Here is a 57,671-nt window from a genome sequence, read left to right as displayed (position 1 = left end):
TGTCTCCACACCTACTGTCGTAGTAGATGTAAATATGACTCATTGGGAATCTAGCCTCAGACACATGGCAAACGGAAGGAAAGCCGCCAAATAGGGCATAGCTCCAGATGGAGGACGCGCGGAGGGTGGCTCCAGCGTCGTGATCGCTTCCTCACGTAGAGTGCCGAAGGTGTCCGTCCGACCCGTAACTCTTTCGAGTGACCATCGTTGAGAGAGCGAGTGCGGTTGAAACGAGAAGTTCCCGGACAGGTGTCCGAGGACGTCGACCGCACAGGTGACGATACGTACCAGCCTGGAGGCTCAAGGTGACGCGCATCAGCAGCTGCGGAGGGCGGTCATGACTTCCGTCCTCGTCTGCGACGACTCCCCGCTTGCCCGAGAGGCGCTCCGTCGCGCGGTTGCCACCGTGCCCGGCGTCGAGCGTGTGACGACGGCCGCCAACGGCGAGGAAGTCCTCCGCCGCTGGGGTGCCGACCGGTCCGACCTGATCCTGATGGACGTACGGATGCCCGGCCTCGGCGGTGTCGAGACCGTCCGCCGGCTCCTGTCGGCCGATCCGGGCGCCCGCATCATCATGCTGACGGTCGCCGAGGACCTGGACGGCGTGGCCCTCGCGGTCGCCGCCGGCGCCCGCGGCTACCTGCACAAGGACGCCTCGCGCGCCGAGCTGCGGGCCACGGTCACCCAGGCCCTCGCCGACCCGACCTGGCGGCTGGCCCCGCGCCGGCTGCGCTCGGCGGAGATGGGCGCGGCGCCCACCCTCACCGCGCGCGAGATCCAGGTGCTGGAGGGCATGAGCCACGGCCGGTCCAACGCGGAGATCGGGCGCGAGCTCTTCCTCTCCGAGGACACGGTCAAGACCCACGCCCGCAGGCTGTTCAAGAAGCTCGGCGCCTCGGACCGGGCGCACGCCGTGGCGCTCGGCTTCCGCTGGGGCCTCGTCCGCTGACCGGGTCAGCGGCGTCCGGCTGACCGGAGCGGTCCCGTCCGCCGATGGCGGGCGGGGCGGCAGGCCCCGGTCGGCATCGGCGAGCGAAAAGTCCCGTCCCGACCGGTGTCCCGTCGGGGATTGACGGGGCACAATCCGGGGGACGTGTCGCTTCGGGCGCGATGCCGCATCCTTGATGGTGTGCCGCATTCTTGGAGAGGTCGAGTCCTCGGGGACGACGATTCGGGCCGAGCGGAGGGGAGGGCGCAGAAGATGAGCTCCGGCGCACCCGCTCATAACGCTTCGATGCACAACACGGACCGCGATGCCGCGAACGCTCCGGCGCCAAGGCACCATGGATCGATGCGCGACGACGAGGCCCTGGGGTCACCCCCGGCCACAGGCCCCACCGGCGCCGCCAAAGGCGGCAACGCCGGGGCCGTCGGCGCGCTCGTACGCCGTGCGGTCGACGGCGACGAACAGGCCACGCACGACCTGCTGGCCTTCGTGCACCCCCTGGCCCTCCGCTACTGCCGCACCCGGCTGTCGCGGCTCCCGGGTGACGCCCGTCACTTCGTCGAGGACCTCGCGCAGGAGGTGTGCGTCGCCGTCCTGATGGCGCTGCCGCGCTACCGGGACACCGGGCGCCCCTTCGAGGCGTTCGTCTTCGCCATCGCCGCGCACAAGGTCGCCGACCTCCAGCGGGCCGCCATGCGGCACCCGGGGAGCACCGCCGTGCCGTCCGACGAGATGCCGGAGCGGCCCGACGACTCCCTCGGTCCGGAGGAGCGTGCGCTGCTCAGCAGCGATGCCGCCTGGGCCAAGAAGCTGCTGGCCAACCTGCCCGAGAACCAGCGCGAGCTGCTCGTGCTGCGGGTGGCCGTCGGGCTGACCGCCGAGGAGACCGGCCAGATGCTCGGCATGTCCCCCGGTGCGGTGCGGGTCGCGCAGCACCGTGCGCTGAGCCGGCTGCGCGCGCTCGCGGAGCAGTGAGCCGGCGGTCCCGCCCGTAGGGAGCCTCGTAGGAAACCACGAATCTTCTGCTTGACCTTGGTCGTGGAATGAGACGCCTCGGGATCCCGTTAGCATGGACATCCGCGCTGAGCAAGACCATTTGGGAAGGTGTCATGACCGCCGACGGAGTACCCGACAAATTCGCCGCGCTCGGACTGACCTATGACGACGTGCTGCTGCTGCCGGGCGCGTCGGACATGGCTCCCGACGAGATCGACACTTCCTCCCTCATCTCGCGCAACGTCCGGGTGAACGTGCCGCTGCTGTCCGCGGCCATGGACAAGGTCACCGAGTCCCGCATGGCCATCGCGATGGCCCGCCAGGGTGGCGTCGGCGTCCTGCACCGCAACCTCTCCATCGCCGACCAGGCCAACCAGGTCGACCTGGTCAAGCGCTCCGAGTCCGGCATGGTGACCGACCCGATCACGGTGCACCCGGACGCGACGCTGCGCGAGGCCGACGAGCTCTGCGCGAAGTTCCGCATCTCCGGCGTCCCGGTCACGGACCCCGCCGGCAAGCTCCTCGGCATCGTCACCAACCGCGACATGGCCTTCGAGTCGGACCGCAGCCGCCAGGTGCGCGAGGTCATGACCCCGATGCCGCTGGTCACGGGCAAGGTCGGCATCTCCGGCGTGGACGCCATGGAGCTGCTGCGCCGCCACAAGATCGAGAAGCTCCCGCTGGTCGACGACGCGGGCGTCCTCAAGGGCCTCATCACGGTCAAGGACTTCGTCAAGGCCGAGAAGTACCCGAACGCCGCCAAGGACAAGGACGGCCGCCTGCTGGTCGGCGCCGCCGTCGGTGTCGCCGGCGACGCGTACGAGCGCGCCCAGGCCCTGATCGAGGCGGGCGCCGACTTCATCGTCGTCGACACCGCCCACGGCCACTCCCGCCTGGTCGGCGACATGGTCGCCAAGATCAAGTCGAACTCCTCCGTGGACGTCATCGGCGGCAACGTCGCCACCCGCGACGGCGCCCAGGCGCTGATCGACTCGGGCGTCGACGGCATCAAGGTCGGCGTCGGCCCCGGTTCCATCTGCACCACCCGCGTCGTCGCCGGCATCGGCGTCCCGCAGGTCACCGCCATCTACGAGGCCTCGCTGGCCGCCAAGGCCGCGGGTGTCCCCGTCATCGGCGACGGCGGCCTCCAGTACTCCGGCGACATCGCCAAGGCCCTGGTCGCGGGCGCCGACACGGTGATGCTCGGCTCGCTCCTCGCGGGCTGCGAGGAGTCCCCCGGCGAGCTGCTCTTCATCAACGGCAAGCAGTTCAAGTCGTACCGCGGCATGGGCTCGCTCGGCGCGATGCAGTCCCGCGGCGACCGCAAGTCGTTCTCCAAGGACCGCTACTTCCAGGAGGGCGTCGGCGGCGACGACAAGCTGATCCCCGAGGGCATCGAGGGCCAGGTCCCCTACCGCGGCCCGCTCTCCGCGGTGGTCCACCAGCTCGTCGGCGGCCTGCGCCAGTCGATGTTCTACGTCGGCGGCCGTACGGTGCCGGAGCTCCAGGACCGCGGCCGGTTCGTCCGGATCACCTCGGCGGGCCTCAAGGAGAGCCACCCGCACGACATCCAGATGACGGTGGAAGCGCCGAACTACAGCCGCAAGGGCTGAACAGGATGACCGTCCGGAGGGGCGGGCCCGCCCGGGCCCGCCCCTCCGGCGCGTCCGCGGACGCCCGCGCGTGCGTCCGTACAGCGGTCATCGGAACGCGGGTCCCCGGGGTTCGGGGATACTGGACGGGCAGACCCAGAGGAAAGGCCACCACACGTGACTGAGATCGAGATCGGGCGCGGCAAGCGCGGCCGCCGGGCGTACGCCTTCGACGACATCGCCATCGTCCCGAGCCGGCGTACGCGGGACCCGAAGGAGGTCTCGATCGCCTGGCAGATCGACGCGTACCGCTTCGAGCTCCCCTTCCTGGCCGCCCCCATGGACTCCGTGGTCTCCCCGCAGACCGCCATCCGCATCGGCGAGCTCGGCGGCCTGGGCGTGCTGAACCTCGAGGGCCTGTGGACCCGCTACGAGGACCCGCAGCCGCTGCTCGACGAGATCGCCGAGCTGGACGAGGAGGCCGCCACCCGCCGCCTCCAGGAGATCTACGCCGCGCCGATCCAGGCCGACCTCATCGGCCGGCGGATCAAGGAGGTGCGCGACTCGGGCGTCGTCACCGCCGCCGCTCTCTCCCCGCAGCGCACCGCGCAGTTCTCCAAGGCCGTCGTGGACGCGGGCGTCGACATCTTCGTCATCCGCGGCACCACGGTCTCCGCCGAGCACGTCTCGGGCGCCGCCGAGCCGCTGAACCTCAAGCAGTTCATCTACGAGCTCGACGTCCCGGTCATCGTCGGCGGCTGCGCCACCTACACGGCGGCCCTGCACCTGATGCGCACCGGTGCCGCGGGCGTCCTCGTCGGCTTCGGCGGCGGCGCCGCGCACACCACGCGCAACGTCCTCGGCATCCAGGTCCCGATGGCCACGGCCGTCGCGGACGTGGCCGCGGCGCGCCGCGACTACATGGACGAGTCCGGCGGCCGCTACGTGCACGTCATCGCCGACGGCGGCGTGGGCTGGTCCGGCGACCTGCCCAAGGCCATCGCCTGCGGCGCGGACGCCGTGATGATGGGCTCCCCGCTGGCCCGCGCCACCGACGCGCCCGGCAAGGGCCACCACTGGGGCATGGAGGCCGTCCACGAGGACGTGCCGCGCGGCAAGAAGGTCAACCTCGGCACGGTCGGCACGACCGAGGAGATCCTGACCGGCCCGTCGCACACCCCGGACGGCTCGATGAACCTCTTCGGCGCCCTGCGCCGCTCGATGGCCACCACCGGCTACAGCGAGCTCAAGGAGTTCCAGCGCGTCGAGGTCACGGTGGCGGACTCCCAGCACCGCCGCTGACCCCGTCACGCACGCACGCCGGAGGGCCGGCACCCCGCTCGGGGGTGCCGGCCCTCCGGCGTTCCTCAGCTCTTGCCCTGCTTGCGGCGGCGCAGACAGATCCACCAGGGGACGAGGAAGAAGGACGAGAACACCCACAGGGCGACCAGGACCAGCCAGTCGTCGGGGTCGTCCGTGCCGTTGCTGAGCAGCGCCAGCGTGGTCACGGACGAGAGGCCGCCGAACAGCAGGGCCGGGACGCCCAGCACCCAGAGCAGGGCGGTGAACCAGCCCTTGGGCGGACGGGGCGCGTCGGGTGCCGGCCCGGCCGGACGGGGCTGCGGGATGCGGGCCGGGTCGCGGGGCGGCATGCGCACCACCGCGGCGGGCGGGACGCCGGCGTCCAGGGGGGCCAGTTCGGCCGCCGTGATGCCGAACAGGGTCGGCTCGACCGTGATGGTGAAGCCGTCGTGGCCGACGAGGTGGCGGGCGCCGTCCGGGTAGGCCTGCATCAGGGAGCACTCGGCGTACCGGACGGTCAGGTGGCCTTCCGGGCGGACCAGGCTGATCCCGTCGCGCGCCACCAGCAGGGTGGTCCGCCGGTCCTCCACAGCGGCGTAGCGCCGTCCGGTGACCAGGTCCGCGGACCAGGCGGGGGCCTCCGTGAGCCCGGCCCAGTCCACGCCCCGGCCCGGGGCCTGCATCAGGGCGTCGGCCCACACCTCGCGCGCGACCCGCTGGAGGTCGGCGACGGTGACCGCCTCGATCTCGGCGCGGCTCTCGGCGTGGCTGAGGGAGGGGTGGCGCAGCAGCAGGTTCATCGCCTCGGAGGGGAGCCTGGCGGCGGCCGGCTCCGGACGGTCGAACTGAGCGAGCGCGGAGGTCCGTACGGCGGCCAGGTCGGCCTGCTCGATGCGGCCGGCGCGGAGTTTGGCGAGCACGTCCACGAACGCGCCGATCATCGCGTCCTGCTTCTGCGGCAGCGCGTCGGCGTACGCGGTGACGGTCGCCCAGTCGGTGTCGCGCGGGCAGTAGTCGGCGGCCGCGGTGTAGGAGTAGCCGCCCTTCTGGCGCAGTTCGCGGAAGAGCTCCTTGCCGAGCACCTCGGCGAACAGGCTTCCCGCCGTCGAGCGGGGGATGACCGAGGTGAGTACGGCGACGCCGTCGGGGCCCTGGAAGTACGCGGGCGTGCTCGGCAGCGCGGAGGTGGGCTGCGGTGCGGGGTGCCAGGTGCCGGAGGGCAGGGTGAGGTCGAGGCCCTCGGGCACGGTGTCGCCGGTGAGCCACAGCACCGCGTTCTCCGTGGTGAAGCGGGTGCGGGCCCAGTCGCGGACGTCGTCGGCGGTGAGCCGGTGCAGGCCGGTCTCGGCGTAGCTGGTCAGGCCGTAGCTCCGGGAGCCGTAGCGCCACAGGGGCAGGCCGTGGGCGGCACCCTGCGCACGGCCGGCGGCCTCGGTGCGCAGGATCTCCTTCTCGGTCTCCAGGCGGTCCATGGGCAGGTCGCGCAGGGCGGCGCAGACGCCGTTGAGGTACTCGACGACCTCGGCGGGCGTGCCCGAGACGAGGAAGTGGGTGTGGGCGGCGGCGGTGGCGCCGTTGTAGTGGAGGTCGCTCAGGCCGTGGTGGTGCAGGGCGAGGTGCTCGACGAGGTGGGTGACGCCGCTGGTGGCGAGGGTCTCGTCGGCGCGGCCCACCCGGAAGAGCAGTCCGGCGGTGAGGGGGCCGGAGCCGGGGGCCAGGACGGTGCGGATGCCGGCGACGGTGGTGTGGGTGACGCCGTCTTCGGTGACGTGCCCGGGCGGGGTGTCGGTGGTCATGGTGGTCTTCCTCAGCCCTTGGCCAGGGCGGTCTTGCGGTGGCGGGCGAAGGCGGCCGAGTGGTCTACGGCGACGTAGCCCCAGGGGAACTCGGTGGCACGGTCGCCGAGGGCGCGGAAGTGCGGGGCGGCTTCGGCGTGGCGGCCCGCCGCGCTGTGGGCGGCGGCGAAGGCGTTGTGGGCGCCGACGGACTGGAAGGCGTCGGTGCGGGCGGCCGGGTGCAGGACGGAGCGGGCGGCGGCCTCCAGCAGCGCGGTGTGCTGGGCGGGCTCGCGCAGATACGTTTCGGCGGCGGGCGTGTTCTCGTCCCGCGCGATCTCCAGGTACCGCTCCAGCTGGGCGACGGCGACCAGTGCTCCCTGCGGGCCGCCCTCGGGCGCGGCCTCGGCACAGGTGCGGGCGAAGGCCTCGGCCTCCTCCCAGCTGCCGCTCCACTTCGGGCAGAGCTGCTGGAGCAGCTGGGACTGGCCGGAGTAGTGGTGCGGGTGGTGTTCGGCGAGGCGCTCGTAGCGGCGTCGGGCCTCGCCCTGGCCCAGTTCGAGCCCGCGTGCGGTGGTGACGCGCAGGTACCAGGCGAGGGCGTACGCCGGGTATTCGGCGCAGACGTCGATGAGCAGGACCTCGGCCCGCCGCAGGTGTGCGTGGAAGGAGTCGAACTGCTCCCGGCTCACGTACTGGGCGCGCGCGTCGCTGCGGATCCTCCAGCCGGCCCGGATCAGGTGGTTGGCGTACAGCGTGCGGAAGAGCGGGTCGCCGGGGCGGCCGGCCGCGGTCGCGCGGAGGAAGTCCCCGCAGTCGGGGGTCTCCGCCACGGTCCAGGAGGCGAGGACGCGGTCGTCCTCGTCGGAGAGGGCCTCGAAGGCGGCGGCGACGGCTTGCGCGTCGCGGAGCTGGACTGCCGAGCGCAGGACGGCCAGGTCCCGGAAGTGCTCAGTGGGTTCGGTGAGTGGCCGGCCGAGCGGCGGCGTGAGAGCAGACACGCCGCGGATCATATGACCGGCGCCGCGGATTCCGACAGAGGTTCCGGGGCGCCGGTTCGAGGGGGAAATGCCTGCTCAGCGCCTTGCGGTCGTCAGGCGGCGGTCTTGCGGCCGACCTGGAAGGCCGCGTAGCCGCCGATGGCGAGGAAGAGGAACGTCAGCGGGTCCAGGTTGTCCTTCCAGCTTTCGACCACGTCGGAGGTGCGGTTGGTCAGCACGTCCACGACGCTCTCGGAGAGCTGGTCGGCGCCGTCCAGGGCGATGCCGAACAGCTGGCCCGCGAGCACGGCGGCCACGGAGACCAGAGCGGCGACGACCGGCAGGACGGCGTTGCGCCCGCCGGCCTTGCCGGCGGCGAACCCGACCAGGGCGCCGACGCCGACCGCCGCGTAGCCGATCTCGTGGTGGGTGGCCTTGACGATCGCGCCGTAGACGCCGGCGGCCACGAGGCCGGCCACGACGGCGGCGAGGATCCCCAGGACCACGTTGCCGCTCCGGGCCGGTGCCGGGGCGGCGGCCGGGGTGTAGGACGAGGGTGCGGGCGGCTGGAAGTTCTGGCTCATGGAAATCCCCCCCAGGGATCAAGGCGCACGTGTGCCCCGGAGGGGCATAAGTGCGAGATAAGTGATGCCGCAGGCTAGCAGGGGACCGCGACATTCCTGGAGGGGATTTCGGTCGGATGATCGAACCGGAATCGGCCCGTGACCTGCGGTGGCGTCCCGGTCAGAGGCGGTGGGCCGCGCCGGCCGGGCTGGCGCCGCGGGTGTCGAGGAGGAGCTGGGCCTTCACCGCCAGGCCCTGCATGTCGTACGTGCGGTGGTGCTGGAGCAGGATCGTCAGGTCGGCGTTGGCGGCGGCCTCGTAGAGGGAGTCGGCGCGGGGCACGGGCCGGTCGCGGACCCGCCAGGCCGGGATGTACGGGTCGTGGTAGCTGATCAGGGCGCCGAGGTCGAGGAGGCGGCTGGCGATCTCGGCGGCGGGCGAGCCCTCCTGGTCGGCGAGGTCGGGCTTGTAGGTGACGCCGAGGAGGAGGACGCGGGCGCCGCGGGCGGATTTGCCGTGCTCGTTCAGCAGGGTGGCGCAGCGCTGGATGACGTACTGCGGCATCCGGTTGTTGATCTCCTGCGCCAGGCCGACCATGCGCAGGGGGTGGCCGGGGGTGCGGGTGGTGTGGGGGAGGTAGTTCGGGTCCAGGGGGACGCCGTGGCCGCCGACGCCGGGGCCGGGGCGGAAGGCCTGGAACCCGTACGGCTTGGTCTCGGCGCACCGGATGACGTCCCAGAGGTCGACGCCGAGGTCGTGGCAGAGGACCGCCATCTCGTTCATGAGGGCGATGTTGACGTGCCGGTAGTTGGTTTCCAGGAGCTGTACGGTCTCGGCCTCGCGCAGGCCGCGGGCCCGGACGACCTTCTCGGTGAGGCGGGCGTAGAAGGCGTGGGCGGATTCGGTGCAGGCGGGGGTGAGGCCGCCGATGACCTTGGGGGTGTTGGCGATGGTGTGGGTCCGGTTGCCGGGGTCGAGGCGGCTGGGGGAGTAGGCCAGGTGGAAGTCGCGTCCGGCGCGCAGGCCGGAGCCCTCTTCGAGGATGGGGCGCAGGTACTCCTCGGTGACCCCGGGGTGGGCGGCGGACTCCAGGATCACGGTGGTGTGCGGGCGCAGCCGGGCGGCGAGGGTGCGGCCGGCCGCGCCGACGGCCCCCAGGTCGAGCGCCCGGTCGGCGCCGAGCTGGGTGGGGGCGCAGATGACGGCGGTGCGGACCCGGCCGAGCTCGGCGGCGTTGGTGGTGACGCGGAAGCCGGCCGCCGACATCCGGCGGATCTCGGCGGCGGTGAGGGGGCTGTCCGTGGCGGGGCCGCTGTCGTAGCCGACGGTCTCGATCCCGGCGGCGACGGCCGCCTGGGCGAGGGGGAGGCCGAGGTGGCCGAGTCCGATGACGGCGAGATCTGCGGGCATGGGGGGCCGTCCCTTCCCTTCCCTGGCATGCATGAGGGGGCGGTGCGCGCAAGTCCTGTGGACGAACGGAGCTGGCGCAATGTCAGACTAGGCGTATATATGACAGATATGTCGCATTGTGGGCTCGTGGTTGCTCTGTGTTGTCCACAGCCGGTGGCTGATGTCGGCGAGGCCGGTCAGAATCGGAGGCGGGAGATGTGATCGGGATCACCCGCACCGGGCGGGTGCGGCCCGTACCGACGGGAGGCAGCCGTGAGGACAGCGACACTGGGACCCGCGCAGCGCGTGGAGGCCCTCGCCCGGATGGCCGAGCGCGAACTGGACGTGCTGGTCGTCGGCGCCGGCGTGGTCGGAGCCGGCACCGCGCTCGACGCGGTGACCAGAGGCCTGTCCACCGGCCTGGTGGAGGCGCGCGACTGGGCGTCGGGGACGTCGAGCCGCTCCAGCAAGCTCGTCCACGGCGGCCTGCGCTATCTGGAGATGCTCGACTTCGCCCTCGTCCGCGAGGCGCTCAAGGAGCGGGGGCTGCTGCTGGAGCGCCTCGCGCCGCACCTGGTGAAGCCGGTCCCGTTCCTGTACCCGCTCCAGCACAAGGTGTGGGAGCGCTTCTACGCCGGATCGGGCGTGGCCCTGTACGACGCGATGTCCGTCTCCAGCGGGCACGGCCGCGGCCTGCCCACCCACCGGCACCTCTCGCGCCGGCGGGCGCTGCGCATCGCTCCGGCGCTGCGCAAGGACGCCCTGGTGGGCGCCCTGCAGTACTACGACGCCCAGATGGACGACGCGCGCTACGTGACCACGCTGGTCCGCACGGCCGCCGCGTACGGGGCGCACTGCGCCAACCGGGCGAGGGTGGTCGGCTTCCTGCGCGAGGGCGAACGGGTGGTCGGGGCCCGGGTGCGGGACGTGGAGGGCGGCGGGGAGTACGAGATCCGCGCCAAGCAGGTCGTGAACGCGACCGGGGTGTGGACGGACGACACCCAGGCGCTGATCGGCGAGCGCGGGCAGTTCCACGTACGGGCCTCCAAGGGCATCCACCTCGTGGTCCCGAAGGACCGGATCCACTCGAACACCGGGCTGATCCTGCGGACCGAGAAGTCGGTGCTGTTCGTGATCCCCTGGGGGCGGCACTGGATCGTGGGCACCACGGACACCGACTGGGACCTGGACAAGGCGCACCCGGCGGCGTCGAGCGCCGACATCGACTACCTGCTGGAGCACGTGAACTCGGTGCTGGCGGTGCCGCTGACCCGGGACGACGTGCAGGGGGTCTACGCGGGCCTGCGGCCGCTGCTGGCGGGGGAGTCGGACGCGACGAGCAAGCTCTCGCGCGAGCACACGGTGGCCCATCCGGTGCCGGGCCTGGTGGTGGTGGCCGGCGGCAAGTACACGACGTACCGGGTCATGGCGAAGGACGCCGTCGACGAGGCGGTGCACGGCCTGGACCAGCGGGTGGCGCCGTGCGTCACGGAGGACGTGCCGCTGGTGGGCGCGGAGGGCTACCGGGCCCTGTGGAACGGCCGGGCACGCATCGCCCTGCGGACGGGGCTCCACGTGGTGCGGGTGGAGCACCTGCTGAACCGGTACGGGGCGCTGACGGAGGAACTGCTCGACCTGATCGCGGCCGACCCGGCGCTGGGCGAGCCGGTGACCGGTGCGGAGGACTACCTCCGGGCCGAGGTCGTGTACGCCGCCTCGCACGAGGGGGCGCGGCATCTGGACGACGTGCTGACGCGGCGGACCCGGATCTCGATCGAGACCTTCGACCGGGGGACGAGGTCGGCCCGCGAGTGTGCGGAACTGATGGCTCCGGTGCTGGGCTGGGACAAGCGGCAGATCGAGAACGAAGTGGAACACTACGAGAAGCGGGTTCAGGCGGAGCGCGAATCGCAGCGCCAGCCGGACGACCAGACCGCCGATGCCGCACGGCTGGGGGCGCCCGACATCGTTCCGTCGTGACTCCGCCGTCCGGATGGGGGAACCGCCGGACCCGGGGCTCCCGTCCGATGCGGAGTGAGCAACAATGAGGTTTCTGCCGGGGTGGGTTACCTTGCCCCCGGCGGCTGCCGGGGGCAGCCGGGGCAGGCTGCACGATCGCAGAGGGGACGCATGTCGAAGCCGGAGCACACCGAGTCGCCTGCCGAGGCGCCTGCGGCGAAGCTTGAGGGTGCCGGTGCCTCCGAGGGCGGTGGTGTGGTGAAGTCGGCCGCCGAGCCCGGATCTGACGCAGCGCAGGCCGGACCCGTCGCGGCGGGAGTGCCCCGGCCGAGGTCCGGGAAGGCGGCGCCCGAGGTGCCCGGACATGCCGAGCCGAGCGCCGGGAAGGGTTCCGGCGCGGCGCAGGAGGCCCGGCCCGGGACCGGGCCGCAGGACGCCAAGTCCGCACCCGAGGACCGGATACCGGCCGGGAAGACCCCGAAGCCGGAGCCGCGGGACGCGCGGCCCGCGGCCGAGGAGGCCGCCCCGAAGGCCGAGCGGCAGGGCGTGAAGTCCGCACCCGAGGAGCGGAAAACGGCCGCAGAGGCTGCGCCGAAGGCCGAGCCGCAGGACGCGAAGCCGTTCTCCAAGGCCGAGCCGCAGGAGGCGAAGTCCGCGTCGGCGGACCGGAAGCCGGCTGCGGAGGCGTATTCCAAGGTCGAGCCGCGGGACGCGAAGTCCGCGCCCGCGGCCTCGAAGGCCGTGCCGCAGGACGCCGAGCCCGCGGCCGGGGAGCGGAAGACGGCCGGGAAGGCGGCTTCGAGGAGCGGCGGCGAGGACGCGAAGCCCGTGGCCGGCAACGGTCCTGACGCGGCGCCCGCATCCGCCGGGAAGGCCCGGACCGGCGCCGAGCCGAAGGACGCCGAGGACGCGGAAGCCCCGGCCGACCGGGACGCGAAGCACAAGGGGCGGCTGCTGGCGGGCCGGTACCGGCTCGGGGCCGTCCTCGGCAAGGGCGGCATGGGCACCGTGTGGCGGGCCGAGGACGAGGTCCTCGGCCGGACCGTCGCCGTCAAGGAACTCCGCTTCAGCAGCGGCGTCGACGAGGACGAGAAGCGCCGCCTCATCACCCGCACCCTCCGCGAGGCCAAGGCCATCGCGCGCATCCGCAACGAGGGCGCCGTCACCGTCTACGACGTCGTCGACGAGGACGCCCGCCCCTGGATCGTCATGGAGCTCATCGAGGGCCCCTCCCTCGCCGAGTTCGTCCGCGAGAACGGTCCGCTGACCCCGCACCGCGCCGCCGAGGTCGGGCTCGCCGTGCTCGACGTCCTGCGCGCGGCGCACCGCCAGGGGATCCTGCACCGCGACGTGAAGCCGTCCAACGTGCTCATCGCCGGCAGCGGCCGCGTCGTCCTCACCGACTTCGGCATCGCCCAGGTCGAGGGCGACCCCTCCATCACCTCCACCGGCATGCTCGTCGGCGCCCCCTCGTACATCTCCCCCGAGCGCGCCCGCGGCTACAAGCCCGGCCCGCCCGCCGACATGTGGTCCCTCGGCGGACTGCTGTACGCCGCCGTGGAGGGCGTGCCCCCCTACGACAAGGGCTCCGCGCTCGCCACCCTCACCGCGGTGATGACCGAGGCCGTGGACCCGCCCAAGAACGCCGGTCCGGCCCTGACCGAGGTCATCTACGGGCTGCTGGTCAAGGACCCGGCGCTGCGCCTCGACGAGGACCGCGCCCGGACGATGCTCACCGCCGTGATCAACGCCCCCGAGTCCCGGCCGGCCCCCGCGCCCCTCCCTCCGGTCGAGGAGACCCGCCCGATCTCCTTCACCAAGGCCGAGGTGGAGGCGCAGAAGGCAGCGGAGAAGGCCGCCGAGAAGGCGGCGAAGAAGGAGCGCGAGCAGCGCGAACGCGAGCAGCGCGACCGCACCCGCGCCGCCCTGAAGGCGGCCCGCAAGGCGGCGGCCGCCGAAGCCGCGGCCGCCTCCGCCGCCGCGGCCCCGCCGCAGCGTCCCAAGACGGCGGCCCCGGCGTCGCTCACCGACGTGATGCCGCGCCGCACCATCGCCCTCGCGATAGCCGGCGTGCTCGTGGCCCTGGCCGTCATCGGCTCGCTCATCGCGTACGCGGTCAGCGGCGACGACGAGAAGGGCGGCCGGAAGAACGAGGGCAAGGGCGGCCCGACCCCCGCGGCCTCCGCCGGCCAGTCCCCGGGCAACGCCCCGGCCGCGTCGCAGGCCACCTCGCCGAGCGCGACGCCGCCGCCGCCGAGCCCGACCCCGGCCGGCAGCCCGGGCCAGGCGGCCCCCGGTGCGACTCCCGGCGGCGGCGCCGACCCCGCCCAGAGCCAGGGGCAGAGCAGCCAGGGCCAGGGCGCCAGCCCGGGCGGCACCGGCGGCGGGGCGGGCGTCCCCGCCGGCTTCACGACGGTGACCGACCCCCGCTTCCGGTTCGCGATGGCGATGCCCGAGGGCTTCCACCAGACCGACACCGCCGGCAGTGACTCGGGTGCGATATACAGCCGCTCCGGCGGCTTCCCCCGTATCCAGGTCGACCACACCGACAGCCCGGGCAACGACGCCCGCGCAGCCTGGGCCGAACTGGCCCCGGCCGTGGCCGGCAGCAGCAAGAACTACCGCCTGATCCGCCTCGAATCCGTCGGCTACCGGAACTACCCGACCGTCGCCGACTGGGAGTTCGAGCGCGAGCAGCAGGGCATGAAGGTCCGCGTCCTCAACCGCGGTTTCAGGGCGGACGCCAAGAACGGCTACGCCATCATGATCAGCTGCCCGGCCGACCAGTGGGACGGCCCCGAATGCACGCAGATCCGCAACACCGCCTTCGACACCTTCCAGCAGTTGGGCTGACGGCCCTCCCAAGCCCGGGACGCGGGCGGCCCGGGCCACGTATCGTGTCAGCGGGGGCCATGGGGGACCCACCGCACTCGGGGGAGGCGATGTGGAGGACTACGCCGGCCGGATCCTGGCCGACCGCTACCGTCTGCCGTTACCGCCGACCGACGAGTACGAGCTGGTGGAGACCCGCGCCTTCGACACCCGCAGCGGGCAGGAGGTCCTCGTCCGGCACGTGCCGCTGCCCGAGGTCGTGGACGCCGAACTGCTCGACGGGACCCGCGCGACGCCGGCCGCGGCGGGGGAACTCCCCGCGGTGCGCCGGGCGATCGCCGCGGCCCAGGCGGCCGCGTCCGTACCGGACCATCCCCGCCTCGACCAGGTCTTCGACGTGTTCGCCGAGGACGGCTCGCTGTGGATCGTGAGCGAACTCGTCCCCGCCAGGCCGCTGGCCGCCCTGATCGCCGACGAACCGCTCACCCCCTACCGGGCGGCGGAGGTGGCCTCCGACGTGCTGACCGCGCTGCGGGTGCTGCACGCGCACGGCTGGACGCACCGCAACATCACCGTCCGCACGGTCCTGATATGCGAGGACGGCCGCGTGGTCCTCACCGGGCTCGCGGCCGGCGCCGCCGAGGACGCCCTGTGCGGCTACGACCCGGTGCCCGCGGGGGAGCCCTGGGGCGGGGGCCCGGGCGCCCCGGCCGCGCCCTGGGAGCCGCCGCCCCCCGCCCCCGGCGGACGGGAGCCCGTGTACGCCCCGCTGGTGGCGCCCGGGTACGACACCGGGCCGCGCTACTCCGACCACATCCTCCCCGAGCCGGAGCGCGCGTCCGAGCCCGGGTACGAGCCCCCGTACGGGCCCGGGTCCGGGTCCGGGTCCGCGTACGGGTCCGGGTCCGGGTCCGGGTCCGGGTCCGCGTACGGGTCCGGGGCGCATCCGGAACCCGGGTGGTCCGCCCCGCCGGATCCCCCGGCCGCGGCCCCGGCCCCGGCCCCGGCCCCGGCCGCTTCGCCCGGGCCCCCCGCCCGGCCCGCCGGGACCCGCGACGACGCCCTGGCCGCGGCCCGTGCCCGGACCGTCGCCGCCTACCGGGCCGGCTCCCGCGCCGCCGCCGAGAAGGTGGCGCAGGAGCGCGGGACACGGGGACCGGTGGTCGTCCCGCAGCTCCCGCCGACCGGTGCCAACCTGCCGCAGGAGTACGCGTACCCGTACGGCGGCCCGGACACCGCCGCCCCCACGCCCTGGCACGGGGCCGCCCCCCGCCGCCGGCAGGAGACCGAGCCGCAGCCGCAGCAGGAGGCGGCCGAGGACCCGCGGCAGGACCGGCTCCCGCACCCGGAGCCCGAGCCCCCCGCGGCCCCGCCCCGCCCCGCGCTCCCCGCGCAGCTCGCCCTTCCCCAGGGCTACCACCAGGCCGACCCCCCGGCACCCGCCCCCCACCCGCATCCCGGGGACGGCACCGGGGAGGACCACCCCTCGCCGCCCGCGTTCCTGCAGACCCCTGCTCCCGGGGCCGCTGGGACCCCTGCTCCCGGGGCCGCGGGGACCCCTGCTCCCGGGGCCCCGGGCGGTCCGGCAGCCCGTGCTCCCGAGGCCCGTCCGCCCGCCGCCTTCGCCCCCGGCGCCCGCCCGCCGGTGCCCCCGGCCCCCGTGCCCCCCGCCCCGGTGGCCCGGCCCGTGCCCGTGCCGTCCGCCGGGGGCTGGGGCGGCGGGTCCGGGCAGGGCGGGGGCGGTCCCCGTACCGGACTCGACGCGGAGCGGGCCCGCCAGACCCGGATGGCCGTCGTCGGCCCCGTCACCGAGCGCTGGGCCCCCGAACAGGCCGGCCCCGTCCACGGCGGCCCCTGGCAGCTCGCCGCGCCCGTCGGCCCCGCCACCGACCTCTGGGCCCTCGGCGCCCTGTTGTACCGGGCCGTCCAGGGCCACGCCCCGTACCCCGAGGAGAGCGTCGCGGAGCTCGTGGACATGGTCTGCGCCGAGCCGCCCGCCTTCGCCGAGGAGTGCGGCGCGCTGCGCCCCGTCGTGGAGTCCCTGCTGCGCCAGGACCCCACCGAGCGGCCCGACTTCGAGGAGCTGCGCGGCTGGCTGCGCTCGCTGGTCCGCTCCGCCCCCGAGCCCGACGGCGACTTCGTGTTCCCGCTGCCGGAACCCGACCCCGCCCGCCTGCCCGAGGTGCGCCGGCGCGCGGACCTGCACGGCCGCCACCGCAGCCCCGACGCGCCCCGCAAGCCGCGCTCGCCGGTGCGGACCCTGCTGGCCGCCGTCCTGGTGCTGCTCGCGGGCGGGGTGGCGTACGCGATGCTGTTCCTGCCGGGCTCCGACGACCGGGACGCCGGCCGGGCCCAGCAGCCCACGGCGGCCCAGAGCCCGGTGCCCCCCTCGGCGGCGCCGAAGACCCAGAAGCCCCCGCAGCAGTCGCCGTCGGCCCCCGCGTCCTCCGGCGCGCAGCCGCCCGCCCAGCAGGCCCCGGAGGGCTACACCCTCCAGCAGGACCCGGCGCACTTCACCATCGCCGTCCCCAACGGCTGGGAGCGGCAGTCGATCAACGAGGCCGGCCAGGTGCGCTACACCCAGGGCCAGTTCACCCTGATCGTGGTCCCGGGCCGCGACCGGGTGGAGGGCGGGTCCCCGGACCCGATGGGGTACCAGAAGGACAAGGAGGCCGAACTGGCCCCGTACCGCAACTCCACCTGGGCCTCCGGCGGCGACGTGAAGTCCACCAGGGTGGGCCAGCAGCTGCGCGTGACCGGCCGCTACACGTGGATCGACGCGGCCGGCCGCTCCCTGTTCGCCCGCAACTTCGTCGTCGCGCTCGGCGGCGCCTACCACGTGGTCATGGTCACGGGACCGGAGGACAACCAGGACAAGGTCACCGACGTTTTCGACAAGGCCACGGCCAGTTACCAGGCCGGAGGCTGACGGCCGATCAGTACGGCGATTGCGTCACAGTGCTGGTTTATCGGCCCCGCCCGGTTCCGGCACCGCCCGCAGGCTCCGTAATCTGGCCCGGAGTGCACAGAGCGGCGGGAATTCGTGGAACAGCAGACAGGCGCGGGCGCGGTGCTCGCGGGCCGGTACCGGCTCGTGGAGCCCATCGGCAGCGGCGGCATGGGCAAGGTGTGGCGCGCCCATGACGAGCTGCTGCACAGGACGGTCGCGGTCAAGGAACTGACGGCGGGTCTGTACGTCTCCCAGGCCGACCGGGAGGTCCTGCACGCCCGTACGCAGAAGGAGGCCCGGGCGGCGGCCCGGATCCAGCACCCGGCGGTCGTCACCGTGCACGACGTGCTGGAGCACGACGACCGGCCCTGGATCGTCATGGAGCACATCGACGGCCCCTCGCTCGCGGAGGCCGCCAAGGCCGCCGGGCGGATCGAACCGCGCGAGGCGGCCCGGATCGGCCTGCACGTCCTGGGCGCGCTGCGCGCCGCGCACGCGGTCGGCGTCATGCACCGGGACGTGAAGCCGGGCAACGTGCTGCTGGCCAAGGACGGCCGGGTGCTGCTCACCGACTTCGGGATCGCGGCCATCGAGGGCGACTCCTCCATCACCAGGACGGGTGAACTCGTCGGCTCCATCGACTACCTGGCCCCGGAGCGGGTCACCGGCGGCGCCCCCGACCCCTCCTCGGACCTGTGGTCCCTGGGCGCCACCCTGTACACGGCCGTCGAGGCCCGCTCGCCCTTCCGCCGGACCTCGCCGATCTCCAGCCTCCAGGCCGTGGTCAACGACGAGCCGCCCGTACCGCGCCAGTCCGGGCCCCTGGGGCCGGTCATCACCGCGCTGCTGCGCAAGGACCCGGCCGAGCGCCCCTCGGCGGCCGAGGCGGAGCGGATGCTGATCGAGGCCATGGAGGGACGCGAGCCCAAGGCGGCCCAGGCGTACGTGCCCACCCGCGCGGTGACCGCCGAGGAGCGCGCCCCGGCCCGGGCGGAGGCCGCCCCGCAGCCGCAGCCGCAGCAGCAGCCCGCCCCCGTGCCCTCGCCGGCCACCGCCCCGGCCGAGCCGGCGGCGGCCCCCGCCGGACGCCCGGCGGGGCGGGTCAAGAAGGTCGCCGCGGTCGCGGTGGTGGCGGCGCTCCTCGGCGGCGGCGGGGTCTTCGGCCTGCTGAAGCTGACCGGCGGGGACGAGCAGGACGCCGCCGGCTCGGACAAGAACGCCTCGGCCCCCGACGGGCAGGACGAGGGCGACGCCCCGCCGGAGGGCTACACCGAGGTCACCGACCCGGCGGGCTTCACGCTGTTCGTGCCCAAGGGCTGGAAGCGGCGGATGTTCGGCAACCAGATCGACTACACCCCGGACGAGGGCAAGCACTTCATCCGGATCGCGGTGGACACGACGCCCGACTTCAACGACCCGTACATGCACCTGCTCGACCTGGAGAAGCAGCTCAAGGCGCGCACGGACTACAAGCGCCAGTCGCTCAACCAGAACACCTTCCACGACAGCACCCGCGCGGCGCTGTGGGACTTCAGCTGGACCGAGAAGGGGGCCCTCGCCGGTCCCCGGCGGGCCATCGACCAGATGTACATCGCCCCGGACGGCACCGAGTACGGGGTGTACATGTCGGGCCCGGCGGCGGACTGGGAGACCACTCGCTCCCAGTTCGACGTGGTCCTCAGCGGATGGGAGCCGGCGAAGAAGAAGGGCTGACCGGCCATCGTGCCAGCGATCGCTGGCAGATTTGGCAAAATCCGGTTACCCACGGGTACCCAAAGGCCCCGGGGCGGAATACGCTCACCGCCATGACGGACTCGAAGGCTGCTGCCGCCCCCCTCCGCTCCGCGCCCCGGCCCACCAACCCGGTCGCCCCGGCCCCGGCGGGCGCCCGCACCGCGGCCGACGTGGTGACGCCCGCCCTGATCACCCGCCTGACCCGCGGAGTCACCGGCTCCGGCAGCACCGCCAACCACACCCCCTTCACCGGGGCGAAGCTGGCGGACCTCCCCGAGGCCACCCCCGAGGACGTGGCCGCCGCCTTCGCGAAGGCCCGCGCCGCCATGCCCGCCTGGGCCGCCGTCCCCGTACGGCAGCGCGCCGCCGTCCTGCTGCGCTTCCACGACCTGGTCCTCGCCCGCCAGTCCGAGGTCCTCGACCTCATCCAGCTGGAGACCGGCAAGGCCCGCCTGCACGCCCACGAAGAGGTCCAGGCCGTCGCCGTCGCCGCCCGCCACTACGGCCGCAAGGCCCCCTCGTACCTGCGCCCCAAGGGCCACACGGGCGCCATGCCCACCCTCACCAAGGTCACCGAGCTGCGCCAGCCGCGCGGGGTCGTCGGGCAGATCGCCCCCTGGAACTACCCCCTCGAACTCTCCGTCGGCGACGCCCTGCCCGCCTTCGTCTCGGGCAACGCCGTCGTCATGAAGCCCGACACCGAGACCGCGCTGACCGCCCTGTGGGCCCGCGACCTGCTCATCGAGGCAGGGCTGCCCGCCGAGGTCTTCCAGGTCGTCCTCGGCGAGGGGCCCGTCGTCGGCCCCGAGGTGGTCCGCCACGCCGACTACGTCTCCTTCACCGGTTCCACCCGCACCGGCCGCGAGGTCGCCCAGGGCGCCGCGGCCCGCCTCGTCGGGGTCTCCCTCGAACTCGGCGGCAAGAACGCCATGCTCGTCCTGCACGACGCCGACGTGGAGAAGGCCGCCGCCGGAGCCGTCCGCGCCTGCTTCTCCTCGGCCGGACAGCTGTGCATCTCCATCGAGCGGCTCTACGTCCACGCCTCCATCGCCGACGCCTTCCTGGAGCGCTTCGCCGCCCGCACCAAGGCCATGCGGCTCGGCAGCTCCCTCGCCTACGGCGCCGACATGGGCTCGCTCGTCGGTGAACGCCAGCTGGAGAACGTGCAGCGGCACGTGGACGAGGCCGTCGCCAAGGGCGCCACCCTCGTCGCCGGCGGCGTCGCCCGCCCCGACATCGGCCCCCTCTTCTACGAGCCCACCATCCTCGACGGGGTCGAGGCACCCATGGCCGTCTGCGCCGAGGAGACCTTCGGCCCGGTCGTCTCGGTCTACCGGTTCACCGACGAGGACGAGGCCGTCGCCGAGGCCAACGCCACCGCCTACGGCCTCAACTCCAGCGTCTGGACCAAGGACGCCCGCCGCGGCCACGCCGTCGCCGCCCGGCTGCGCACCGGCACCGTCAACATCAACGACGGCTACGCCCCCGCCTACGGCAGCGCCCAGGCCCCCATGGGCGGCATGAAGGACTCCGGGCTCGGCCGCCGGCACGGATCCGAGGGCATCCTCAAGTACACCGAGGCCCAGACCGTGGCCCACCAGCGGCTGCTGCCGATGGCGCCCTCGCTGGGCATGGACGACGCGAAGTACGCCGAGTTCATGACCCGCAGCCTCAAGGTCCTCAAGGCCCTCCGCTTCCGCTAGGGCCCGTCGGCGCCGCCACACCAGCACCCCAGGGCAACAGGCACGAACCGACCGCCGGGAGGCACCGCGCAGTGTCGTACGACCACGCATACGACTACGACGTCATCGTCATCGGATCGGGCTTCGGAGGGTCGGTCTCGGCGCTGCGGCTCACCGAGAAGGGCTACCGGGTCGGCGTCCTGGAGGCAGGACGCCGCTTCACCCGCGAGAGCCTGCCCCGCAACAGCTGGGACCTGCGCAACTACCTGTGGGCGCCCGCCCTCGGGCTGTACGGGATCCAGCGCATCCACCTGCTCGGCAACGTGATGGTGCTCGCGGGCGCCGGCGTGGGCGGCGGCTCCCTCAACTACGCCAACACCCTCTACGTGCCGCCCGCCGCCTTCTTCGAGGACCGGCAGTGGGCCTCCATCACCGACTGGCGCGCCGAGCTCGCCCCGTACTACGAGCAGGCCCGGCGGATGCTCGGCGTACGCCTCAACCCGACGATGACCCCCTCCGACGTCCACCTCAAGGCGGCCGCCGAGAAGATGGGCGTCGGCGACTCCTTCCACATGGCCCCCGTCGGCGTCTTCTTCGGCGACGGCGGGGACGCCGACGGCCGCCGGAAGGTCCGCCCCGGCCAGGAGGTCCCCGACCCCTACTTCGGCGGCGCCGGGCCCGCCCGCAGGGCCTGCACCGAATGCGGCGAGTGCATGACCGGCTGCCGGCACGGCGCGAAGAACACCCTGAACGAGAACTACCTGCACCTGGCCGAACGGGCGGGCGCCGTCATCCACCCCATGACCACCGTCACCGCGCTCGCCGAGCACCCCGACGGCGGCTACCGGGTCCGCACCGTCCCCACCGACCACCGCCGCTCCGGCCGCGCGAAGGTACTGCGCGCCCGGTACGTGGTCGTCGCGGCGGGTACGTACGGCACCCAGACCCTGCTGCACACCATGAAGGACCGCGGCGAACTGCCCCGCGTCTCCGACCGGCTCGGCGACCTGACCCGCACCAACTCCGAGGGCCTGGTCGGCGCCCAGACCGACGACCGCCGCTACCGCAGGCGCCACCCCGGCGCGGCCCGGGCGGACTTCACCCGGGGCGTCGCCATCACCTCGTCCGTGCACCCCAACGCCGACACCCACATCGAGCCCGTCCGCTACGGCAAGGGCTCGAACGCGATGGGCTTCCTGACCGTCCTCCAGGTGCCCCACAGCGCCCACCGGGTACGGGCCTGGCTCGCCCGCACCGCCCGCCACCCCGTGCAGCTGGCGCGCTCCCTGTCGAACCGGCGCTGGTCGGAGCGGACCATCATCGGCCTGGTCATGCAGTCGCTGGACAACTCCCTGACCACCTACCGCAAGCCCGGCGGCCTCGGGAAGGGCCTGCTGACGGCCCGCCAGGGCCACGGAGCCCCCAACCCCGTGCAGATCGCGGAGGCCACCGAGGCCGCGACCCTGCTGGCCGAGGAGATCAACGGCTTCCCCGGCAGCAACGTCGGCGAGCTGATGGGCACCCCGCTGACCGCGCACTTCCTCGGCGGCTGTCCGATCGGCGCCACGCCCGAGGAGGGCGTGGTCGACCCCTACCACCGGCTGTACGGGCACCCGGGCATCTCGGTCGTCGACGGCTCGGCGGTCTCCGCCAACCTCGGGGTCAACCCGTCCCTGACCATCACGGCCCAGGCCGAGCGGGCGATGTCGTACTGGCCGAACAAGGGCGGGGCGGACCCGCGGCCCGCGCAGGGGGAGGCGTACGAACGCCTCGCGGCGGTGGAGCCGGTCCGTCCGGCCGTCCCGAAGGAGGCCTTCGGGGCACTGCGGCTGCCCTTCCTCGCCGTCCCGGAGATCCCCCCGAGGCAACCGGAAGCGAAGGGCTGAGCCCCTCGAACGACCGCGGCGGGTACCGCGCTCCCCCTCCGAGCGCGGTACCCGCCGCAGTACAGAAGTGACGGGCGGTCGCCGGAAAAGGTTGTACCGGAATGCTTCCGATGAAGCTGTGGTGTCGGTCACACGGCCATTCGTGCAACCGAGTCGTGCGTCCGGGGGTCACACGGGGCATGAGACAGCGCATCTCCCTGCTGGCCGCGTGCGGCCTGGTGGCCGCGGGACTCGTCACCGTCCCGGCCGCCGCGGCCAACGCCGCGGAACCCGTCTTCCGCCTGGCCGGACCGCCCGGTGTCCTCCTCCCGCTCCACCCCGCCACGGGATCCCCGAAGCCGGTGGCGCTGAACTACCGGCTGGAGGCCCCGGCCGGGACCGGTGCCTTCGACGGGGACTTCACCCTCACCGTCGACCTCTCCCGGCTCAACGGGGCGGCGACCGTCCAGGAGAGCCCGGGCACGGCTGCCAAGAAGTGCGCCCCCGCCGGCAGCACGCTCGTGTGCACGCAGCACGGCCTGCGCCCCGGCGTCCCGGCCGGCGTGGACCTGGAGGTCACCGCCGCGAAGGACGCCCCCAACGGACGGGTCGGGGTGATCGAGGTGACCGGCAAGGCCGCCGGCGCCACCGTCACCCCCGCCGTCACCGGGCTCCAGGTCGGCGGACCCGACCTGGTCATGGGGAAGATGAAGCTCAAGGAGGACCTGAAGCCGGGCGAGGAGCAGTCCCTCCCCCTCGCCTTCAGCAACCGCGGCACCCAGCCGGCCAAGGGCATCGTCCTGGAGCTGGACGCCAGCCACGGCCTGGAGCTCCCGGAGCGGTACGACAACTGCACCTACCGCACCACCCCCACCGCGACCACCGCCGTCTGCACCGTCGAGGGCGACTTCGAGGCGGGTGCCTCCTACGAGCTGGCCGGCGACAGCCCGCTGCACCTCAAGGCCGGCGCGAACGCCCTGAACGAACGTTTCGGCTACGGCGTCTACCCGGCGCCCGCCCCGCAGAAGGCCCAGGCCGACTCCGGCGCGACCGGTGCGGACACGTCGAAGACCGGCGGCGCGACCGACAAGGCGCCGAAGCGGAAGCTGACCGCCCGCAAGGCGACGCCCGCCCCGCTCACCGAGCACGGCCCGGACCTCAACCCGGCCGACAACAAGCGCGAGGCCGTCCTCACCGTCCGGAACACCGCGGACTTCGAGGCCGAGCCCCTGACGGTCAAGGGTGCCGCCGGCACCACCGCCAAGGGCGTCGTCGCCATCCGCAACAACGGCCCGGCCTGGATCGCCGCCAAGGGCGACGGCCCCGCGGCCGTCGTCGAGGTGGAGCTCCCCAAGGGCCTGAAGGCCGTCACCGTGCCCGCCGCCTGCCGCCCCGCGGGCGAGGCCCACTACCTCTGCGCCACCGCGCCCACCGTGCTGGAGAGCGAGAACGTCGAGTTCCCGTTCGAGCTGAAGATCGAGACGGCGCTCAAGGACGCCAAGGGCGCCATCCGCGTCGGCGCGCCCGGCCCGAAGGGCGAGCCGCAGCGGCAGTCCTTCGACCCGGTCCTCGCCAACGACATCGCCCTCGTCGTGGTGAACCCGACGACCACCGGCCCGAGCCCGAGCCCCTCCGGCAGCCCCTCGCCCAGCGCCTCCGCGAGCGCCTCGGCCTCCCCGAGCCCCTCGGCGGGCGGCGGCACCACCGCGAACGGCGGCAAGAGCGGCGGCCCGCTGGCCTCCACCGGCAGCCAGGCCGGCCTGGTCGGCCTCGGCGCGGCCGGGCTGCTGGCCGTCGGCGGCGCGCTGTACCTGTCCTTCCGGCGCAAGCCCGCGCGCGCGTAACGGCGCACCCGCGCACACAGCGGAACGGCCGGCCCGGGGCGTCCCCCGGGCCGGCCGTTCTTCTGGGGTGACCGGGCCGCTGTCCCCTGCCGTCCGGTCACGCGGAGGAGCGGGGTCCCACGACGCACGCCGTCGGGCGTCACGTCTCACCGCTCCCGCGGAGCCCTGCGTGATGGTGCGCTCCCGCACCTGGCTGGCGCGGACACCCCCTCAACGAAGGCCTCCGGGGCCGGTCACGGTCCGGACGGGTGACGAACGGGCGCCCGTGCGGTTCAGACGCGGCCCCGGCACAGCTCCAGCAGGGTCATCGCGAGCGCGGTGCCGGGCCTGCCGAGGGCGTCGCTCCAGTGCGACAGCACCTCCATCTCCCGCGAGAGGTGCACGCGCCGCCCGCCCGCCCCGATCCGGGCCTGCTGGATGACGGACGAGACGGCCATCCGCTCCTGGATCAGCCCGATGATCCGGTCGTCGAGGGCGTCGATGCGCTCACGGGAGTCGGCGATCAGCTGCTCGGGGGTGGCGGCGGTGGTGGTGACGGTGCTCATCGGGTTTCTCCTGTGGTCGTGGCCGACAGGAGCGGAAACGCGGAGCGCCCCGGTCCTGTCGGACCGGGGCGCTCTGGGAAGTCAGCGGCTCAAGCGAGCATCACGATGACCCATGGCGACCGGACCGGCCGGTGCCATAGGTAAAGAGGAAGCTCAGCTGCTTGCGCATGGTGTGGATTATGTCCCCCCGCCCGCGTCCCGGCCAACCGGGCCCGGATGCTGAGACGCGCCCCGTCGTGACGTGGGCCTCGGATGGTGCGACAAAGAGGCGGCCGGCGCCACCGGTAGAATCGACAAAACAGCCACCTCTTCCGCCGGAAGGCCGTCCCGTGCCAGAAGCACCCTCCGCCGCCCACGACAGCGCCCCGGACACGGTCCTCGTCGTCGACTTCGGCGCGCAGTACGCCCAGCTCATCGCCCGCCGTGTCCGCGAGGCCCGCGTCTACAGCGAGATCGTGCCGAGCACGATGCCCGTGGCCGAGATGCTCGCCAAGGACCCGAAGGCGATCATCCTCTCCGGCGGCCCGTCCTCCGTGTACGAGGAGGGCGCCCCGCGCCTGGACGACGGCCGCGCCCTGTTCGAGTCCGGCGTCCCCGTCTTCGGCATGTGCTACGGCTTCCAGCTGATGGCGACCACCCTCGGCGGCACCGTCGACAACACCGGTGCCCGCGAGTACGGCCGCACCCCGCTGTCCGTCTCCAAGCCCGGCTCGACCCTGTTCGAGGGCACCCCCGAGCACCAGTCGGTGTGGATGTCCCACGGCGACGCCTGCTCCGCCGCCCCCGAGGGCTTCACCGTCACCGCGTCGACGAACGTCGTCCCGGTCGCGGCCTTCGAGAACGACGAGAAGAAGCTGTACGGCGTGCAGTACCACCCCGAGGTGATGCACTCCACGCACGGCCAGCAGGTCCTGGAGCACTTCCTCTACCGGGGCGCGGGCCTGAAGCCCACCTGGACCACCGGCAACATCGTCGAGGAGCAGATCGCGGCGATCCGCGAGCAGGTCGGCGACAAGCGCGCCATCTGCGGCCTGTCCGGCGGCGTGGACTCCGCGGTCGCCGCGGCCCTCGTCCAGAAGGCCATCGGCTCCCAGCTGACCTGCGTGTACGTCGACCACGGCCTGATGCGCAAGGGCGAGACCGAGCAGGTCGAGAAGGACTTCGTCGCGGCCACCGGCGTCCAGCTGAAGGTCGTCGACGCGCAGGAGCGCTTCCTGAACGCGCTGGCCGGCGTCTCCGACCCGGAGACCAAGCGCAAGATCATCGGCCGCGAGTTCATCCGCGTCTTCGAGCAGGCCCAGCTGGAGATCCTCCAGGAGGACGGCCCGGCGGTCTCCTTCCTGGTCCAGGGCACCCTGTACCCGGACGTCGTAGAGTCCGGCGGCGGCACCGGCACCGCCAACATCAAGTCCCACCACAACGTGGGCGGCCTCCCCGACGACATCGAGTTCGAGCTCGTCGAGCCGCTGCGCCAGCTGTTCAAGGACGAGGTCCGGATGGTCGGCCAGGAGCTCGGCCTGCCCGAGGAGATCGTCCAGCGCCAGCCCTTCCCCGGCCCCGGCCTCGGCATCCGCATCGTCGGCGAGGTCACCAAGGAGCGCCTGGACCTGCTGCGCGAGGCGGACGCCATCGCCCGGCACGAGCTGACCGCCGCCGGCCTGGACCGGGAGATCTGGCAGTGCCCGGTCGTCCTGCTCGCCGACGTCCGCAGCGTGGGCGTCCAGGGTGACGGCCGCACCTACGGCCACCCGATCGTGCTGCGCCCGGTCTCGTCCGAGGACGCCATGACGGCCGACTGGACCCGCATGCCGTACGAGGTGCTGGCCCGGATCTCGACCCGCATCACCAACGAGGTCAAGGACGTCAACCGCGTGGTCCTGGACTGCACGAGCAAGCCCCCGGGCACCATCGAGTGGGAGTAGGGTCACCCCGCCCCCGAGCCTGACACGGAGCCGCCGTTCCCCCTCCCGGGGAGCGGCGGCTCCGCCGTTTTCCCCCTGTGGCTCCCGGGCTCTGGCCTCTTGGCGGCCGCACCGGTACCTTGCGCGGCGACCGGCCCGACCAGGAGGAGGGACGCGCCCATGCCCGAGCAGCCCCCGCCCGTGCCGGTGGACCGGCTGGCGTTCGACATGCCGCCCGTGCACGAGGACCCGGCCGAGGAGCGCGCGTACCGCAGGGAGCGGCTCGCCGGCGCGCTGCGGCTGCTGGGCCGGCTGGGGTACGAGGACGGGGTCGCGGGGCACGTCACCGCCCGGGACCCGGAGTTCGAGGACTGCTACTGGGTCAACCCCTTCGGGCGGGCCTTCGCCGGACTGGGCCCGGAGGACCTGCTGCTGGTCGACGGCGACGGGCGGGTGGTCCGGGGCGGGCGGCGGGTGAACCAGCTGGCCTTCGCGGTGCACGCGGCCGTGCACCGGGCGCGGCCCGGGGTGGTGTCCGTGGTCCGCACGCAGGCCCCGTACGGGCGGGCGCTGGCCTGTCTCGGGGAGCTGCTGGCCCCGATCAGCCAGGAGGCCTGCTGCTTCTACGAGGACCACGTCCTGATGGACGAGTACGCGGGGGCGGACGACCCGGCGCGGGTCGCGCGGGCGCTGGGCCCCCACAAGGCGCTGGTCCTGCGCAACCGGGGGCTGCTGACGGTCGGCGGGTCGGTGGACGCGGCGGTGTGGTGGTTCGTCGCGGCGGAGCGGGCGGCGCAGGTGCAGCTGATCGCGCGGGCGGCCGGGAAGCCGGTGCTCATCGACCACCGCGGCGCGGTCGCCACGCGGGAGCGGTTCGGGGGCGACCTGGCCGCCTGGGCGAGCTACCAGCCGCTGTGGCAGACCGTCGCGGGCGGTGGCGGGCCGGTGGCGTCAACATCATGAACCGTTAATCACCTGCTCTGACATCGTGCGCAATCCGGAGCACTGCCGCAGTGGTGCACAATTCGCTGGCATTGCACCGTAGTTCAGAGAGGCGGCACGCACGTGGCTGTCCAAGAGATGTCCCGGAGTACCCATACCGCCGTCTGCGCCTGCGACGACTGCGCGCGGGAGGGGCACCGGCGCGCGGTCGCCGCGTTCCTGGAGAAGCGGGACGAGTTCGCCGCCGGACAGGGGGTGCCGCCCGCCGTGGCCCACTCCCTCGGCGCCTCCCGCCAGTGGGTCTCCGACGAACTGACCCTGTCCGCCCGCACGGCCGCCGAACGGGGCCGGGAGGCCGGCAACTCCTGGCTGTACCGGTTCTCCCGCCGGGCCGTCCTCGCGCTGTGGATCGCCGCCGGGACCCTGCTGCTGGTGCAGGTCGGCACCGCACTCGGCACCGGCTGGTCCACCGCCCGCACCGCCGGGCTGCTGGCCGCGCTGGTGCTGGCCGGGCTGCTGACGGCCGCGGCCCGCGCGCAGTCGCTGCGGGGCGGGCTGCTGGCCCCGCTGGTCGGCGAGGACAACCGGCTGTCCACCTCCAAGGCGGTGCCGAGCGCCTGGGTGGTGCTGACGGCGTTCGCGGCGCTGCTGCCCGCGCTGCGGCTGGCCGCCTCCTCGCCGGGGCCGGAACGCGACGCCCTGTACCAGGGGTTCGCGCTGGGGCGGGCGCTGCCGCTGCTGGCCGTGGTCGCGCTGACCTCGGGGGTCGCGGTGCTGGTGCGCCGGGTGGTCTCCGTACGGATCATGGGGCAGCGGTTGCAGAAGCTGCCGGCGGACCGGCCGCGCGGGGTGGACCTGCTGACGGGCGACGACGGCCGCGGGAGCTTCCCGGACGCGCAGTACGTCCTCGTCTCGACGGTGGTGCTGGCCTACGCCGCGGTGTCCCTGGCCCGGTTCCCCGACCGGCTGCCGCAGCTGCCGTGGGCGCTGGCCCTGCTGGTGGCCCTGTCGGCGGCGGTGTACCTGGCGGCGAAGTACGCCGAGGGGAGCCGTCCGCTGGTGCTGTCGGTGGTCCGCCGGCGCGAGCCGGGGGACATCGACGCGGCGGTCCGCCCCGGCGACGACATCGAGATCCGGGGCGTCGGGTTCGTCCCGCCGGGCGCGCAGACGCCGGAGATGCTCGCCCGGCTGGTGGTGCGGGTCGGCACGGTCCACGTCCACGTTCCGCTGGTCCCGGTGGCCGGCGGGTTCGTGAACCCCTCGGACACGGTGCTGACCGTGCCGGTGCCCGCCGAGGTGGAGCCGGGCCGCGTCGACGTCCAGGTGGTGACCGCCGCGGGGGTGGAATCCAACCGCTGCGTCATCGACGTGGCCGAATGAAGCGGGTAGACATGGCTGCGTGAACCGAACTGACGTCCCCTCCGGTGTGCGGTCCACACCGTGGAGAGAACTCGCCTCCCGCCATGCCCTGCTCCCGCTGCGGATCTTCCTCGGCGTGACCTTCGTCTACGCGGGCCTCGACAAACTGACCACCCCGGGCTTCTTCGCCGCCGAGGGCGCCGCCTCGATCGGCGAGCAGATGCGCGGCGTGCGCGACACCGCCGCGATCCCCGCCCTGGTGGACCTCGCCCTGAAGGCCCCCGCCGGCTTCGGCTACGCCATCGCCCTCGGGGAGCTCCTCGTCGGCCTGGGCGTCCTCACCGGGCTGCTGACCCGGATCGCTGCCGCGGGCGGTGCGCTGATCTCGCTGAGCCTGTGGCTCACGGTCTCCTGGGCCGTGACCCCGTACTACTACGGCAACGACCTGGTGTACCTGATGGCCTGGCTCCCGCTGGTGCTCGCCGGGGCGCCCTACTGGTCCCTCGACGCGCTGATCCGGTCGCGCCGGTCACGCCGCACCGCGTAGGTCACCAGCCCGACCAGGGCGGCCAGGGCCAGTCCGCCGACCGCCATCGGCACCACCAGGAACCACGGCAGGTCGGCCTTCCCGGCCGCGTCGAGCAGGTACAGCACGCCCGCCGCGGTCAGCACCAGGCCGGCCAGCAGCCTTCCCGGCTGGAACTCATGACGCCGCACGGGCCACCTCCACCTGTCCCACACCCGCGTCCAGGTGCAGCTCGATCGTCCCGCCGGCCTCGGTGCCGGCGGTGGGGGGCAGGGTCGCCCGCCGGTTCTCGCCACCGCTCTTGATCCGCACGGAGCGGTCCCCGGGGAGCTGGATGTCGCCGAGGCGGACCGAGACGTCGGCCCCGGCGGTGACCTCCCGGGGGACGACCACCTTCAGCCGGCCCGCCTCGATGGAGGCCCGGACGGACACGGTGGTGCCCTTCGGCACGTCCAGGCGGCTCAGGTCGAGCGTGGCCAGGCCCGTCCCGGAGGAGTAGAGGGGCGCGACGTCGGCCACCGCCGCCGGGCGCCAGTCGACGTTGTGCCAGTCGGTGCTCACCTCGCGCGGCAGGGCGGTCGCCGCCGCGAGCAGCCCGGCGGTGACCAGGCCCAGCAGGATGGTGCCGAAGCCCGTACGGCCCTTGAGGGAGCTGACGGCCAGGCCCAGCCCGAAGACGGCCAGCGCGCAGGCCAGGCCGACCTGGAGGGCGTGCCCCAGCGGGCTGCCGTGCCACACCGCGGCGGTCCCGAGGCCGCCCGCCAGCACGGCCAGGACGAACACCCGGCCGCCGATCCCGCCGCGCCCCCGTCCGTACGCGTCCGCGGGCTCCGGCTTCGCCGGGGCCCCGCCGGGCGCCGCGCCCGGCCGGTCGTCGACGCTGTCGTCGGGGCCCCACAGGTAGCCGGAGGAGCCGACCGGGCCGGTCGTGCCGTCCTTCACCAGCGGGTCGCGCCACCAGGACGGGCTGCTCGGCACGGGCGGCGCCTGGGTCTCCGGCGGCGCCGGACGGTGCGCGCCCGACGCCTCCGCCTCGGGGGCGGCGGCCTGCCGGTGGCGCTGGGACCAGTAGGCGGCGCCGCCCAGGGCCAGGATGACCAGGACGGAGAAACCGCCCATCACCCCGTTGTCGAGCATGGACAGGAACAGCGCGCACCCCACCAGGGCGCTGAAGACCGCGGCCAGGGTGGCGCCTTCGACCCGGCCGGTCAGGAGCTTGCGGCCCTCGCTGTCCTCCTCGCCCTCCAGGGGCAGCAGCAGCCAGGCGAAGCCGTAGAAGACCAGGCCGACGCCGCCGGTGACGGCGAGCACCCCGAGCACGATCCGGAACACCACCGGGTCCAGGTCGAAATACCGGCCCAGGCCGCCGCAGACGCCCGCGAGGACCTTGTCGCGCCTGCTGCGGCGCAGGGGCGGCCGCTCGGCGGCGGCCGGTGCCGCCGGATCGTCCCCCGGAACGCGTCCCGGAGTGCCCCCGGGCGGGGCGTCGTGTACGTCGGTCATGGCTCCATGGTGACGGCCCGCCCGGCCGCCCGGCACCGGGCCCGACCCTGGCGCAACCCTGATATCCCCCCGACGGAACTGGGGGGATGCCCTGATGCCGCTCCGCGCCCGTCCGTGTGACCCTTGGTGACATGCCCGCAGCAGCCGCCGCCCGTACCCCGCACGCCCCCGACACCGACGACACCCCGCCGCGCCGGCTCTACCGCAGCGCCGACGGGCGGATGCTCGGCGGAGTCGCGCGCGGCCTCGCCGGGCACCTCGGGCTGCCCGTCCTCTGGATCCGGCTCGCCTTCCTCGCCATGTTCCTGTGGGGCGACGGGCTGGGGGTGCTGCTCTACGCCGCCTTCTGGGTCTTCGTCCCGCTCGGCGTCGGCGGCAGCACCGGACACCACTCCTTCTTCGAGACCCTCGCCGACGGCAGCCGGCGCCTGCGCAAGCCCGACAAGGGCGCGGTCTCCGGCCTGATCGCGCTGGCCGTCGGCGCGGGCATCTTCTTCTCCCAGCTGCGCGTCGGCGGCGCCAACGGCCGCTACATCTGGCCCACCCTGCTCGTCGGGGCCGGCGTCGTCCTCGTCTGGCGCCAGGCCGACAACGCCCGCCGCGCCCACTGGAACCCCGCCGGGGACCGCCGCAAGCGGCTGCTCCAGGTCGCCCGCGCACTCGCCGGGGTGGTCCTCGTCGGCGTGGGCCTGACCGTCTTCATCGTCGTGCGGGGCTCCGCCGCGCAGCTCGGCAACCTCCTGACCGCCGTCCTCGCCGTCCTCGTCGGCATCGCCCTGCTCGCCGGGCCCTGGCTGATACGGATGACCCAGGACCTCTCCGAGGAGCGCCTGATGCGCATCCGCGCCCAGGAGCGCGCCGAGGTCGCCGCCCACGTCCACGACTCCGTGCTGCACACCCTCACCCTGATCCAGCGCAACGCCGAGGACGTCGGCGAGGTCCGCCGCCTCGCCCGCGCCCAGGAGCGGGAGCTGCGCAACTGGCTGTACAAGCCCGAGGGCACCGGCAAGGACGAGGCCGAGGAGCCGGCCACCCTCGCCGAGGCCGTGAAGAAGGCCGCCGCCGAGGTCGAGGACCACCACGGGGTCCCCATCGAGGTGGTCGTCGTCGGCGACTGCCCGCTCGACGAGAGGCTGGCCGCGCAGATGCAGGCCGCGCGCGAGGCGATGGTCAACGCCGCCAAGTACGGTGGCGAGGGCGGGCCGGTCCAGGTGTACGCGGAGGTCGAGGGGCGCACGGTGTTCGTGTCCGTACGGGACCGGGGGCCGGGCTTCGACATCGACGCGGTACCGGGGGACCGCATGGGCGTACGAGAATCGATCATCGGCCGGATGCAGCGCAACGGCGGGACCGCCCGGCTGCGCTCCGCGCCCGACGGCGGCACGGAAGTGGAACTGGAGATGGAGAGGGTGGCGAACGCGGCATGACCGAGGGCAGCGCTGTGAACGACGGGGCCAGGAGGGTCCGGGTGGTGCTCGTCGACGACCACCGCATGTTCCGCACGGGCGTGCAGGCCGAGATCGGGGAGACGGCCCGCACCGGCGTCGAGGTCGTCGGCGAGGCGGCCGACGTGGACCAGGCCGTCACCGTCATCACCGCCACCCGCCCCGAGGTGGTCCTCCTCGACGTGCACCTGCCCGGCGGCGGCGGCGTCGAGGTGCTGCGGCGCTGCGCCCCGCTGATGGCGGCGGCCGAGAACCCGGTGCGCTTCCTGGCGCTGTCGGTGTCGGACGCCGCCGAGGACGTCATCGGCGTCATCCGGGGCGGTGCGCGCGGCTACGTCACCAAGACCATCACCGGCACCGACCTGGTGGACTCCGTCTTCCGGGTCCAGGACGGGGACGCGGTGTTCTCGCCGCGGCTGGCCGGCTTCGTGCTCGACGCCTTCGCCTCGACGGACGCGCCGCCGGTGGACGAGGACCTCGACCGGCTCACCCAGCGCGAACGCGAGGTGCTGCGGCTGATCGCGCGCGGGTACGCGTACAAGGAGATCGCCAAGCAGCTGTTCATCTCGGTGAAGACGGTCGAGTCGCACGTCTCGGCCGTGCTGCGCAAGCTCCAGCTCTCCAACCGGCACGAGCTGACCCGCTGGGCCACCGCCCGCCGCCTGGTCTGACCTGCGGGTGAACCAGGAGTGACACCCCGGGGCCCGGCCCCGGGGTGTGATCCACGACGCAGTCGGGGAGGGCAACCGGACGGCGCCGCGCCGGACTCTTGGGTGGCGTGATGAGCCTGACGGGGACCCCCCTCTTCGTGACGGTGATCGGCCTGACCCTGATCGCCGTCGCCCTGCCGCTGACCGTGTGGAGCAAGGTGCGCGGCCCCGCCGCCGCACGGGTGGCCGTCCGCGCGCTGATGGTGGTGTTCGCCCAGGTCACCGCCGTCGCCCTGGTCTTCGTCGCGATCAACCGGGACATGAACTTCTACGCCTCCTGGGGCGACCTGATGGGCACCGGCTCGTACGTCCAGGCGGCGCCCGACCTCGGTGCCGACGGCATGGGCGGCAAGAAGGCCGAGCAGGTCAGGCAGGAGCCGAAGGTCCGCCAGGACTTCCAGCCGGTCGAGGGGCTCGGCGGGCGGGTGAAGAAGACCGAGCTCGACGGCAAGATCTCCGGCGTCAAGGGCGACGTCATGGTCTGGCTGCCGCCGCAGTACGACGACCCGGCCTACAAGGACCGGAAGTTCCCGGTCGTCGAGCTGATCCCCGGCATACCCGGAACGGGCAAGTCCTGGTTCCAGGGGCTCAAGGCGCACGAGGTGCTGGAGCCCCTGATGAAGGAGGGCAAGGTCCAGCCCTTCATCCTGGTCTCCCCGCGCGCCATGCTGCTGGGCAACGCCGACACCGGCTGCGCCAACATCCCCGGCAAGGTCAACGCCGACAGCTGGTTCAGCGTCGACGTCCGCAAGATGGTCACCGACAACTTCCGCGTCTCCGACGAGCCCCGCACCTGGGGCGTCGCCGGCTACTCGGCCGGCGCCTACTGCGCCGCCAAGCTGGCCATCCTGCACCCGGACCGCTACGGCGCGGCCGTCTCGCTGTCCGGGTACAACGACCCCGGCCAGGAGCCCACCTCGCTGGTCGCCAAGGACCCGGAGCTGCGCCGCACCCACAACCTGAAGGAACTCCTCAAGGCCCAGCCCGCGCCGCCGGCCGTCGCGCTGTGGATGTCGGGGGCCGAGCAGGACGGCTACCTGTCCGGCACGGACCTCAAGGGGCTCGCCCAGAACCCGACCACGGTGCACGCGGAGAAGGTCACCGGCGGGCACAACCTCGACTCCTGGTCCAAGCAGCTGCCGCAGACCTTCGGCTGGCTGAGCCAGACGGTCAAGGCGCCGTAGGGCCGTGCTCCGGTCCGGTCCGTCCGGGCCCGGGCGGTGCCGTCGGATCAGGCCGGGCGGGACGCGCCGGCCCAGGGCATCGAGTCGATCGGGGCCACCCGGACCGTGGAGCCGGGGCGGGGGGCGTGGACCATCTGCCCGTTGCCCACGTACAGGCCCACGTGCGTGACCCCGGAGTAGAAGAACACCAGGTCGCCGGGGGCCAGCTGGTCGCGGGAGACCCGGCGGCCGGCGTTGATCTGGGTGTAGGTGGTGCGGGGCAGGGAGACCCCGGCCGCGCGCCAGGCCGCCTGGGTCAGGCCCGAGCAGTCGAACGAGCCCGGCCCGGTCGCGCCCCAGACGTACGGCTTGCCGATCGCCCCGTACGCGAACGCCACCGCGCGGGCGGCGCGCGAACCGTCGGCGGGGGCCGGCGCGGGGGAGCGGTCCCGCCCCGCGGCGCCCGCCGCCCCGGGCGGGCCTGCGGGCGCCCCGGTCCCGCCGTGCCGGGCCTCGTACGCGGCCCGCTCCTCGGCGCCCAGCCGGTCCAGCAGCCGCCGGGCGGCGGCCAGCCGGTCCTCGACCACGGCCTTCTGCCGGGCGAGCTCGTCCCGCCGGGCGCGGACCTCCGCCAGGTGCCCGTCGGCCTGCGCGCGCAGCCGGGCGACCTCGTCGAGCCCGCGCCGTACGGAGGCCACCCCGGCGGCGGTGCGGTCGCCGGCCCGGGTGAGGAGGGCGGCCCGTTCCAGGTAGTCCTGCGGGTCGGAGGCGAGCGCCAGCTGGAGTGCGGGGCCCAGGCCGCCGCTGCGGTACTGGCCCGCGGCGACCGCGCCGAGCGCGCTGCGGGCGGCGCCGAGCCGGTCCGCGCGGCGGGCGGCCTCCTCCTGGAGGCCGGTCAGGGCCCGCTCGGCCCCGTCGGCCCCGGCCTTCGCCCCGTTGTACCGCTCCGTCGCCTCCTCGGCCTCCCCGTAGAGCCGGTCGACCTCGGCCTTGATCTGGGCGGGGGTCTGCCGGGGCTCGGCGTGCGAGGTGCCTTCGAAGGCGGTGGCGGTGGCAGCGCCCGCCAGGGCGAGGGTGGCGGCGGTCCGGACGGTGCCGCCGGAGAGCGGGCGCTGCCTGGGCTTTCGATGACTGGCCACGAGGGCCTCACGTCCTTCCGTCGGTCCCGCAGGTCTCGGGGGAGGACGCTAAACCTGGAGGTCACGGGGGAAGGAGGGGATGATCGGAACTGGCTCCGTGTTGTCCGCGGCTGACCGGTCGGGGCCGTTTCGCCGCCCGGTGCCGTATGCCGCCCGGTGCCGTATGCCGCCCGGTGCCGTTCGCGGCTCAGTGCCAGAGGAGGGCGATGAAGACGTTCGCGGTGGTCAGGGCGCCGACCGCGCCGAAGAGGCCCTTCTCCACCCGCTCCTCGTCCCGCTTGACGTAGACGAGCGCCAGGACCACGAAGAGGACGGCGAGCTTCACGCCGATCTTGATGTTGTTCAGGGGCGCGCCGTCGCCCATCTCGTGGAAGCCGACCAGCAGCACGCCGGTGACGAGCATGGTCAGCGCGCCGTGCAGCATCGCGGGCACGAAGCGGGCGGTGCCGGCGCCCATCGCCTTCATCTGGGTCAGGAAGCCGCCCAGGAGGGAGGCTATGCCGATGATGTGCAGGCCGACGAAGACGTTGGTGAGGACAGTCATGGCGCCGAGCCTACGGGGCGGCCCCCGCGCCCCCGACGGCGGTGTTCGTGCGGAGCCGGGGGCCCGTACGGGCGCACTCCGGCCCGGCGCGGCGCTCGGGCTGCCGTGCGGGTTCCGACCGATTTTCCGGCGGCGGGACCGGCTGTCGGTCCCGACCCCTAGACTCGGAGGGCGATGAGCAGCCTCTTTGACGACAGCTTCCTGGCCGACCTCACCCCCTCCGACGAGGTCCCCCCGCCGCCCGAGGAGCACCACGCCCCCGAGGAGGGCGCGGACGACCTCTTCGGGGGCCGCTTCGACCTGCCCGTGAGCGGGGACGCGTACTACCGCGACGGCGCCCCCCGGCCGGTCATCGACCCCGCGGCCCTCCTGGACGGGCTGAACGAGCAGCAGGCCGCCGCCGTGGTGCACGCGGGCTCCCCGCTGCTCATCGTGGCCGGCGCCGGCTCCGGCAAGACCCGGGTGCTGACCCACCGCATCGGCCACCTGCTGTCCGCGCGGCACGTCCACCCCGGCCAGATCCTGGCGATCACCTTCACCAACAAGGCCGCCGCCGAGATGAAGGAACGCGTCGAGCACCTGGTCGGCCCGCGCGCGAACGCCATGTGGGTCTCCACCTTCCACAGCGCGTGCGTGCGCATCCTGCGCCGCGAGGCCAAGCGCCTCGAGTTCACGTCCTCGTTCTCGATCTACGACGCCGCCGACTCCAAGCGGCTCATGGCACTGGTCTGCCGCGACCTGGACCTGGACCCCAAGAAGTTCCCGCCCAAGTCCTTCAACGCCAAGATCTCGAACCTGAAGAACGAGCTCATCGACGAGGACGCCTTCGCCGCCCGGGCCGCCGACGGATTCGAGAAGACGCTCGCCCAGGCGTACGCGATGTACCAGGGGCGGCTGCGCGAGGCCAACGCCCTCGACTTCGACGACATCATCATGACCACGGTCCACCTCCTCCAGGCCTTCCCGGACGTGGCCGAGCACTACCGGCGCCGCTTCCGCCACGTCCTGGTCGACGAGTACCAGGACACCAACCACGCCCAGTACACGCTGGTGCGCGAGCTGGTCGGCACCGGCTACCCGGACCTGGCCCCCGCCGAACTGTGCGTGGTGGGCGACGCCGACCAGTCGATCTACGCCTTCCGCGGCGCGACCATCCGCAACATCCTCCAGTTCGAGGAGGACTACAAGGACGCGACGACGATCCTGCTGGAGCAGAACTACCGCTCCACGCAGACGATCCTCTCCGCCGCCAACGCCGTCATCGAGCGCAACGAGAACCGCCGCGCGAAGAACCTGTGGACCCAGGCCGGCGCCGGCGCCGTCATCACCGGCTACGTCGCCGACACCGAGCACGACGAGGCCCAGTTCGTCGCCGACGAGATCGACCGGCTGACGGACGCGGGCGACGCCAAGGCGGGCGACGTCGCGATCTTCTACCGGACCAACGCCCAGTCCCGCGTGTTCGAGGAGATCTTCATCCGCGTCGGACTGCCCTACAAGGTCGTCGGCGGCGTCCGCTTCTACGAGCGCAAGGAGGTCCGGGACGTCCTGGCCTACCTGCGCGTCCTGGCCAACCCCGAGGACAACGTCCCGCTGCGCCGGATCCTGAACGTCCCCAAGCGCGGCATCGGCGAGCGGGCCGAGGCGATGATCGACGCCCTCGCGCTCCGCGAGAAGATCACCTTCCCGCAGGCGCTGCGCCGCGTCGACGAGGCCTTCGGCATGGCCGCCCGCTCCACCAACGCCGTCAAGCGGTTCAACACCCTGATGGAGGAGCTGCGCACGATCGTCGACTCCGGCGCCGGCCCGGCCGTGGTGCTGGAGGCGGTGCTGGAGCGCACGGGCTACCTCGCCGAGCTCCAGGCCTCGACCGACCCGCAGGACGAGACCCGGATCGAGAACCTCCAGGAGCTCGCGGCCGTCGCCCTCGAGTTCGAGCAGGCGAGGGACGAGGACAACCCCGGCACGCTGGCCGAGTTCCTGGAGCAGGTCGCGCTGGTCGCCGACTCCGACCAGATCCCCGACGAGGACACCGAGGGCACGGGCGTCATCACGCTGATGACCCTGCACACCGCCAAGGGCCTGGAGTTCCCGGTGGTCTTCCTGACCGGCATGGAGGACGGGGTCTTCCCGCACATGCGCGCGCTGGGCCAGACCAAGGAGCTGGAGGAGGAGCGCCGCCTCGCCTACGTCGGCATCACCCGGGCCCGCGAGCGGCTGTACCTGACCCGCTCCAGCATGCGCAGCGCGTGGGGCACCCCTTCGTACAACCCGCCCTCGCGGTTCCTGGAGGAGATCCCGGCCGAGTACCTCCAGTGGAAGCGCACGGGCGCCGCGCAGAAGCCGGCCGGCCCGATGCGCGGCTACGGCTCGTCGTCCTCCGGCTCGGGGAAGGCCTCCTTCGGGACCTCGCCCGAGGCCTTCCTGTCCTCCTCGCGCTCCCGGTCGTCCGGCCCCTCCGGGTTCGCGACGCGACGCGCCACCGACAAGCCGGTCATCGCGCTGGCCGTCGGGGACCGCGTCACGCACGACCAGTTCGGCCTGGGCACGGTCATGGAGGTCCGGGGCGCCGGCGCGGACGCGCAGGCCACCATCGACTTCGGGGACGACAAGCCGAAGCGGCTGCTCCTGCGCTACGCGCCGGTGCAGAAGCTCTAGCGGGGTCCGGTTCCTACGTCGGGTCCAGGCCGTGGCTGCGCAGCCAGGCCAGGGGGTCGATGGCGGAGCCGGAGCCGGGCCGCACCTCGAAGTGGAGGTGCGGGCCGGTGGAGTTGCCGGAGTTGCCGGAGTACGCGATGACGTCGCCGGCCTTGACCTGCCCGGACCGGATCTTGGTGCTGCTGAGGTGGCAGTACCAGGTCTCGGTGCCGTCGGGGGAGGTCAGGATGGCCATGTTCCCGTAGGCGCTGTTCCACTGGGTGCGCATGGTGCCGTCGGTGGCGGCCATGACCGGGGTGCCGTAGGAGACCGGGAAGTCGATGCCGGTGTGCACGGACATCCACATGCCGCCGGCCTGGCCGAACATGGCGCTCAGGCCGTGCTGGGCGACGGGGATCGCGAACTTCGGGCGGGCCGCCTCCTTGGCCGCCGCCTCCTCGGCCCGCTTCTTCTTCTCCGCGTCCTGGCGCTGCTTGAGGTCGATCCGCTCCTGGGTGCGGCTCGCGCGGTCGGCGAAGTCGCCGGCGTCGGCGCTGAGGGCGGCCAGCTGGGTGTCGAGCTTGTTGTTCGCCGCGACCGGCTTCACCGACGCCGGGTCGGGGGCGGCCATCGTGGTGGTGTCCTCGGACGGCTTGTCACCGCCGGTGAGACCGCCGACGGAGGCGGCGGCGATCCCGGCGACGCCCATCACGCAGGCGGAGGGGACGGCCACGGTCAGCAGGGCGGACCGCTTGGCCGGCGTACGGCGCCGGGCGCTGCCCGCCTTGTCCTTGGCGCCCGCCTTGGCGCCCGCCTTGGCCCCGGCCCGGCCGCCTGCCCGGCGCGCCGAGCGCGGTTCGGTGGCGGCGGAGGTGAGGGGCACCGCCTGCGTGGGCAGGTCGTGCACGGCGTCGATGAACTGCGGTTCGTCGTCCTCGGAGGTGGCGAGGGCGGGGCCCAGGGGCTCGAAGACGGAGGTCTCGTCGTCGGCGTACGCGTCGGTGCCGGCGAACACCGGGACGACGGTCGTGGCGTCGTACCCGTCGGCCAGGGGCTCGGGCGCCTGCTCCGTGGCCTGCTCCGTGCCGCCGGCGCCGTTCCAGGCGGTGGCGTCGTAGGCGCCGGTGTCCTGGCCGTGCGCGTAACCGGTGAAGTCCCACTGGCCGGTCTGCTCGGCGCCGGCGGTGCCGTACCCGAAGGAGGCCGCCGGGTGGTCGGTGCCGCCGGAGTGCGCGGAGTTCCAGGCGCTCGCGTCCCAGGAGCCCGTGGTGTCCTCGGGGACGGTCTGGGTCGGGACGCTGGAGAGGTAGGACTGCTGCGAGGTCCAGGCCGTGGTGTCGTAGGCGCCGGTGTCGGCGGACGAGGCGTACGAGCCGTACGCGTCGTAGGTCCCATAACTGCCGGAAGCGGCGTAGTCGGTGACGTACTGATAGCCCTGGCCCTGCGTTTCGTAGGAAACGTAGGCCTGGTCACCAGCGAAAGTGGTGGTGGAAAGGCCGTCGTGCCCCGTTTCGGGGTACTGGCCCGACGTCGGGCGGTCGTTCACCAGTTCTCTTTCGCCTCGGCAGTGGGGGCCTGGGTGGCCGGGGAACTCGAGGTTCACCGGAGGAGAGCAGTGGCGTGACTGTACCCGGCGGTTACTGGCCTCGACAATCTTCGGAGGGTTTCATCCTCGGGGGAACCGGGCATTCGGCCGTCTTTCGGTCGCCGAAAGACCGAGCCTTGGCCTTGAGTTCGAAATTAGTTCGACTGAAGGTCGTCCGGTGCTGTAGGCGCACACGAGGACCCGCGCGGATGCCGCCGACCCCTCGCGCACCCGTTCCCGCGCGGCGAACCCCGGGGTCAGACGACCATTCCCTCCTCGCCGGTTCCGGCGGATCCGAGGTTCCTCACGGGCCCCTGCGCGGCGTCCGCGTCGCGCACCGGGCCGTCGAGGGCGCGCCGCACGGCGGTGATGACGGCGGGATGCACCGGGAGGGCGAGATGCCCGATTCCGGTGACCTCGATGTTCGTCGCGTCGAGGTCCGGGTGCTCGATCCGGGCCGTGCCGGTGGGGGCCATCAGGGCGTCGAACTCGCTCCAGAAGGCCACGCACCGGGTCCGGCAGCCGGGCGCGGGCGCGCGCAGCTCGGCCATCACCGCGGAGTCCGGGCGCATCTGGCGGACCAGGGGGTGGGCGTCCATGAAGGGGGCGACCCGGGTCCCGCCGTGCGGGGTGCCGAGGGTGACCAGCGTCCGCACGCGGGCGTCGCCGCCCAGGCGCTGGACGTAGTACCGCCCGACCAGCCCGCCCAGGCTGTGCCCCACGAGGTCCACCCGGTCCTGGCCGCTGCGCTCGCACAGCTCCTCGACGCGCCGGGCGAGATGACGGGCGGTGACCCGCAGGTCGGCGGTGAAGGGGGAATAGTTGTACGTCTCCACGCGCCGTCGGCCGCCCGCGCCGAGGGCGCGGCGCAGCAGGACGAACACCGACCGGTTGTCGGTGAAGCCGTGCAGCAGCAGGACGGGAGGCAGCTGCCCGGATCCGGCGCGGTGTCCCGCCCTGCGCTCCTCCCGGACTCCGCTCGGGTAGAGGAGGATGTGCCCGGCGAGCACCACCGCCTCGAGGACCGCGGCCCGGAGGGCGGCCCCCGAGAGCGGGACGGGCAGCGGTGCGATCGTCAGCCCCATCGACGGCCTCCCCTGGACCTCTTGGGTGCGGGGCCGTGCCGGCTGCCGACGTGGCCCCGCCACCGTGCCGTGCGGCTGGCGGCGCGGTGGCGGGGCGACTGGGCGAGGTGAATCAACGGCGTCCCACGTGTGATTTCCCCCTCCCCGTTGACCGTGAAACGGTGCGGTGCGCAATGCTGTACTTAACGTTCGTTCACTCGGGAGGCAGTGCGATGGGTGTGACCGGTCCGATCCGTGTGGTGGTGGCCAAGCCGGGTCTCGACGGCCACGACCGCGGGGCCAAGGTGATCGCGCGGGCGCTGCGGGACGCGGGCATGGAGGTCATCTACACGGGCCTGCACCAGACCCCCGAGCAGATCGTGGACACCGCGATCCAGGAGGACGCCGACGCCATCGGCCTCTCGATCCTCTCGGGGGCGCACAACACGCTGTTCGTGCGGGTGCTGGAACTCCTGAAGGAGCGCGACGCGGAGGACATCAAGGTCTTCGGCGGCGGGATCATCCCGGAGGACGACATCGCCCCCCTGAAGGAGAAGGGCGTGGCCGAGATCTTCACCCCGGGCGCGACGACGACGGCGATCGTCGACTGGGTCAACGCGAACGTCCGCGCGGCGTAGCCCGACCCCCACCCGCAGTCGCACCCGCTCCCGCCGCCCGCGCCCCGGTCCACGGCGGGGCCGGATTCCGCGCAGCGGCATGCCGGCCCGGACCGGGGCACCCTCCGGGCGGCGGGCGGCGCGCGCGGAGGTCGGACGCGCCGGGCGCGGAGCGTGCGGAACCGGGGCCGGGGGCGGAGCCCCCGGGAACGGGCGACGGGCGGGCCGGGGTCCCCGGCCCGCGCAGCGGCCGCCGGCCGCGGGCGGCGGACCGGCCTCGGCGCACCCGCGTCACGACGCCGGCGCCAGCTCCGCGAGCATCGCGGCCCGCAGGCGCAGGGTCGCCACCAGCCGCTGGAAGGCCTCGGCCCAGTACGCGGCGGCCCCGGACCCCCCTTCCGGCACCTCCTCGGCGGTGGCGGTGAGCGCCTCCAGCCGCCCCGCCTCCGCGGGATCGAGGCAGCGCTCCGCCAACCCCATCACCCCGCTGAAGCTCCACGGATAGCCCCCGGCGGCCCGCGCCGCGTCCAGCGCGTCCACCACCGCCCGGCCCAGTGCCCCCGCCCACGGCACCCGGCAGACGCCGAGCAGCTGGAAGGCCTCCGACAGCCCGTGCGCCCGGACGAACTCCGCGACCCACTGCGCCCGTTCCCCCTCCGGCAGGGTCTCCAGCAGTCTGGCCCGCTCCGCGAGCGACGCCGTGCCCGGCCCCGCCGCGGGCGGCGCGGACGCCGCGCCCAGCAGCGCCTTCGACCACCGCGCGTCGCGCTGCCGCACCGCCGCCCGGCACCAGGCGGCGTGTATCTCCTCCGCCCAGCCCTCGGCCACCGGCAGCGCCACCATCTCCGCCGGGTCCAGCCCGCCGAACCGGTCCCGCCAGCAGGACAGCGGAGCGGCCTCCACCAGCTGGCCGAGCCACCACGCCCGCTCCCCGCGCCCCGCGGGCGGCCGCCTGACCACTCCGTCGCGCAGCATTCCGGCGTCGCACTCGGCCGGCGGCTCCACCCCCTCCGGGCCCACGCAGGCCAGCGCCCGCTCCGCCATCCGCCCGGCCAGCGCCGACGCGGGCAGGGCGGACAGCAGTTCCGCGGCCGTCGCCCGGACGTTGCGGCTGCGGTCGCCCAGCGCCGCCTCCAGGAACGGTTCGTCCGCCATCGACAGCCCCGACCGCAGCGAGTCGAGGAACATCAGCCGGTCCTCGGCCCGCTCGTCGGCCCAGGTGGTGGCCAGCAGCCGGGTCGCGGCCGTCGCCTCATGGGCCCGGACGGCGCCGAGCAGGGCGACGCGTTCCGCGAACAGGCCCTCCTCCCAGAGCCGGGCCACCGCCTGCCCGTCGGCGGGGTCGGGCAGTTCCCCGGTGCCGCCCGCCGTGCCGCGCAGCGCGAACCGCCACTCCGGGTTCAGCCGGGCCAGCCAGAGCCCCCGCGCCCCGGCCAGGGCCAGGGCCTGAGGGCGCAGGTCGGTGCGGGCCCGGGCTGCGTCCATCAGCGCCGGTACCAGCGCCGCGGGCGCCCGGTAGCCGTGCCGTCCGGCGGCGGCCAGCCACTGCGGGAGCAGCTCCGTCAGATCCGGGGCGGCCCCCCGCCGTCCGGTGCCGGCCGCGCCGGTGCGGCCCGCGAGCAGGAGCGCGAGCCGCCGCCCGGCGGCCTCCGGCGGCGCGGGGCGCGGGTCCCGCGGTGCGGGGTCCGGTCGCCGTGCCGCCGGCGCGGGCCGCAGCCCGGCGCGGCGGCGCAGAGTCCGGACGGCGGCCGCGTCGAGCAGTGCCTCCGGTGTGCCGCCCCGCCTCTCGGTGCCCAACAGCGCGGCGGTGACCAGCTCCTCCCAGTCCCCGTCCGCATATCCGTCGTCGGCCTTGCCCATCGGGCCCCTCCCTGATCGTTCCCCGTCGGTCGTCGGTCGTCGGTCGTCGGTCGTCGGTCGTGGTCGTCGGTGGTCGGTGGTCGGTGGTCGGTGGTCCGTCGTGCCGGTGGCCCGGGGGCCGGTCCCGCCCCCTCCGCGGGACCGGCCCCCGGACCTGCCGCACGACCCTGGTCAGCTGGCGTGGTTGTCGTTCATGAAAGCCCCCCGGCTCCTCGTCCGCGCGTCGGCGCCCCCGCGCCTCCGCGTCCTCCATGTCGGTCTGCGAGACGGCATGGATCCCCCCAGGCCCCCTGCGTTTCTTCGGTTGGTCGCGCTCTGCCTCAGATCAGCGGCACCGGCTCGGGCGAGCCGGGCTGCCAGGCCGTCAGCGGGGTGAAGCCGCGGTGGCCGCACTCGCCGAACACCGTGACCGGGCCGCCGCCCGAGAGGGCGGCCAGCTGCCACAGCGCGGACCGCGAACGGCCCCCGCCGGGTGCCACCGGCAGCGCGCACTCCCCCTCCGCGTCCGCGAGCTGCCAGGCCCCGTCGCCCGCCTCACCCGGTATCGGGATCACCGGGCCCAGGACCACCGGCCAGGACTCCAGCCACGGGTCCTCCCGCAGCGCGGCCCCGTAGGCTTCCAGGGCCTCACCGGTGCCCACCCCGGCCGGAGCCCGGGCGTCCGCCGCGGCCGCGGTACGGTCCCCCAGGTCCGCCCGCAGCCCCGCCGTCCCGGGCCGGAAGCGGGCTTCCGCCTCCAGCGCCAGTCCGACGGGCAGTGCCAGCCCCGGCGCCCGCCCGGGCGGCCCGAAGTCCAGCACCAGCGCCGGCCGTCCGCTCTCCAGCCCGCGCAGCCATGTCCGGCGGGTGGTGAGGCGCCCGTCCGGGGACACCGAGTCGTACTGCGCGAGTACGAGCCAGCGGTCCCGGACGGTCTCCCCCTCCGCCGAGGACGGCAGCCCCACCCGGTTCCGGACGGTCGCGGCCAGCGGCTCCGGCAGTCCGGACACCCCCGTCCAGGCCCGGTCCAGCAGGTGCAGCAGCGCGAACTCCTCAAGCATCCTGGCGGGCCAGCCGGGGCCGCAACCGGGTATTGTCCCCAACTCCCGTACCCGCGAGGCCAGTCCGGGGGCCTGGGCGTCGACCATCCGGGCGGCCGTCTCCTCCCAGGGCGCGTAGCCCGCCTGCGCCTGCCCGGCGATCCCGCCGCGCAGCAGGTCCACGAGCCGCCGCTCCAGTTCGGCGACGCCCGCGCCGACCCGCTCGGCGCGCCGCTCGGCCCGCTTGCGGGCCGCCTCGGCGTCGGCCGGTCCGGCCGCCGGCCGCGCGGCCTTCGCCGCCCGCTCCGCCAGCCAGGCCGCCGCCCAGTCCGGGGCCTCGGCCGGATCGCCCAGACCCTGCGCCGACCAGAGCAGCAGCAGTCCCAGCGCGTGCTTGCACGGGAACTTCCGGCTCGGGCAGGAGCACGTGTAGGCGGGGCCCGCCAGGTCGACGACCGTCCGGTACGGCGTACGGCCGCTGCCCTTGCACGACCCCCACACCACACCGGAAGCGGAATCTCCGGTACACGACCACGGACCCGCCCCTCCGAGCCCGCCCCCCGCCTTCCGTGATGCATCGTCAGGAGCCAGAGCCAGTACCTGTTCCGCCGTCCAGCGGACCCCCTGCTCAGTCATGGGAACCACCGTAGAGACCCCCACTGACAATCGCTCTGACCTGCAACAACGCCTCGGGGGAGGGGTGTTGTCAGTGCCATGGTGCACGGTGGATCCAGCAGTCGGGAGCGGCTGCGGAGCACCGGAGGGGGACCATGAGCACGCACGGGAACGGCACCGGCACCGAGGCACTGCGACCGCATGCCGAGGACGCCTTCGCGCACGAACTGAAAGCCCTCGAAGTCGCCGACGACCGGCCCCGCCCGGCCCGCTGGAAGCTCTCCCCGTGGGCCGTGGCCACCTACCTCCAGGGCGGAACGCTCGCCGACGGCACGGTCGTCACGCCCAAGTACGTCGGCCCGCGCCGGATCGTCGAGGTCGCCGTCACCACCCTCGCCACCGACCGCGCCCTCCTCCTGCTCGGCGTCCCGGGCACCGCCAAGACCTGGGTCTCCGAGCACCTGGCCGCCGCCGTCAGCGGCGACTCCACCCTGCTCGTCCAGGGCACGGCCGGCACCCCCGAGGAGGCCGTCCGCTACGGCTGGAACTACGCCCGCCTCCTCGCCGACGGCCCCAGCCGCGAGGCCCTCGTACCCAGCCCCGTCATGCGGGCCATGGCGCAGGGCATGACCGCCCGCGTCGAGGAGCTCACCCGCATCCCCGCCGACGTCCAGGACACCCTCATCACCGTCCTGTCCGAGAAGACCCTCCCGATACCGGAGCTCGGCGAGGAGGTCCAGGCCGTGCGCGGCTTCAACCTCATCGCCACGGCCAACGACCGCGACCGCGGGGTCAACGAGCTGTCCGGCGCCCTGCGCCGCCGCTTCAACACGGTCGTCCTGCCGCTGCCGGCCACCGCCGACGCCGAGGTCGACATCGTCGCCCGCCGCGTGGACCAGATGGGACGCGCCCTGGACCTGCCGGCCGTCCCCGAGGGGCTGGAGGAGATCCGCCGGGTCGTCACCGTCTTCCGCGAGCTGCGCGACGGGATCACCGACGACGGCCGCACCAGGGTGAAGTCGCCCAGCGGCACCCTGTCCACCGCCGAGGCCATCTCCGTGGTCACCGGAGGACTCGCCCTCGCGGCGCACTTCGGGGACGGCGTCCTGCGCCCCTCCGACGTGGCCGCGGGGATCCTGGGCGCCGTCGTCCGCGACCCGGCCGCCGACCGGGTCGTCTGGCAGGAGTACCTGGAGACGGTCGTCCGCGAGCGCGAGGGCTGGAAGGACTTCTACCGCGCCTGCCGGGAGGTGACGGCATGAGCCCGGGAGCCGCCGGGCCGCTGCTGCTCGGCGTCCGCCACCACGGTCCGGGCTCGGCCCGGGCGGTGCGCGCCGCGCTGGACCGGGCGCGGCCGCGGGCCGTGCTGATCGAGGGGCCGCCCGAGGGGGACGCGCTGCTCGCCCTGGCCGCCGAGCCGGGGATGCGCCCGCCCGTCGCCCTCCTCGCCCACGCGGCGGACGATCCGGGCCGGGCCGCGTTCTGGCCGCTGGCGGAGTTCTCGCCGGAGTGGGTCGCCCTCCGCTGGGCCCAGGCCCGGGACGTTCCGGTCCGCTTCATCGACCTGCCCGCCGCCCATGCGCTGGCCGCGCCCGGGGAGGAGGGCGCCGAGGAGCCCGGGACCGGAGCGCCGGGAGCGCGTGCGGCCGGCGGGCTGCCGGTGGATCCGCTCGCCGTGCTCGCGGAGACCGCCGGGTACGAGGACCCGGAGCTCTGGTGGGAGGACGTGGTCGAGCACCGGGGCGGCGGGGCGGTACGGGACCCGCTGGCCCCCTTCGAGGCCCTCGCGGAGGCCATGGGGGCCCTGCGCGAGACCTACGGGGACGGCAGCCGGCCCCGCGACCTGGTCCGCGAGGCCCACATGCGGCAGCGGATGCGGGCCGCCCGCCGGGAGTTCGGCGAGGACTACGCGGTGGTCTGCGGCGCCTGGCACGTCCCGGCACTGCGCGCGAGGACGACCGTCTCCGCGGACCGGGCGCTGCTCGCCGGCCTGCCCCGGACCAAGGTGGAGACCACCTGGGTGCCCTGGACCCACCGCAGGCTCGCCCGGGCCGGCGGATACGGCGCGGGCGTCACCTCGCCCGGCTGGTACGCGCACCTCTTCGCGGCCCGCGACCGGCCGGTGGAGCGGTGGCTGACCCGGGTGGCCGGGCTGCTCCGGGAGGAGGACCGGCAGGTCTCCCCCGCGCACGTCATCGAGGCGGTGCGGCTGGCCGAGGCCCTGGCCGCCGTCCGGGGCCGGCCGGTGGCCGGGCTCGCCGAGACCCTGGAGGCGGCGCGGGCCGTGATGTGCGACGGCTCCGACGTGCCGCTCGCGCTGGTCGAGGACCGGCTCGTCGTCGGGGACGTGCTCGGGGAGGTCCCGGACGCGGCGCCCGCCGTACCGCTCCAGCGGGACCTCGCGCGACGGCAGCGCTCGCTGCGGCTCAAGGCGGAGGCCCGGGAGCGGGAGCTGGAGCTGGACCTGCGCAAGGACGCGGACGCGGCCAAGTCCCTGCTGCTGCACCGGCTGCGGATGCTCGGGGTCGACTGGGGCGTGCCCACCGCCTCCCGGGGCGGGACGGGCACCTTCCGGGAGACCTGGCGGCTGCGCTGGGAGCCGGAGCTGTCGGTGCGGGTCGCCGAGGCCGGGATCTGGGGCACCACCGTCCCGGGGGCGGCCACCGCCAGGGCGGAGGCCCAGGCGGCGCGGGCCGGGGACCTGGGGGAGGTCACGGCGCTGGCCGAGCGGTGCCTGCTGGCCGGGTTGTCGGAGGCGCTGCCCGCCGTCCTGCGGGCGCTGGCCGACCTGGCGGCGCTGGACACCGACGTGGTGCGGCTCGCCGGGGCGCTGCCCGCGCTGGCCCGCTCGCTGCGGTACGGCGACGTACGCGGTACGGACGCGGCGGCGCTCGCCGCGGTCGCCGCCGGGCTGGCCGAGCGGATCTGCGTGGCCCTGCCGCCGGCCTGCGCGGCCGGGCTCGACGCCGACGGGGCGGCGGAGCTGCGGGGCCACCTGGACGGGGTGCACGGGGCGGTCGCCCTGCTGGCCGACGCGGGGGAGGGGCTGCGGAAGCGCTGGTCGGCCGTCCTGCACAAGCTGGCCGGACGGGACGCCGTCCCCGGGCTGATACGCGGCCGGGCCGTGCGGCTGCTGCTGGACGACGGGCGGCTCCCGCCCGGGGAGACGGCCCGGCTGATGGGCCTCGCCCTGTCCCCGGCGGCCCCGCCGGCCGACGCGGCGGGCTGGATCGAGGGGTTCGCGGGCGGCGGCTCCGGCGGCGGCACGCTGCTGGTCCACGACGAGCGGCTGCTGGGCCTGGTCGACGCCTGGCTGGTGGCGGTCCCGGAGCGCGCCTTCGTCGACGTACTGCCGCTGCTGCGGCGGACGTTCGGGGCGTACGAACCGGGGGTGAGGCGGACCCTGGGCGAACTGGCCCGCCGCGGTCCGGGCACGCGGCGGACGCCCGTCGGCGCCGGGGCGGCCCCCGAGGGCTTCGCCCCGGACCTGGACCCGGCCCGCGCGGACGCGGCGGCGGAGGTGACCCGCCTCCTCCTCGGAGCGGCATGACCGCCCCCGCCCCGACCGGGCGGCGCCGGGGCCGTGGGCAGCCCGCGCGGCGTTCGAGTGCACCGGGGGCGCCAGCGCCCCGACCGGGGTCCGGGGCGGAGCCCCGGAGAACGGCTGGAGGGCGCGGCGGGGGGACGGCCCGCGCAGCGGCACAGAGGGGCGCGGCCCCGTACGTACGGCAACGCAGCGAGGGGGATCGGGAGATGACGGAGACCGGTACGGAAACCGCCGGGGGCGAGCGGCTGCGGCGGTGGCGGATGGTGCTCGGCGGGGGCGAGGGCGACGGGACGGCGCGGGTGCTGGGCGGGTCGGACGCCGCGATGGACGCGGCGCTGGCGGCGCTCTACGGAGGCGGCGACGGCAAGGGGCAGGGGGAGCGGACGGCGGGGCTCGGCGGGTCCGCCCCGCGGGTGGCGCGCTGGCTCGGTGACATCCGCACCTACTTCCCCGGCCCGGTCGTCCAGGTCATGCAGCGGGACGCCATCGAGCGGCTCGGCCTGTCCGCGCTGCTGCTGGAGCCGGAGATGCTGGAGGCCGTCGAACCGGACGTGCACCTGGTCGGCACCCTGCTGTCGCTGAACAAGGCCATGCCCGACACGACGAAGGAGACGGCGCGGGCCGTGGTCCGCAGGGTGGTCGAGCAGCTGGAGGAGCGCCTCGCGGCCCGGACCCGGGCCACCCTCACCGGCGCGCTCGACCGCTCGGCCCGGATCAGCCGTCCCCGCCACCGGGACGTCGACTGGGACCGGACGATCCGCGCGAACCTCAAGAACTACCTCCCGGAGCACCGCACCGTCGTGCCCGAGCGGCTCGTCGGCCACGGCAGGACCGCCCGGGCGGTCAGGAAGGAGGTGGTCCTCTGCATCGACCAGTCGGGATCGATGGCGGCCTCGGTCGTCCACGCCTCCGTGTTCGGGGCGGTCCTGGCCTCGATGCGGTCGATCGCCACCCGTCTGGTCGTGTTCGACACGGCGGTGGCCGACCTGACCGAGCAGCTCGACGATCCGGTCGACGTCCTCTTCGGCACCCAGCTCGGCGGCGGCACCGACATCAACCGGGCCCTGGCCTACTGCCAGTCGAGGATCACCCGTCCTGCCGACACGGTCGTCGTCCTGATCAGTGATCTCTACGAGGGCGGGATACGCGACGAGATGCTCAAGCGGGTCGCCGCGATGAAGGCGGCCGGCGTGGAGTTCGTGGCCCTGCTCGCACTGTCCGACGAGGGCGCCCCCGCCTACGACCGCGAGCACGCCGCGGCCCTCGCCGCACTCGGCGCCCCGGCCTTCGCCTGCACGCCCGACCTGTTCCCGGAGGTGATGGCGGCCGCCCTGGAGAAGCGCCCCCTGCCCGTGCCGTGAGCCGCCGCGAGCCCCCGCCGGCGGGTCCCGCGCGGCCCGGCGGCGAATCGGCGGATCACACGAACATGCAGTTCCGCGGTGAGGCGATCTGTGACAGGTATCACCGCTCAGGTGTGATCTGTGATTTAGGGTCCTACGGCCCACGGGGATAACCTGCGAGACGGACATGCCGCGTCCACGGTCACCGTGTGCGCCTACCCAGTGACAGCGCCGTCACGTTGCCCTCCGCGGCACGCCCACGCAGATAGCAGACAAACCGCGAATCACTGCGAATCTTTGAAGACAAGGGACGGACGCGCGTGGACCTGTTCGAGTACCAGGCGAGGGACCTCTTCGCCAAGCACGGTGTACCGGTGCTGGCCGGTGAAGTGATCGACACGCCTGAGGCGGCTCGCGAGGCCACCGAGAAGCTGGGCGGCAAGTCGGTCGTCAAGGCCCAGGTGAAGGTCGGCGGCCGCGGCAAGGCCGGCGGCGTCAAGCTCGCCGCCACCCCGGACGAGGCCGTCGCCCGCGCGACGGACATCCTGGGCATGGACATCAAGGGCCACACGGTCCACAAGGTGATGATCGCGGAGACCGCTCCCGAGATCGTCGAGGAGTACTACGTCTCCTACCTGCTCGACCGCACCAACCGCACCTTCCTGGCCATGGCCTCGGTCGCCGGCGGCATGGACATCGAGCAGGTCGCCGAGGAGACCCCCGAGAAGCTCGCGAAGGTCCCGGTCAACGCCAACGAGGGCGTCACGATCGAGAAGGCCCGCGAGATCGTCGCCCTGGCGAAGTTCCCGGCCGAGGTCGCCGAGAAGGTCGCCGAGGTCCTCGTGACCCTGTGGCAGACCTTCATCGCCGAGGACGCGCTCCTCGTCGAGGTCAACCCGCTCGCGAAGGTCGCCTCCGGCGAGGTCATCGCCCTCGACGGCAAGGTCTCCCTGGACGAGAACGCCGAGTTCCGCCAGCCCGGTCACGAGGAGTTCGTGGACCACGCGGCCGCGAACCCGCTCGAGGCCGCCGCCAAGGAGAAGGGCCTCAACTACGTCAAGCTCGACGGCGAGGTCGGCATCATCGGCAACGGCGCGGGTCTGGTCATGAGCACCCTCGACGTCGTCGCGTACGCCGGTGAGAACCACGGCGGCGTGAAGCCCGCCAACTTCCTCGACATCGGCGGTGGCGCCTCCGCCGCCGTCATGGCCAACGGCCTCGAGATCATCCTCGGCGACCCGGACGTCAAGTCCGTGTTCGTCAACGTCTTCGGTGGCATCACCGCGTGTGACGAGGTCGCCAACGGCATCGTCCAGGCGCTGCAGCTGCTCGAGGACCGGGGCGAGGCGGTCACCAAGCCGCTGGTCGTCCGCCTCGACGGCAACAACGCCGAGCTGGGTCGCAAGATCCTCTCGGACGCCAACCACCCGCTGGTGCAGCGCGTGGACACCATGGACGGTGCGGCCGACAAGGCCGCCGAGCTCGCGGCTGCGAAGTAAGGGCAGAGGTCACAGACTCACATGGCTATCTTCCTCAACAAGGACAGCAAGGTCATCGTCCAGGGCATGACCGGTGCCACGGGCATGAAGCACACCAAGCTGATGCTGGCTGACGGCACGAACATCGTCGGTGGCGTGAACCCGCGCAAGGCCGGCACGTCCGTCGACTTCGACGGCACCGAGGTCCCGGTCTTCGGCTCCGTCGCCGAGGCGATGGAGAAGACGGGCGCCAACGTCTCCGTCCTCTTCGTCCCGCCGGCCTTCGCCAAGGCCGCCGTCGTCGAGGCCATCGACGCCGAGATCCCGCTGGCCGTCGTCATCACCGAGGGCATCGCGGTGCACGACTCCGCCGCCTTCTGGGCGTACGCGACCGCCAAGGGCAACAAGACCCGCATCATCGGCCCGAACTGCCCGGGTCTGATCACCCCCGGCCAGTCCAACGCCGGCATCATCCCGGGCGACATCACCAAGCCCGGCAAGATCGGTCTCGTGTCCAAGTCCGGCACGCTGACCTACCAGATGATGTACGAGCTGCGCGACATCGGCTTCACCTCCGCCGTCGGCATCGGTGGCGACCCGGTCATCGGCACCACGCACATCGACGCCCTGGAGGCCTTCGAGGCCGACCCGGAGACCGAGCTCATCGTCATGATCGGCGAGATCGGCGGCGACGCCGAGGAGCGTGCGGCGGACTTCATCGCGAAGAACGTCACCAAGCCGGTCGTCGGCTACGTCGCGGGCTTCACCGCCCCCGAGGGCAAGACCATGGGCCACGCCGGCGCCATCGTCTCCGGCTCCTCCGGCACCGCGCAGGCCAAGAAGGAGGCCCTCGAGGCCGCGGGCGTCAAGGTCGGCAAGACCCCGACCGAGACCGCCAAGCTGGCGCGCGAGATCCTCGAAGCGAAGTAAGCGGTAGCTTCGGGCGCACGGCTGTACGGGCGTGGCCCGCACCCTCCGGGGTGCGGGCCACGCCCTTTTCGCGTTCCGTCGTCCCGCCCGCTCATTCCAGCGCGGGGTGGAGGCGGTGGGGGCCGGCGGCCGGCGCGGCGCGGAGCTTGTCCTGGAGGGCCCGGCTCGTCTCGGTCAGCCGCGGCGGGCCGGCGAGCGGCGGCACCCCGGAGACGCCGGTGCCGGGCGCGACCGGCGCCACGTAGTGGTCCGGCGCGGTGACGGTGGTGTACCCGGTCGCGACGGCGATCACCGCGGTCAGGACGAGCGCGGCCCGCGCCCAGCGGCGGGCGCGGAGCTCGCTGACCGTGCGGACGGTGGCCGCCGGGGGCGGGTCCAGCGGCACGGCGGGCCGCACCGCGCCGAGCCAGGCGCGCAGCACGGCCGACTGCTCCTCCGGGGGTACGCCGGCCAGTCCGGGGAGCCGGGCGGCGAGGTCCGCGTGGGCGCGCAGCAGGCGGTTGCCGGTGGTGGGGGTGCTGGCCTCGGTCTCCGCGGCGGTGTCGGGCAGGTCGAGGCCGACGCCGTCGTAGAGCAGCACGGTCCGCCGGTGCGCGGGCGGCAGGGCGAGCAGGGCCCCGAGCAGGATGCGGTCGTTGGGGTCGGCCGGGGCCTTGTCCGGTCGGCCGAGGGTCCGGTGGGCGCGCCGGAGCCGCCGCCAGGGGGAGAGCGCGTACTCGTACGCGGCGGCGCGGACCCAGCCGACGGGGTCGGGGTCGGTGGCCACCTCGGGCCACTGCGCCCAGGCCTGACGGAACGCCCGCTCCACGGACTCCTGCGCGAGGGAGCGACGGCCCGTCAGCAGGTAGACCTGGCGGACCAGGGCGGGGGCGGAGTACGCGTAGAGGGAGTCGAAGGCCTCGGCGGGCCGCGTCGGCCGCGGGGGCCGGGCGGGCGCCGGTACGCCGGGCTCCGGCCCGGCCGCGGGGGCGGGGCCGGGGGGTTGGGCGGCGGGCGGCGGCGGGGGTGCGGGGGGCGCGGCGGCGTGTTCCGGGACGGCGTCCGGCGCGGCGTGTTCCGGCACCCCGTCCGGCGCGGTGCGCTCCGGCACCCCGTCCGGTGCGGACGGCTCCGGCCCGCCGTCCGGTGCCGCGCCGCCCGTCACGGCGGGGCCCGCCGCAGGGGCGGCGGGGACGGTGGGGGACGGCGCGGGGGGCTCCGGCGGGGTGTGCGGGGGAAGGGGTTGCGGGGCGCAGGCGTCCGGCGCGGCGGTGGGGGACGGCGCGGGGGGCTCCGGCGGGGTGTGCGGGGGAAGGGGTTGCGGGGCGCAGGCGTCCGGCGCCTCGGTGCGGGGCGGCGCGGGGGGTGCCGCCGGGACGGGTTCCGGTGCGGCGGCGCGGACGGGTGCCGGGTGCGCGGGGGAGGGGTGGGGGGTCGCGGGGCGGGGCGGGGCGGAGGGGGGCTTCGGGGCGCGTTTCGCGGCCCGTCCCGGGCGGGTGTTCGGGCCGGCGGACCGGCCCGTGCCCGCGCGCGCGAGGCGGTCGAGGAGGGCCGCGTACGCGTCGCGCGTCCGGGCGCCCGGCTCCGTACGGCCCGTCTCCCACGAGCGGACGGTGCCGGCGGTGACCCCCAGCTCCGTCGCGACCTGTTCGTGCGTCAGTTCGCCCGACTCGCGCAGCCGGCGGCGCTCCTTGGGGGGCGGCAGGCCCCGCTCCGAGCCGGAGCCCGCATCGACGTCCGGTGTCATGTCACACTCCCCGCGACCTGGCAGCACAGCACTGGGCGATAAAGTACATAAACGTATATTGGGCGACACAACGGACAAACGCCTGTTACCCACCCATAGCGCGTGTCGTTGGCACCATGACGGGGTGACCCAAGTGATCGAACGCGGGGCCCCGTTGCCGGCTGCCCCGCAGGCCCGGGCGCCGCGCCGTTCGCCGGCCGCCGCGGCCTGCGTGCTGGGCGGCGCCGTGGCCGCCGGACTGGGGCTCGGCTTCCTGGCCGTGCTCGTGATCGTGCTGTGGATCAGCTCCCCCTACCCGGACAGCGGCCCCGGCGGGGCGCTGCACCTCGCCGCCGGGCTGTGGCTGATGGCCCACGGGACCGAACTCGTCCGCTACGACACCCTCTCGGGGGTGCCCGCCCCCGTCGGCGTGACCCCGCTGCTGCTGGTGGCGCTGCCCGTGCTGCTGATGCGGCGGGCGGCCCGGCTGGGCAGCGCGTCCGGGGTCGGCGTGGGAGTCGGCGTGGGGGCGGAGGCGGAGGCGGAGGAGGTGCTGCCGGCGAGCGCGGTGTTCTCCGCCGTGCTCTGCGGCTACCTGGGGGTGGGCGCGCTCGCCACCGTCTACGCGGCCGGCGGGCCGATGCCGGCGGACCCGCTCAGCGCCGCCTGGCACCTGCCGCTCGTGGCCGTGTGCGCCGCGGCGGGCGGGGTGTGGGCGGTGAAGGGCCGGCCGGCGGGGCCGCTGCCGGGCTGGATCCCCGGGGGCGTGCGGCGGGCGGTGGCCCGTCCGCGGTACGCGCTGGCGCTGCGGTCGGGGGCGGCCGGCGTGCTCGTCCTGCTGGGCGGCGGGACGGTGCTGGTCGGGGCGTCGCTGGTGTGGCACGCGGGGGAGGTGCAGTCCTCGTTCCTGACGCTGACCGGGGTGTGGTCGGGCCGGTTCGCGGTGCTGCTGCTGGCGGTGACGCTGGTGCCGAACGCGGTGGTGTGGGGGGCGGCGTACGGGCTGGGGCCCGGGTTCGCGGTGGGTACCGGGGCGACGGCGACACCGCTCGGGTTCCAGGGGGCGGCGGCGCTGCCGAGGTTCCCGCTGCTGGCGGCGCTTCCACCGGAGGGTGCGGGGACACCGCTGACGTGGGCGACGGCCGGGCTGCCGGTGGCGGCGGGGCTGGTGGTGGGCTGGTTCGCGGTGCGGCGGGCGCGGGAGGTCTCGTACGGGGAGACCGCGCTGACGGCCGCGCTGGGGGCGGTGGTGTGCGGGCTCGCGATGGCGGGCCTGGCGGCGGCGTCGGCGGGGTCGCTGGGGACGCGGGCGCTGGCGGCCTTCGGGCCGGTGTGGTGGGCGGTGGGTGCGGCCGCGGCGGGGTGGGTGGTGGTGCTGGCGGTGCCGGTGGCGGTGGGGGTGCACGGGTTCCGGAACCGGCCGGTGGGCTCCGCCGGGGATGCGGGGGGCGGGGACGCGTGGCACGCCCCGGGGGTGCGGGAGCTGCGGTGGGCGGCGCTGCGGGAGGCGGCGTTGCCGATCGTCGCTCCCGCGGGCGGGGTTCCGCCGGCTCCGGAGCCGGCGGCTCCGGCTCCTGCCGAGGCCCCGGCTGCCGAGGCTCCGGCTGTCGAGGGCCCGGCTGCGGAGGCTGCGGCTGCCGAGGCTCCGGGTGTGGAGGCCCCGGGTGCGGAGGCCCCGGGCGCCGGGGCTCCCGCTGCCGAGGTTGCCGTGCCGGTGGCGGAGGTTGCGCCAGTGGCGGACGTGGCGGTGGATCAGGGCGCGGTGGAGGCAGGGCCGTTGCTGCCGGGGGTGGTGGGGGCGCGGGTGCTGGCGCGGCGGCGGCCGGAGGGCTGAGCGGAGTCGGGGGGCCGCTGCGCGGAGCCGTCTCCCCCGCCCCGCCCTTCCACCGTTTCCAGGGGGCTCCGCCCCCAGACCCTCCCCCGGCTGCCGCCGGCGTCCCTCCAGCGCCTCACACCCCGGCGGGGCTGGAATCGCGCTGCGCGGGATCCGGCCCGCGCGGCGTTCGCTCAACGGGGTCCGGGGCTCCGCCCCGGAGCGGGGAAGGTCAGCGCTGGACCTTGAGGACGTTGCCGATCACGTTGTCCGGGAGGAGGTCGTTGCACTGGAGTTCCGCCGTCTGCGTCAGCGCGTCGTCGCGGCAGACGTAGAAGTCCTTGTACGCCAGCTGCAGCCCGTACGAGGTGCCGGCCAGCAGCAGGGCCAGCGTCGCCGAGACCAGTCCGCTGACCGCCGCCGCCCGCTGCGGCCGGGCCGCCGGGCCGAGGGCGGACAGGCCGCCCGGCTGGGCCGGGGTGCCCTTCGTCGGGTCGGCCGGGGTCGCGGGGCGGCCGCGCAGCGCGCTGATCCCCCAGTACATCGCCAGCGCCCCGAGCAGCAGCCCCACCGACGGGATGCCGAAGATCCCGAAGAAGAACCCCCACATGCCCGCCAGCATCGCGTACCGCGCACGCCGCTGGACCGGGTCCATCGGGTCCCAGCGGGCAGGCCCGCCGGGCTCCGAGCCGGGGTCGGGGCCGGGGCCGGACGGGCCGCCGCCGTGCGGGCCCTGGGGCTGCCGGGGCTGCCACGGCTGGTCGGGCCGGCCCTCCGGGGGCGCCGCGAAGGGGTTGTCGTCGGTGGAGGGGTCGGGCTGACGGCGGTCCGGCATCGAGTGGCTTACTTCCCCTGTGTCGTGGACGTCGCGCACCCGGTGCGCGCCGGGTCGTACGGCTTGTACACCAGACGCTACCGCCCGCCCGTCCCCCCGTCCCTCGGGGGCGGTCCCGTGTGCCGGTATCGTTGCAGGCGGTCGGTGGCTTCGTATGGTTCCCCGTATATCGGTACCCCGAAGTTTCGTATGACCACACAAGACCAACGTCGCAAATCCTGTGAGAAAGGGCCTCCCATGGCCGCCTCCCGCCTGGTCGTGCTGGTTTCCGGCTCCGGCACCAACCTCCAGGCCCTGCTCGACGCCATCGACGCCCACCCCGGCGGAGCCGAGGGTTTCGGGGCAGAGGTCGTCGCCGTCGGGGCCGACCGCGAGAACATCGCCGGTCTGGAACGGGCCGAGAAGGCGGGGATCCCGACCTTCGTGTGCCCGGTCAAGG

General features: G+C 74.3%; 42 protein-coding genes (1 of these 42 cut by a window edge). 27 read left to right on the top strand and 15 right to left on the bottom strand.

Annotated elements, in window-relative coordinates; translation table 11 throughout:
• Positions 1–337: 337 nt before the first annotated feature.
• The 4 genes from AB0469_RS07505 (at position 338) to AB0469_RS07490 (ending at position 4,836) form a co-directional block, all read left to right on the top strand.
• Positions 338–949: a response regulator transcription factor gene (locus AB0469_RS07505; RefSeq protein WP_003948568.1), complete on the top strand. Its 612-nt coding sequence runs from the start codon at positions 338–340 to the stop codon at positions 947–949.
• 342 nt (positions 950–1,291) lie between these two features.
• The gene (locus tag AB0469_RS07500) at positions 1,292–1,921 is read left to right on the top strand and encodes a sigma-70 family RNA polymerase sigma factor (protein ID WP_366450401.1); all 630 of its coding nucleotides are present in this window, start codon (positions 1,292–1,294) and stop codon (positions 1,919–1,921) included.
• A 134-nt stretch (positions 1,922–2,055) separates the two neighbouring features.
• Positions 2,056–3,555, top strand: a complete 1,500-nt coding sequence (gene guaB, locus AB0469_RS07495; RefSeq protein ID WP_045949018.1) for an IMP dehydrogenase — start codon at positions 2,056–2,058, stop codon at positions 3,553–3,555.
• Between the two features lie 156 nt (positions 3,556–3,711).
• Positions 3,712–4,836 carry a GuaB3 family IMP dehydrogenase-related protein gene (locus tag AB0469_RS07490; RefSeq protein ID WP_366450400.1) on the top strand — a complete coding sequence of 375 codons (1,125 nt, stop codon included), beginning with the start codon at positions 3,712–3,714 and terminating at the stop codon, positions 4,834–4,836.
• Positions 4,837–4,901: 65 nt separating this feature from the next.
• Here the strand turns inward: AB0469_RS07490 and AB0469_RS07485 are convergent, their stop codons facing one another.
• The 4 genes from AB0469_RS07485 to AB0469_RS07470 all read right to left on the bottom strand — a co-directional run bounded on the left by AB0469_RS07485 (position 4,902) and on the right by AB0469_RS07470 (position 9,565).
• A complete protein-coding gene (locus AB0469_RS07485) occupies positions 4,902–6,632 on the bottom strand; it encodes an insulinase family protein (RefSeq protein WP_366450399.1) in 1,731 nt (576 codons plus the stop codon).
• An 11-nt stretch (positions 6,633–6,643) separates the two neighbouring features.
• Positions 6,644–7,612 carry a hypothetical protein gene (locus AB0469_RS07480; RefSeq protein ID WP_366450398.1) on the bottom strand — a complete coding sequence of 323 codons (969 nt, stop codon included), beginning with the start codon at positions 7,610–7,612 and terminating at the stop codon, positions 6,644–6,646.
• Positions 7,613–7,704: 92 nt separating this feature from the next.
• Entirely contained in the window at positions 7,705–8,175 is a 471-nt protein-coding gene (locus AB0469_RS07475) for a hypothetical protein (protein WP_366450397.1), read from the bottom strand.
• Between the two features lie 160 nt (positions 8,176–8,335).
• Positions 8,336–9,565, bottom strand: a complete 1,230-nt coding sequence (locus tag AB0469_RS07470) for a nucleotide sugar dehydrogenase (RefSeq protein WP_366450396.1) — start codon at positions 9,563–9,565, stop codon at positions 8,336–8,338.
• Positions 9,566–9,817: 252 nt separating this feature from the next.
• On the opposite strand from AB0469_RS07470, the gene AB0469_RS07465 reads away from it, so the two are divergent.
• The 7 genes from AB0469_RS07465 (at position 9,818) to AB0469_RS07435 (ending at position 24,410) form a co-directional block, all read left to right on the top strand.
• Positions 9,818–11,524 (top strand): glycerol-3-phosphate dehydrogenase/oxidase, encoded by a 1,707-nt coding sequence (locus AB0469_RS07465; RefSeq protein WP_366450395.1) that lies wholly within the window; start codon positions 9,818–9,820, stop codon positions 11,522–11,524.
• A gap of 333 nt (positions 11,525–11,857) precedes the next feature.
• On the top strand, positions 11,858–14,356 hold the full coding sequence (locus AB0469_RS07460) for a protein kinase (protein ID WP_366450394.1): 2,499 nt from the start codon (positions 11,858–11,860) through the stop codon (positions 14,354–14,356).
• 91 nt (positions 14,357–14,447) lie between these two features.
• Complete coding sequence (locus AB0469_RS07455) at positions 14,448–17,264, top strand: protein kinase (protein WP_366450393.1); 2,817 nt, start codon at positions 14,448–14,450, stop codon at positions 17,262–17,264.
• A gap of 114 nt (positions 17,265–17,378) precedes the next feature.
• The gene (locus AB0469_RS07450; RefSeq protein WP_366450391.1) at positions 17,379–18,998 is read left to right on the top strand and encodes a serine/threonine-protein kinase; all 1,620 of its coding nucleotides are present in this window, start codon (positions 17,379–17,381) and stop codon (positions 18,996–18,998) included.
• Between the two features lie 92 nt (positions 18,999–19,090).
• Positions 19,091–20,722 (top strand): succinic semialdehyde dehydrogenase, encoded by a 1,632-nt coding sequence (locus AB0469_RS07445; protein ID WP_366450389.1) that lies wholly within the window; start codon positions 19,091–19,093, stop codon positions 20,720–20,722.
• Positions 20,723–20,793: 71 nt separating this feature from the next.
• Positions 20,794–22,587 (top strand): GMC family oxidoreductase, encoded by a 1,794-nt coding sequence (locus tag AB0469_RS07440; protein WP_366450388.1) that lies wholly within the window; start codon positions 20,794–20,796, stop codon positions 22,585–22,587.
• A 179-nt stretch (positions 22,588–22,766) separates the two neighbouring features.
• Positions 22,767–24,410: a hypothetical protein gene (locus AB0469_RS07435; protein WP_366450387.1), complete on the top strand. Its 1,644-nt coding sequence runs from the start codon at positions 22,767–22,769 to the stop codon at positions 24,408–24,410.
• A gap of 272 nt (positions 24,411–24,682) precedes the next feature.
• Here the strand turns inward: AB0469_RS07435 and AB0469_RS07430 are convergent, their stop codons facing one another.
• Positions 24,683–24,955: a chorismate mutase gene (locus tag AB0469_RS07430; protein ID WP_366450385.1), complete on the bottom strand. Its 273-nt coding sequence runs from the start codon at positions 24,953–24,955 to the stop codon at positions 24,683–24,685.
• A 329-nt stretch (positions 24,956–25,284) separates the two neighbouring features.
• On the opposite strand from AB0469_RS07430, the gene guaA reads away from it, so the two are divergent.
• The 4 genes from guaA to AB0469_RS07410 all read left to right on the top strand — a co-directional run bounded on the left by guaA (position 25,285) and on the right by AB0469_RS07410 (position 29,704).
• Entirely contained in the window at positions 25,285–26,877 is a 1,593-nt protein-coding gene (gene guaA, locus AB0469_RS07425; RefSeq protein WP_366450384.1) for a glutamine-hydrolyzing GMP synthase, read from the top strand.
• Between the two features lie 99 nt (positions 26,878–26,976).
• On the top strand, positions 26,977–27,819 hold the full coding sequence (locus tag AB0469_RS07420) for a class II aldolase/adducin family protein (RefSeq protein WP_366450383.1): 843 nt from the start codon (positions 26,977–26,979) through the stop codon (positions 27,817–27,819).
• Positions 27,820–27,921: 102 nt separating this feature from the next.
• Positions 27,922–29,178 (top strand): hypothetical protein, encoded by a 1,257-nt coding sequence (locus tag AB0469_RS07415; RefSeq protein ID WP_366450382.1) that lies wholly within the window; start codon positions 27,922–27,924, stop codon positions 29,176–29,178.
• Positions 29,179–29,197: 19 nt separating this feature from the next.
• A complete protein-coding gene (locus AB0469_RS07410; protein WP_366450381.1) occupies positions 29,198–29,704 on the top strand; it encodes a DoxX family protein in 507 nt (168 codons plus the stop codon).
• On the opposite strand, the gene AB0469_RS07405 is transcribed toward AB0469_RS07410, so the two are convergent.
• Positions 29,650–29,874, bottom strand: a complete 225-nt coding sequence (locus tag AB0469_RS07405; RefSeq protein ID WP_366450380.1) for a hypothetical protein — start codon at positions 29,872–29,874, stop codon at positions 29,650–29,652. The genes AB0469_RS07410 and AB0469_RS07405 overlap by 55 nt on opposite strands.
• On the bottom strand, positions 29,861–31,186 hold the full coding sequence (locus tag AB0469_RS07400) for a PspC domain-containing protein (protein ID WP_366450379.1): 1,326 nt from the start codon (positions 31,184–31,186) through the stop codon (positions 29,861–29,863). Before AB0469_RS07400 ends, AB0469_RS07405 begins: the two co-directional genes overlap by 14 nt.
• Positions 31,187–31,317: 131 nt before the next feature.
• On the opposite strand from AB0469_RS07400, the gene AB0469_RS07395 reads away from it, so the two are divergent.
• The 3 genes from AB0469_RS07395 (at position 31,318) to AB0469_RS07385 (ending at position 34,525) form a co-directional block, all read left to right on the top strand.
• On the top strand, positions 31,318–32,613 hold the full coding sequence (locus tag AB0469_RS07395; RefSeq protein ID WP_366450378.1) for a PspC domain-containing protein: 1,296 nt from the start codon (positions 31,318–31,320) through the stop codon (positions 32,611–32,613).
• Positions 32,610–33,302 carry a response regulator transcription factor gene (locus tag AB0469_RS07390; RefSeq protein ID WP_042817248.1) on the top strand — a complete coding sequence of 231 codons (693 nt, stop codon included), beginning with the start codon at positions 32,610–32,612 and terminating at the stop codon, positions 33,300–33,302. Before AB0469_RS07395 ends, AB0469_RS07390 begins: the two co-directional genes overlap by 4 nt.
• Before the next feature lie 110 nt (positions 33,303–33,412).
• Positions 33,413–34,525 (top strand): alpha/beta hydrolase-fold protein, encoded by a 1,113-nt coding sequence (locus AB0469_RS07385; RefSeq protein WP_366450377.1) that lies wholly within the window; start codon positions 33,413–33,415, stop codon positions 34,523–34,525.
• Between the two features lie 47 nt (positions 34,526–34,572).
• Here the strand turns inward: AB0469_RS07385 and AB0469_RS07380 are convergent, their stop codons facing one another.
• Both AB0469_RS07380 and AB0469_RS07375 read right to left on the bottom strand, forming a co-directional pair.
• Positions 34,573–35,643: an NlpC/P60 family protein gene (locus AB0469_RS07380; protein ID WP_366450376.1), complete on the bottom strand. Its 1,071-nt coding sequence runs from the start codon at positions 35,641–35,643 to the stop codon at positions 34,573–34,575.
• 187 nt (positions 35,644–35,830) lie between these two features.
• Entirely contained in the window at positions 35,831–36,187 is a 357-nt protein-coding gene (locus tag AB0469_RS07375; protein WP_366450375.1) for a hypothetical protein, read from the bottom strand.
• Positions 36,188–36,361: 174 nt separating this feature from the next.
• On the opposite strand from AB0469_RS07375, the gene pcrA reads away from it, so the two are divergent.
• The gene (gene pcrA, locus AB0469_RS07370; RefSeq protein WP_366450374.1) at positions 36,362–38,845 is read left to right on the top strand and encodes a DNA helicase PcrA; all 2,484 of its coding nucleotides are present in this window, start codon (positions 36,362–36,364) and stop codon (positions 38,843–38,845) included.
• Positions 38,846–38,858: 13 nt separating this feature from the next.
• Here the strand turns inward: pcrA and AB0469_RS07365 are convergent, their stop codons facing one another.
• Complete coding sequence (locus AB0469_RS07365) at positions 38,859–40,370, bottom strand: M23 family metallopeptidase (RefSeq protein WP_366450373.1); 1,512 nt, start codon at positions 40,368–40,370, stop codon at positions 38,859–38,861.
• 296 nt (positions 40,371–40,666) lie between these two features.
• Positions 40,667–41,494, bottom strand: a complete 828-nt coding sequence (locus AB0469_RS07360; protein WP_366450372.1) for an alpha/beta fold hydrolase — start codon at positions 41,492–41,494, stop codon at positions 40,667–40,669.
• Between the two features lie 212 nt (positions 41,495–41,706).
• Here AB0469_RS07360 and AB0469_RS07355 point away from each other — a divergent pair, with 212 nt between their 5' ends.
• Entirely contained in the window at positions 41,707–42,111 is a 405-nt protein-coding gene (locus AB0469_RS07355) for a cobalamin B12-binding domain-containing protein (RefSeq protein ID WP_042811442.1), read from the top strand.
• 270 nt (positions 42,112–42,381) lie between these two features.
• Here AB0469_RS07355 and AB0469_RS07350 read toward each other — a convergent pair whose 3' ends face one another.
• Positions 42,382–43,950, bottom strand: a complete 1,569-nt coding sequence (locus AB0469_RS07350) for a DUF5691 domain-containing protein (RefSeq protein WP_366450371.1) — start codon at positions 43,948–43,950, stop codon at positions 42,382–42,384.
• Between the two features lie 320 nt (positions 43,951–44,270).
• Positions 44,271–45,605 carry an SWIM zinc finger family protein gene (locus tag AB0469_RS07345; RefSeq protein WP_366450370.1) on the bottom strand — a complete coding sequence of 445 codons (1,335 nt, stop codon included), beginning with the start codon at positions 45,603–45,605 and terminating at the stop codon, positions 44,271–44,273.
• Between the two features lie 134 nt (positions 45,606–45,739).
• Between AB0469_RS07345 and AB0469_RS07340 the strand changes: the two genes are divergently transcribed.
• From AB0469_RS07340 to sucD, 5 genes are all read left to right on the top strand, one after another.
• Positions 45,740–46,846, top strand: a complete 1,107-nt coding sequence (locus AB0469_RS07340) for an AAA family ATPase (RefSeq protein WP_366450369.1) — start codon at positions 45,740–45,742, stop codon at positions 46,844–46,846.
• The gene (locus tag AB0469_RS07335) at positions 46,843–49,134 is read left to right on the top strand and encodes a DUF5682 family protein (RefSeq protein WP_366450368.1); all 2,292 of its coding nucleotides are present in this window, start codon (positions 46,843–46,845) and stop codon (positions 49,132–49,134) included. Before AB0469_RS07340 ends, AB0469_RS07335 begins: the two co-directional genes overlap by 4 nt.
• Before the next feature lie 203 nt (positions 49,135–49,337).
• On the top strand, positions 49,338–50,492 hold the full coding sequence (locus AB0469_RS07330; RefSeq protein WP_366450367.1) for a VWA domain-containing protein: 1,155 nt from the start codon (positions 49,338–49,340) through the stop codon (positions 50,490–50,492).
• A gap of 299 nt (positions 50,493–50,791) precedes the next feature.
• Positions 50,792–51,970, top strand: coding sequence for an ADP-forming succinate--CoA ligase subunit beta (gene sucC / locus AB0469_RS07325; protein WP_366450366.1), 1,179 nt, complete (start codon positions 50,792–50,794; stop codon positions 51,968–51,970).
• Between the two features lie 21 nt (positions 51,971–51,991).
• On the top strand, positions 51,992–52,879 hold the full coding sequence (sucD, locus tag AB0469_RS07320; protein ID WP_042809390.1) for a succinate--CoA ligase subunit alpha: 888 nt from the start codon (positions 51,992–51,994) through the stop codon (positions 52,877–52,879).
• Between the two features lie 91 nt (positions 52,880–52,970).
• Here the strand turns inward: sucD and AB0469_RS07315 are convergent, their stop codons facing one another.
• Complete coding sequence (locus AB0469_RS07315) at positions 52,971–54,605, bottom strand: helix-turn-helix domain-containing protein (RefSeq protein WP_366450365.1); 1,635 nt, start codon at positions 54,603–54,605, stop codon at positions 52,971–52,973.
• A 124-nt stretch (positions 54,606–54,729) separates the two neighbouring features.
• On the opposite strand from AB0469_RS07315, the gene AB0469_RS07310 reads away from it, so the two are divergent.
• Positions 54,730–56,418 (top strand): DUF6350 family protein, encoded by a 1,689-nt coding sequence (locus AB0469_RS07310; RefSeq protein ID WP_366450364.1) that lies wholly within the window; start codon positions 54,730–54,732, stop codon positions 56,416–56,418.
• Positions 56,419–56,629: 211 nt separating this feature from the next.
• On the opposite strand, the gene AB0469_RS07305 is transcribed toward AB0469_RS07310, so the two are convergent.
• The gene (locus AB0469_RS07305; RefSeq protein ID WP_366450363.1) at positions 56,630–57,232 is read right to left on the bottom strand and encodes a hypothetical protein; all 603 of its coding nucleotides are present in this window, start codon (positions 57,230–57,232) and stop codon (positions 56,630–56,632) included.
• A 237-nt stretch (positions 57,233–57,469) separates the two neighbouring features.
• Here AB0469_RS07305 and purN point away from each other — a divergent pair, with 237 nt between their 5' ends.
• Positions 57,470–57,671, top strand: partial view of a phosphoribosylglycinamide formyltransferase gene (gene purN, locus AB0469_RS07300; protein WP_366450362.1) — the beginning only. The gene runs 422 nt beyond the window's last position; the window shows 202 of its 624 coding nt (coding positions 1–202); the start codon lies at positions 57,470–57,472; its stop codon lies beyond the right edge, outside the window.

Source organism: Streptomyces sp. NPDC093801, from assembly GCF_040701585.1.
Classification (GTDB): Bacteria; Actinomycetota; Actinomycetes; order Streptomycetales; family Streptomycetaceae; genus Streptomyces.
This window is presented reverse-complemented; position numbering and strand designations above follow the sequence as displayed.

What these genes read in the sequence shown, in the direction of transcription:
- AB0469_RS07395 (WP_366450378.1), top strand. Translation starts at nt 31,318, where the DNA reads ATGCCCGCAGCAGCCGCCGCCCGTACCCCGCACGCCCCCGACACCGAC.
- AB0469_RS07470 (WP_366450396.1), bottom strand. Translation starts at nt 9,565, where the DNA reads ATGCCCGCAGATCTCGCCGTCATCGGACTCGGCCACCTCGGCCTCCCC.
- AB0469_RS07500 (WP_366450401.1), top strand. Translation starts at nt 1,292, where the DNA reads ATGCGCGACGACGAGGCCCTGGGGTCACCCCCGGCCACAGGCCCCACC.
- AB0469_RS07505 (WP_003948568.1), top strand. Translation starts at nt 338, where the DNA reads ATGACTTCCGTCCTCGTCTGCGACGACTCCCCGCTTGCCCGAGAGGCG.
- AB0469_RS07400 (WP_366450379.1), bottom strand. Translation starts at nt 31,186, where the DNA reads ATGACCGACGTACACGACGCCCCGCCCGGGGGCACTCCGGGACGCGTT.
- AB0469_RS07345 (WP_366450370.1), bottom strand. Translation starts at nt 45,605, where the DNA reads ATGACTGAGCAGGGGGTCCGCTGGACGGCGGAACAGGTACTGGCTCTG.
- AB0469_RS07350 (WP_366450371.1), bottom strand. Translation starts at nt 43,950, where the DNA reads ATGGGCAAGGCCGACGACGGATATGCGGACGGGGACTGGGAGGAGCTG.
- AB0469_RS07315 (WP_366450365.1), bottom strand. Translation starts at nt 54,605, where the DNA reads ATGACACCGGACGTCGATGCGGGCTCCGGCTCGGAGCGGGGCCTGCCG.
- AB0469_RS07435 (WP_366450387.1), top strand. Translation starts at nt 22,767, where the DNA reads ATGAGACAGCGCATCTCCCTGCTGGCCGCGTGCGGCCTGGTGGCCGCG.
- AB0469_RS07475 (WP_366450397.1), bottom strand. Translation starts at nt 8,175, where the DNA reads ATGAGCCAGAACTTCCAGCCGCCCGCACCCTCGTCCTACACCCCGGCC.
- sucD (WP_042809390.1), top strand. Translation starts at nt 51,992, where the DNA reads ATGGCTATCTTCCTCAACAAGGACAGCAAGGTCATCGTCCAGGGCATG.
- AB0469_RS07335 (WP_366450368.1), top strand. Translation starts at nt 46,843, where the DNA reads ATGAGCCCGGGAGCCGCCGGGCCGCTGCTGCTCGGCGTCCGCCACCAC.
- guaB (WP_045949018.1), top strand. Translation starts at nt 2,056, where the DNA reads ATGACCGCCGACGGAGTACCCGACAAATTCGCCGCGCTCGGACTGACC.
- AB0469_RS07390 (WP_042817248.1), top strand. Translation starts at nt 32,610, where the DNA reads ATGACCGAGGGCAGCGCTGTGAACGACGGGGCCAGGAGGGTCCGGGTG.
- AB0469_RS07330 (WP_366450367.1), top strand. Translation starts at nt 49,338, where the DNA reads ATGACGGAGACCGGTACGGAAACCGCCGGGGGCGAGCGGCTGCGGCGG.
- AB0469_RS07445 (WP_366450389.1), top strand. Translation starts at nt 19,091, where the DNA reads ATGACGGACTCGAAGGCTGCTGCCGCCCCCCTCCGCTCCGCGCCCCGG.
- AB0469_RS07375 (WP_366450375.1), bottom strand. Translation starts at nt 36,187, where the DNA reads ATGACTGTCCTCACCAACGTCTTCGTCGGCCTGCACATCATCGGCATA.
- AB0469_RS07305 (WP_366450363.1), bottom strand. Translation starts at nt 57,232, where the DNA reads ATGCCGGACCGCCGTCAGCCCGACCCCTCCACCGACGACAACCCCTTC.
- AB0469_RS07355 (WP_042811442.1), top strand. Translation starts at nt 41,707, where the DNA reads ATGGGTGTGACCGGTCCGATCCGTGTGGTGGTGGCCAAGCCGGGTCTC.
- AB0469_RS07360 (WP_366450372.1), bottom strand. Translation starts at nt 41,494, where the DNA reads ATGGGGCTGACGATCGCACCGCTGCCCGTCCCGCTCTCGGGGGCCGCC.
- pcrA (WP_366450374.1), top strand. Translation starts at nt 36,362, where the DNA reads ATGAGCAGCCTCTTTGACGACAGCTTCCTGGCCGACCTCACCCCCTCC.
- AB0469_RS07430 (WP_366450385.1), bottom strand. Translation starts at nt 24,955, where the DNA reads ATGAGCACCGTCACCACCACCGCCGCCACCCCCGAGCAGCTGATCGCC.
- AB0469_RS07385 (WP_366450377.1), top strand. Translation starts at nt 33,413, where the DNA reads ATGAGCCTGACGGGGACCCCCCTCTTCGTGACGGTGATCGGCCTGACC.
- AB0469_RS07340 (WP_366450369.1), top strand. Translation starts at nt 45,740, where the DNA reads ATGAGCACGCACGGGAACGGCACCGGCACCGAGGCACTGCGACCGCAT.
- AB0469_RS07485 (WP_366450399.1), bottom strand. Translation starts at nt 6,632, where the DNA reads ATGACCACCGACACCCCGCCCGGGCACGTCACCGAAGACGGCGTCACC.